The 55,521-nt window shown below is 71.5% G+C and carries 56 protein-coding genes and 5 pseudogenes (1 of these 61 only partly in view); 34 read left to right on the top strand and 27 right to left on the bottom strand.

What is annotated here, in order from left to right; translation table 11 throughout:
* Positions 1-577 carry the 3' portion of a discoidin domain-containing protein gene (locus tag AB0399_RS16755; protein ID WP_366411804.1) on the top strand. The gene continues 2,600 nt to the left of window position 1, outside the view, so the window shows 577 of its 3,177 coding nt (coding positions 2,601-3,177); the start codon falls outside the window, past its left edge; the stop codon is at positions 575-577.
* 39 nt (positions 578-616) lie between these two features.
* Here AB0399_RS16755 and AB0399_RS16750 read toward each other — a convergent pair whose 3' ends face one another.
* Positions 617-775, bottom strand: a complete 159-nt coding sequence (locus tag AB0399_RS16750) for a hypothetical protein (protein WP_366411803.1) — start codon at positions 773-775, stop codon at positions 617-619.
* Here AB0399_RS16750 and AB0399_RS16745 point away from each other — a divergent pair.
* Together AB0399_RS16745 and AB0399_RS16740 are read left to right on the top strand one after the other, a co-directional pair.
* Positions 771-1,622 (top strand): annotated as a pseudogene (locus tag AB0399_RS16745) (transposase); the annotation flags it as partial. The gene AB0399_RS16750 and the pseudogene AB0399_RS16745 overlap by 5 nt on opposite strands.
* 325 nt (positions 1,623-1,947) lie before the next feature.
* Positions 1,948-2,331: a VOC family protein gene (locus AB0399_RS16740; protein ID WP_366411802.1), complete on the top strand. Its 384-nt coding sequence runs from the start codon at positions 1,948-1,950 to the stop codon at positions 2,329-2,331.
* Positions 2,332-2,342: 11 nt separating this feature from the next.
* Here AB0399_RS16740 and AB0399_RS16735 read toward each other — a convergent pair.
* The 3 genes and pseudogenes from AB0399_RS16735 to AB0399_RS16725 form a co-directional block, all read right to left on the bottom strand.
* Positions 2,343-3,476: pseudogene (locus AB0399_RS16735) on the bottom strand (IS630 family transposase).
* Positions 3,477-3,564: 88 nt separating this feature from the next.
* Positions 3,565-4,788 carry an MFS transporter gene (locus AB0399_RS16730; protein ID WP_366411801.1) on the bottom strand — a complete coding sequence of 408 codons (1,224 nt, stop codon included), beginning with the start codon at positions 4,786-4,788 and terminating at the stop codon, positions 3,565-3,567.
* Complete coding sequence (locus AB0399_RS16725) at positions 4,773-5,363, bottom strand: helix-turn-helix domain-containing protein (protein WP_366411800.1); 591 nt, start codon at positions 5,361-5,363, stop codon at positions 4,773-4,775. The genes AB0399_RS16730 and AB0399_RS16725 overlap by 16 nt, the downstream gene beginning before the upstream one ends.
* Positions 5,364-5,757: 394 nt before the next feature.
* Here AB0399_RS16725 and AB0399_RS16720 point away from each other — a divergent pair.
* Both AB0399_RS16720 and AB0399_RS16715 read left to right on the top strand, forming a co-directional pair.
* A pseudogene (locus tag AB0399_RS16720) lies at positions 5,758-6,036 on the top strand (transposase); the annotation flags it as partial.
* Between the two features lie 19 nt (positions 6,037-6,055).
* A complete protein-coding gene (locus AB0399_RS16715; protein ID WP_366411799.1) occupies positions 6,056-6,451 on the top strand; it encodes a transposase in 396 nt (131 codons plus the stop codon).
* Here AB0399_RS16715 and AB0399_RS16710 read toward each other — a convergent pair.
* The 3 genes from AB0399_RS16710 to AB0399_RS16700 form a co-directional block, all read right to left on the bottom strand.
* Positions 6,363-6,935: a hypothetical protein gene (locus tag AB0399_RS16710; protein ID WP_366411798.1), complete on the bottom strand. Its 573-nt coding sequence runs from the start codon at positions 6,933-6,935 to the stop codon at positions 6,363-6,365. The genes AB0399_RS16715 and AB0399_RS16710 overlap by 89 nt on opposite strands.
* Positions 6,936-7,076: 141 nt before the next feature.
* Complete coding sequence (locus AB0399_RS16705; RefSeq protein ID WP_366411797.1) at positions 7,077-7,709, bottom strand: TetR/AcrR family transcriptional regulator; 633 nt, start codon at positions 7,707-7,709, stop codon at positions 7,077-7,079.
* Between the two features lie 38 nt (positions 7,710-7,747).
* On the bottom strand, positions 7,748-8,287 hold the full coding sequence (locus AB0399_RS16700; protein ID WP_366411796.1) for a hypothetical protein: 540 nt from the start codon (positions 8,285-8,287) through the stop codon (positions 7,748-7,750).
* On the opposite strand from AB0399_RS16700, the gene AB0399_RS16695 reads away from it, so the two are divergent.
* On the top strand, positions 8,271-8,747 hold the full coding sequence (locus AB0399_RS16695) for a hypothetical protein (RefSeq protein WP_366411795.1): 477 nt from the start codon (positions 8,271-8,273) through the stop codon (positions 8,745-8,747). The genes AB0399_RS16700 and AB0399_RS16695 overlap by 17 nt on opposite strands.
* Here the strand turns inward: AB0399_RS16695 and AB0399_RS16690 are convergent.
* Together AB0399_RS16690 and AB0399_RS16685 are read right to left on the bottom strand one after the other, a co-directional pair.
* Positions 8,695-9,108 (bottom strand): annotated as a pseudogene (locus AB0399_RS16690) (transposase family protein); the annotation flags it as partial. The gene AB0399_RS16695 and the pseudogene AB0399_RS16690 overlap by 53 nt on opposite strands.
* A 101-nt stretch (positions 9,109-9,209) precedes the next feature.
* Entirely contained in the window at positions 9,210-9,572 is a 363-nt protein-coding gene (locus tag AB0399_RS16685; RefSeq protein WP_366411838.1) for a hypothetical protein, read from the bottom strand.
* Between AB0399_RS16685 and AB0399_RS16680 the strand changes: the two are divergent.
* From AB0399_RS16680 to AB0399_RS16670, 3 genes and pseudogenes are all read left to right on the top strand, one after another.
* Positions 9,460-9,726, top strand: a pseudogene (locus AB0399_RS16680) (MarR family transcriptional regulator); the annotation flags it as partial. The gene AB0399_RS16685 and the pseudogene AB0399_RS16680 overlap by 113 nt on opposite strands.
* Positions 9,727-10,095: 369 nt before the next feature.
* On the top strand, positions 10,096-10,491 hold the full coding sequence (locus tag AB0399_RS16675; RefSeq protein ID WP_366411835.1) for a hypothetical protein: 396 nt from the start codon (positions 10,096-10,098) through the stop codon (positions 10,489-10,491).
* A 113-nt stretch (positions 10,492-10,604) separates the two neighbouring features.
* Positions 10,605-11,393: a class I SAM-dependent methyltransferase gene (locus tag AB0399_RS16670; protein WP_366411794.1), complete on the top strand. Its 789-nt coding sequence runs from the start codon at positions 10,605-10,607 to the stop codon at positions 11,391-11,393.
* 662 nt (positions 11,394-12,055) lie between these two features.
* Here the strand turns inward: AB0399_RS16670 and AB0399_RS16665 are convergent.
* The 7 genes from AB0399_RS16665 to AB0399_RS16635 all read right to left on the bottom strand — a co-directional run bounded on the left by AB0399_RS16665 (position 12,056) and on the right by AB0399_RS16635 (position 15,878).
* On the bottom strand, positions 12,056-12,298 hold the full coding sequence (locus tag AB0399_RS16665; RefSeq protein WP_366411793.1) for a hypothetical protein: 243 nt from the start codon (positions 12,296-12,298) through the stop codon (positions 12,056-12,058).
* A gap of 485 nt (positions 12,299-12,783) precedes the next feature.
* A complete protein-coding gene (locus tag AB0399_RS16660; RefSeq protein ID WP_366411792.1) occupies positions 12,784-13,353 on the bottom strand; it encodes a DUF4240 domain-containing protein in 570 nt (189 codons plus the stop codon).
* A 102-nt stretch (positions 13,354-13,455) separates the two neighbouring features.
* Positions 13,456-14,247, bottom strand: a complete 792-nt coding sequence (locus tag AB0399_RS16655) for a hypothetical protein (RefSeq protein ID WP_366411791.1) — start codon at positions 14,245-14,247, stop codon at positions 13,456-13,458.
* On the bottom strand, positions 14,222-14,494 hold the full coding sequence (locus tag AB0399_RS16650) for a hypothetical protein (protein ID WP_366411790.1): 273 nt from the start codon (positions 14,492-14,494) through the stop codon (positions 14,222-14,224). The genes AB0399_RS16655 and AB0399_RS16650 overlap by 26 nt, the downstream gene beginning before the upstream one ends.
* A 135-nt stretch (positions 14,495-14,629) precedes the next feature.
* Positions 14,630-15,103, bottom strand: coding sequence for a hypothetical protein (locus AB0399_RS16645; RefSeq protein WP_366411789.1), 474 nt, complete (start codon positions 15,101-15,103; stop codon positions 14,630-14,632).
* A gap of 291 nt (positions 15,104-15,394) precedes the next feature.
* Positions 15,395-15,718 carry a GNAT family N-acetyltransferase gene (locus tag AB0399_RS16640; RefSeq protein WP_366411788.1) on the bottom strand — a complete coding sequence of 108 codons (324 nt, stop codon included), beginning with the start codon at positions 15,716-15,718 and terminating at the stop codon, positions 15,395-15,397.
* Between the two features lie 16 nt (positions 15,719-15,734).
* Entirely contained in the window at positions 15,735-15,878 is a 144-nt protein-coding gene (locus tag AB0399_RS16635) for a hypothetical protein (protein WP_366411787.1), read from the bottom strand.
* A gap of 287 nt (positions 15,879-16,165) precedes the next feature.
* Between AB0399_RS16635 and AB0399_RS16630 the strand changes: the two genes are divergently transcribed.
* Positions 16,166-16,471, top strand: a complete 306-nt coding sequence (locus AB0399_RS16630; RefSeq protein WP_329361551.1) for a MazG-like family protein — start codon at positions 16,166-16,168, stop codon at positions 16,469-16,471.
* 91 nt (positions 16,472-16,562) lie between these two features.
* Here the strand turns inward: AB0399_RS16630 and AB0399_RS16625 are convergent, their stop codons facing one another.
* On the bottom strand, positions 16,563-16,916 hold the full coding sequence (locus tag AB0399_RS16625; RefSeq protein ID WP_329373606.1) for an ATP-binding protein: 354 nt from the start codon (positions 16,914-16,916) through the stop codon (positions 16,563-16,565).
* Between the two features lie 346 nt (positions 16,917-17,262).
* Here AB0399_RS16625 and AB0399_RS16620 point away from each other — a divergent pair, with 346 nt between their 5' ends.
* Entirely contained in the window at positions 17,263-17,529 is a 267-nt protein-coding gene (locus AB0399_RS16620) for a GlsB/YeaQ/YmgE family stress response membrane protein (protein WP_328473210.1), read from the top strand.
* 213 nt (positions 17,530-17,742) lie between these two features.
* Here AB0399_RS16620 and AB0399_RS16615 read toward each other — a convergent pair whose 3' ends face one another.
* Positions 17,743-18,150 carry an ATP-binding protein gene (locus tag AB0399_RS16615; RefSeq protein WP_366411786.1) on the bottom strand — a complete coding sequence of 136 codons (408 nt, stop codon included), beginning with the start codon at positions 18,148-18,150 and terminating at the stop codon, positions 17,743-17,745.
* A 201-nt stretch (positions 18,151-18,351) separates the two neighbouring features.
* Between AB0399_RS16615 and AB0399_RS16610 the strand changes: the two genes are divergently transcribed.
* Together AB0399_RS16610 and glgX are read left to right on the top strand one after the other, a co-directional pair.
* Positions 18,352-18,756, top strand: coding sequence for a YkvA family protein (locus AB0399_RS16610; RefSeq protein ID WP_366411785.1), 405 nt, complete (start codon positions 18,352-18,354; stop codon positions 18,754-18,756).
* Between the two features lie 10 nt (positions 18,757-18,766).
* Entirely contained in the window at positions 18,767-20,893 is a 2,127-nt protein-coding gene (gene glgX, locus AB0399_RS16605) for a glycogen debranching protein GlgX (RefSeq protein WP_366411784.1), read from the top strand.
* 223 nt (positions 20,894-21,116) lie between these two features.
* On the opposite strand, the gene AB0399_RS16600 is transcribed toward glgX, so the two are convergent.
* A complete protein-coding gene (locus tag AB0399_RS16600; protein WP_329361559.1) occupies positions 21,117-21,335 on the bottom strand; it encodes a hypothetical protein in 219 nt (72 codons plus the stop codon).
* Positions 21,336-21,746: 411 nt separating this feature from the next.
* Here AB0399_RS16600 and AB0399_RS16595 point away from each other — a divergent pair, with 411 nt between their 5' ends.
* The 6 genes from AB0399_RS16595 (at position 21,747) to AB0399_RS16570 (ending at position 28,198) form a co-directional block, all read left to right on the top strand.
* Complete coding sequence (locus tag AB0399_RS16595) at positions 21,747-22,508, top strand: DeoR/GlpR family DNA-binding transcription regulator (protein WP_328473201.1); 762 nt, start codon at positions 21,747-21,749, stop codon at positions 22,506-22,508.
* Positions 22,509-22,879: 371 nt separating this feature from the next.
* Positions 22,880-24,184, top strand: coding sequence for a sugar ABC transporter substrate-binding protein (locus AB0399_RS16590; RefSeq protein WP_329373608.1), 1,305 nt, complete (start codon positions 22,880-22,882; stop codon positions 24,182-24,184).
* A gap of 16 nt (positions 24,185-24,200) precedes the next feature.
* Positions 24,201-25,169, top strand: coding sequence for a sugar ABC transporter permease (locus AB0399_RS16585; RefSeq protein WP_329361561.1), 969 nt, complete (start codon positions 24,201-24,203; stop codon positions 25,167-25,169).
* Positions 25,169-26,059 carry a carbohydrate ABC transporter permease gene (locus AB0399_RS16580; protein WP_329361563.1) on the top strand — a complete coding sequence of 297 codons (891 nt, stop codon included), beginning with the start codon at positions 25,169-25,171 and terminating at the stop codon, positions 26,057-26,059. Before AB0399_RS16585 ends, AB0399_RS16580 begins: the two co-directional genes overlap by 1 nt.
* Positions 26,056-27,045 (top strand): zinc-dependent alcohol dehydrogenase family protein, encoded by a 990-nt coding sequence (locus AB0399_RS16575; RefSeq protein ID WP_366411783.1) that lies wholly within the window; start codon positions 26,056-26,058, stop codon positions 27,043-27,045. Before AB0399_RS16580 ends, AB0399_RS16575 begins: the two co-directional genes overlap by 4 nt.
* A 124-nt stretch (positions 27,046-27,169) precedes the next feature.
* Positions 27,170-28,198, top strand: coding sequence for a carbohydrate kinase (locus AB0399_RS16570; protein WP_329361565.1), 1,029 nt, complete (start codon positions 27,170-27,172; stop codon positions 28,196-28,198).
* A gap of 43 nt (positions 28,199-28,241) precedes the next feature.
* On the opposite strand, the gene AB0399_RS16565 is transcribed toward AB0399_RS16570, so the two are convergent.
* Positions 28,242-28,490: a Smr/MutS family protein gene (locus AB0399_RS16565; RefSeq protein ID WP_329361567.1), complete on the bottom strand. Its 249-nt coding sequence runs from the start codon at positions 28,488-28,490 to the stop codon at positions 28,242-28,244.
* 141 nt (positions 28,491-28,631) lie between these two features.
* Here AB0399_RS16565 and AB0399_RS16560 point away from each other — a divergent pair, with 141 nt between their 5' ends.
* Complete coding sequence (locus AB0399_RS16560; protein WP_366411782.1) at positions 28,632-28,991, top strand: DUF6204 family protein; 360 nt, start codon at positions 28,632-28,634, stop codon at positions 28,989-28,991.
* A gap of 190 nt (positions 28,992-29,181) precedes the next feature.
* Here the strand turns inward: AB0399_RS16560 and AB0399_RS16555 are convergent, their stop codons facing one another.
* Positions 29,182-29,376 carry a DUF6381 family protein gene (locus AB0399_RS16555; protein ID WP_328473187.1) on the bottom strand — a complete coding sequence of 65 codons (195 nt, stop codon included), beginning with the start codon at positions 29,374-29,376 and terminating at the stop codon, positions 29,182-29,184.
* 197 nt (positions 29,377-29,573) lie between these two features.
* Here AB0399_RS16555 and AB0399_RS16550 point away from each other — a divergent pair, with 197 nt between their 5' ends.
* From AB0399_RS16550 to AB0399_RS16535, 4 genes are all read left to right on the top strand, one after another.
* Positions 29,574-30,041: a nitroreductase family deazaflavin-dependent oxidoreductase gene (locus AB0399_RS16550; RefSeq protein WP_366411781.1), complete on the top strand. Its 468-nt coding sequence runs from the start codon at positions 29,574-29,576 to the stop codon at positions 30,039-30,041.
* A gap of 236 nt (positions 30,042-30,277) precedes the next feature.
* Entirely contained in the window at positions 30,278-34,555 is a 4,278-nt protein-coding gene (locus AB0399_RS16545; RefSeq protein WP_366411780.1) for a glycoside hydrolase family 3 C-terminal domain-containing protein, read from the top strand.
* 135 nt (positions 34,556-34,690) lie between these two features.
* Entirely contained in the window at positions 34,691-36,469 is a 1,779-nt protein-coding gene (locus AB0399_RS16540; RefSeq protein ID WP_366411779.1) for an SGNH/GDSL hydrolase family protein, read from the top strand.
* A 286-nt stretch (positions 36,470-36,755) separates the two neighbouring features.
* Positions 36,756-37,925 (top strand): S1 family peptidase, encoded by a 1,170-nt coding sequence (locus AB0399_RS16535; protein WP_366411778.1) that lies wholly within the window; start codon positions 36,756-36,758, stop codon positions 37,923-37,925.
* 132 nt (positions 37,926-38,057) lie between these two features.
* Here AB0399_RS16535 and AB0399_RS16530 read toward each other — a convergent pair whose 3' ends face one another.
* The gene (locus AB0399_RS16530) at positions 38,058-38,954 is read right to left on the bottom strand and encodes an ornithine cyclodeaminase family protein (protein ID WP_366411834.1); all 897 of its coding nucleotides are present in this window, start codon (positions 38,952-38,954) and stop codon (positions 38,058-38,060) included.
* A 226-nt stretch (positions 38,955-39,180) separates the two neighbouring features.
* Positions 39,181-40,563 carry a glutamate decarboxylase gene (locus tag AB0399_RS16525; RefSeq protein WP_366411777.1) on the bottom strand — a complete coding sequence of 461 codons (1,383 nt, stop codon included), beginning with the start codon at positions 40,561-40,563 and terminating at the stop codon, positions 39,181-39,183.
* 444 nt (positions 40,564-41,007) lie between these two features.
* On the opposite strand from AB0399_RS16525, the gene AB0399_RS16520 reads away from it, so the two are divergent.
* Both AB0399_RS16520 and AB0399_RS16515 read left to right on the top strand, forming a co-directional pair.
* On the top strand, positions 41,008-41,742 hold the full coding sequence (locus AB0399_RS16520) for an SDR family oxidoreductase (RefSeq protein WP_366411776.1): 735 nt from the start codon (positions 41,008-41,010) through the stop codon (positions 41,740-41,742).
* An 80-nt stretch (positions 41,743-41,822) separates the two neighbouring features.
* Entirely contained in the window at positions 41,823-42,293 is a 471-nt protein-coding gene (locus AB0399_RS16515) for a MarR family transcriptional regulator (RefSeq protein WP_366411775.1), read from the top strand.
* Positions 42,294-42,379: 86 nt separating this feature from the next.
* Here AB0399_RS16515 and AB0399_RS16510 read toward each other — a convergent pair whose 3' ends face one another.
* A complete protein-coding gene (locus AB0399_RS16510; protein WP_366411774.1) occupies positions 42,380-42,775 on the bottom strand; it encodes a MerR family transcriptional regulator in 396 nt (131 codons plus the stop codon).
* Positions 42,776-42,837: 62 nt separating this feature from the next.
* Between AB0399_RS16510 and AB0399_RS16505 the strand changes: the two genes are divergently transcribed.
* On the top strand, positions 42,838-43,947 hold the full coding sequence (locus AB0399_RS16505; RefSeq protein WP_366411773.1) for an alkene reductase: 1,110 nt from the start codon (positions 42,838-42,840) through the stop codon (positions 43,945-43,947).
* 176 nt (positions 43,948-44,123) lie between these two features.
* Complete coding sequence (locus tag AB0399_RS16500) at positions 44,124-45,413, top strand: low temperature requirement protein A (RefSeq protein ID WP_366411772.1); 1,290 nt, start codon at positions 44,124-44,126, stop codon at positions 45,411-45,413.
* Positions 45,414-45,488: 75 nt separating this feature from the next.
* Here the strand turns inward: AB0399_RS16500 and AB0399_RS16495 are convergent, their stop codons facing one another.
* The 3 genes from AB0399_RS16495 to AB0399_RS16485 all read right to left on the bottom strand — a co-directional run bounded on the left by AB0399_RS16495 (position 45,489) and on the right by AB0399_RS16485 (position 48,423).
* Positions 45,489-46,661: an AI-2E family transporter gene (locus tag AB0399_RS16495; protein ID WP_366411771.1), complete on the bottom strand. Its 1,173-nt coding sequence runs from the start codon at positions 46,659-46,661 to the stop codon at positions 45,489-45,491.
* A gap of 222 nt (positions 46,662-46,883) precedes the next feature.
* Positions 46,884-48,002 carry a P1 family peptidase gene (locus tag AB0399_RS16490; protein WP_366411770.1) on the bottom strand — a complete coding sequence of 373 codons (1,119 nt, stop codon included), beginning with the start codon at positions 48,000-48,002 and terminating at the stop codon, positions 46,884-46,886.
* Between the two features lie 70 nt (positions 48,003-48,072).
* Entirely contained in the window at positions 48,073-48,423 is a 351-nt protein-coding gene (locus AB0399_RS16485) for a hypothetical protein (protein ID WP_366411769.1), read from the bottom strand.
* A gap of 393 nt (positions 48,424-48,816) precedes the next feature.
* Here AB0399_RS16485 and AB0399_RS16480 point away from each other — a divergent pair, with 393 nt between their 5' ends.
* The 6 genes from AB0399_RS16480 to AB0399_RS16455 all read left to right on the top strand — a co-directional run.
* The gene (locus tag AB0399_RS16480; protein WP_329373611.1) at positions 48,817-49,554 is read left to right on the top strand and encodes an endo alpha-1,4 polygalactosaminidase; all 738 of its coding nucleotides are present in this window, start codon (positions 48,817-48,819) and stop codon (positions 49,552-49,554) included.
* Between the two features lie 374 nt (positions 49,555-49,928).
* On the top strand, positions 49,929-51,266 hold the full coding sequence (locus tag AB0399_RS16475) for an ABC transporter substrate-binding protein (RefSeq protein ID WP_366411768.1): 1,338 nt from the start codon (positions 49,929-49,931) through the stop codon (positions 51,264-51,266).
* A gap of 9 nt (positions 51,267-51,275) precedes the next feature.
* Positions 51,276-52,238 carry a sugar ABC transporter permease gene (locus AB0399_RS16470; protein ID WP_329361595.1) on the top strand — a complete coding sequence of 321 codons (963 nt, stop codon included), beginning with the start codon at positions 51,276-51,278 and terminating at the stop codon, positions 52,236-52,238.
* Positions 52,235-53,131 (top strand): carbohydrate ABC transporter permease, encoded by an 897-nt coding sequence (locus AB0399_RS16465; protein WP_329361597.1) that lies wholly within the window; start codon positions 52,235-52,237, stop codon positions 53,129-53,131. Before AB0399_RS16470 ends, AB0399_RS16465 begins: the two co-directional genes overlap by 4 nt.
* Before the next feature lie 4 nt (positions 53,132-53,135).
* On the top strand, positions 53,136-54,128 hold the full coding sequence (locus AB0399_RS16460; RefSeq protein ID WP_366411767.1) for a PfkB family carbohydrate kinase: 993 nt from the start codon (positions 53,136-53,138) through the stop codon (positions 54,126-54,128).
* Positions 54,125-55,521, top strand: a 1,397-nt coding sequence (locus AB0399_RS16455; RefSeq protein WP_366411766.1) for an alpha-glucosidase/alpha-galactosidase, incomplete at its 3' end; no start/stop codon positions are given. The genes AB0399_RS16460 and AB0399_RS16455, both read left to right, overlap by 4 nt.

Raw genomic sequence — 55,521 nt, 5'->3', positions numbered from 1 at the left:
GCGGGCCGCCTCCGGGCGGCTTCCCGCGGGGCTGACCGCCGAGGTGCGCGACGCCGCGACCGTGGTCCTGCGCGGCCCGTCCTGCCGGGTGGAGCTCGCCGCTCCCGGTGGCCGTACGGTCCGCGTCACGCTCCGCTCGGGGCGCGCCCGCACCGTCGCTCTGCCGGGGGCCGCACCGTATCCGCTGGACGACCTCGCGCTCGGCCGCGTCACCTTCCCGACGTCGCCGCTGCCGCCGGGCATGTCCTCCCCGGCCGCCGCGGTGGACGGCGACCCGCACACCTCGTGGACGCCGGGGGCGGGCGGGCGCATGGTCGTCGACCTCGGCGCGGTCGTCCCGCTCGGCACGGTCACGGCTCGCTGGACCGGTGGGCGCGTGCCCGCGGCGCGGGTCGAGACCAGCGGGGACGGGCTGACCTACCAGCAGGCCGGTACGCTGCCCGCCCGCGCGACCTCGTCCCTGCGGCTGAAGGGCTCCGCGCGCTACGTCGCGCTCGCGGTGCCGGACGGTGCTCCGCACGGTTCCCCGAACGGCGCCGCCCGCCTGGTGTCCCTTTCGGTGACCGGAGCGAAGTAGGTCGCCTGCGTTTGGCGGCGGGGACGAGGCGTGCCGTGCTCACGGCGCCTGGTCCCCGCTGCCGCCTGCCCCGGGCGCGGCGTGCTCGTCCAGCGTGGTGCGGAGGAAAGTCAGGGAGTCCGCCGGCGTGAGGGCGGTGTCGCGGAGCAGGTCGTAGGCGAGGCGCAGCGGTTCGACGTCTTCGGGTTCCTCGAACACCGGCGAGGTACTGGCCGGCGTGCTACGGCCTGGCAACGCAGGCGCCAACACCGCAACCGACCACATCACCGTCCTCGACCGAGCCTTGGCCCAGATCCCCGACGCGCACCGCCACGGCACCCCCATCCTGGTCCGCGCCGACAGCGCCGGCGGCGCCAAAAACTTCCTCGCCCACCTGCGTTCCCTTCGGCAGCGGGGCATCCACACGTCCTTCTCCGTCGGATACGCCATCACCGAGCCGGTCCGCCGGGCGATCCGGACCCTGCCCGACCAGTTCTGGCACCTGGCGCTGGAGCAGGACGGAACACTGCGGGCCGGCGCCGAGGCCGCAGAACTGACCGGCATGGTCGACCTGACCGGACTCCCGACGGCACGCGGGTCATCGTCCGGCGTGAACGCCCGTACCCCGAAGCGTAGTTGTCGGTGTTCGACCTGGACGAGGGCATGCGCCACCAGGCGTTCCTCACCGACACCCCGTCGGCGAAGGGTCCCTGCAGCATCTGGAGGTCCGCCACCGCGGCCACGCCCGCGTCGAAGACCGCATCCGCTGCGGGAAACCACTGGCTTCGGCCGGTTTCCCTCCCGCCACTTCGCGATCAACACCGCGTGGCTGGAGCTGGCCCTGACCGCTATCGATCTGTTCGCCTGGGCCCAGACTCTCCTGCTGGACGCCGAGTTGGCCACCGCAGAGCCGAAGAAGCTCCGCTACCGCCTGCGGCACGCAGCCGCCCGCCTTACTCGCGGCGGGCGACGCCTCCACCTGCGGATCTCCGCCACCTGGCCCTGGCGCAACCAGCTGATCACGGCATTCACCCGCCTCGCGGCCCTGCCCAGGCCAGCCACCTGACCTGAAGATCAGCCGCTGTCCGCCCACGACCCGAGGAACCAGGAGCACCCGACCCGAGCGTCGGGCCCCAGCCACACCACCCGCCGACAAGCAACGACAGCTCCCGCCCGAGCCGATCAGCCCAGCGCAACCAACCCCAACCGAAAAGCGGAGGCTAGTGCCGCATCAGGCAACGTTCGCCCCGTAGTTGGTGCTTTTCCCCTCACGTTCGTCGCTCAGGTGGGGAGATCTTCCGGACGCTGCTTGATGCCGGCCGTTTCCCGAGAGGAGGCAGGCTCTGCGTGGGAACATAAGGGCGATTTCATGTTCCGGCGGAGGAGTGCGTATGTCTGCAACGGTCGAACTCGCGGCCATCACGGTTGACTGCCCAGACCCTGCCCCGATTGCTGCTTTCTACCAGGCTGCCGCCGGTGGCGAGACCGTTCGATCAGAGGCCGACTCGGCCTGGGTCAGGATCGCCGGGACACTGTGGATCTTCCGTCGGGTCGAGAACTACCAGCCCCCGACCTGGCCTTCGGCGGATGTGCCGCTCCAGATCCACATGGAGTTCTACGTCGACGACCTCAGCGTGGCGGAGCATGAACTGATCGGGTTCGGAGCCACTACGGCTGAGTACCAGTCGAATCGCGCAAGTGGGCTCCTGGTGATGCTCGACCCGGCTGGGCACCCATTCTGTATCTGCAAGCGTTCGCCGGAGCCCACGAGCTGAGGTGGCTGACTTCAAGCGACGTCCGCCCGGGCGACGACGTGTCGCAGGCGCTCGTCGTTGGCGTGACGGTTTCGCCAGATGATGTAGCGGCGGATCATGCTGCCCTGCTCTTTGTGGCTGGCGTGGTCGGTGCCGTCGAGGGTGAAGTAGCGCAGGGCGGTGAACTGGGCTTCGATGCGGTTCAGCCACGAGCTGTTGGTCGGGGTGTAGGCGATCTCGACGTTGTTGGCCTCGGCCCAGTCTGCAACCCGGCGGCACCGCTTGGTGGCCAGGTGCGGGGAGTAGTTGTCGCAGACGATTGCGAGGCGGACCGTGGCCGGGTAGAGGGTGCGCAGGTAGCGGCAGAACTCCAGGAACTTCGACCGGTTCTTGGTCTTCTTGATGTGCCCGTAGAGCTTGTCCTTGGTCAGGTCGTAGGCGGCGAACAGGTGGCGGACGCCGTGCGGGCGGGTGTAGGTCGCCCGCCGCCGGGGGCGGGGTTCCCGCTCGGGGTTTTTGTGCTTGCCGCCGCGTTCAGCCCACTGGCGTCCGGGGTGGGGCTGGAGGTTGAGCGGGCCGAACTCGTCCATGCAGGAGACCACCCCAGGCTCTCCGTCCTCGGGTATGACCTCGCCGTCGGCAATCGCCTACAGGTGCTCGACTCGCGCTTTTTGGCCGCGTAGTCCGGATCGCGAGAGGTCTTCCAGGTCTTCACGCGTTGAAAGGAGACGCCTTCCTCGCGGAGCGAGGATGCGCAGGCCCTCATGGCTGATGTCGTCGACCACCCCCTCGGCGACCAGGAAGTCCGCCAGCTTGACCAAGCTCCAGGTCGAGAACGGCAGGCCATGCTCGGCCGGCTTGGACTTGGCGATCTTCTTGATCTCCCGGCGCTCGGGCAGAGTGAACGTCTTCGGCCGCCCACCTTCGTACTTCGGGTAGAGCGAGTCGAAGCCGTCGGTGTTGAAGTTGTGGATCACGTCCCGGACCCGGTCCGCGCTCGTGAACGTGACCTCGGCGATCTTCGCCACGGCCATGCCCTGCGCAGACAGCAGCACCATCTGGGCCCGGCGCCAGGTCACCACCGACCCGGTGCCACGGCGAATGATCCGCAGCAACCGTCCGCCCTCATCGTCATCAATCTCACGGACACGTACTCGTTCAGCCACCCGCACAGCCTGACGGCCGAACACCGCCCAGGACGGGACCCGAGCGGCGCGTCAGGTCACAGGAAGGCGAACGTTGCCTGATGCGGCACTAGAAGAGGGGCGTCCCTTTGACAGGGTGATCCTTCGGGGGACGTGCCGGAGTCAACCTGCGTGCCGGCCACAGATAGAACGCGCTTGTGAGTGTCCCCGCTGTGACGACGAGGAGTAGAAGCCGATAGTCGACAAGGGACACCAGCGCGGCCCCGGCCGCGATCGAGATCATCTGCGGCCCGCCGATGAGTGACTCGACGGCCGTGGAGACGCGGCCGATGAGGGGCCTGGGCGTGTGGAGTTGGATCGCGGTGGTGTACCCGACGATCACCGTGGCCAGCCCTAGGCCGCTGACGACGATGCCCACGAAGATGACGGGCAGCCATGGCAGGGCGAACAGGGCATTCCCGAGTCCGACCGCTGCCATGCCGATCGCGATGGCCGTGAACTCGCCGGCTCTCCCGATGAGCCGGCCAGCGAGCAGCCCTCCGGCGATAGCACCGACGCCTTGGGCAGATGCGAGCACGCCAACGAACGCCGGCGTTCGGTGCAGACCCCTGTCGACGACTGCGAATATTGCCGTCTCGTTGATGCCTATAACCAGATAGCTAGTCGCCATGGCGATCGACATGCGGCGTAGGGCTGCTTCTGCCCTGAGATGAACCAGGCCGGCGGTCAGCTCGCTCTGCCAGTGCAGTCTTGAGCGTGCAGGCGGCTCCTCTCGCAACCGGATACGGGCGACCGCGGTTGCGGCGACCAGGAACGTGACAGCGTCGATCGCGGCGATGGCCATGGGGCCCACGGTCGCGAAGAGCGCGGCGCCAGCGAGCGGACCGACCAGCCGCGTCCCTTCCTTAACCGTCTGGAGCATGCCGTTCGCATCGGCGATCAGCTCCTCGGAGAGCATCTCCTTGATCAGCCCGTTGAGCGACGCCGCGATCGTCACTGAGGAGAAGCCGTAGAGCGCGGCGACTACGTAGATGATCCAGACCTCTGCGGCATCTCGCACGGCGAACAGTGGGAGGAGGATCAACGCCGAGCCCAGGTTGGCGACCATCAGAAAGGGGCGATGTCGGAAACGATCGACCAGCCAACCGCTTAGCGGCGCCAGGGTGTATGGCACCGCCATGAAAAGTGTGACCAGCCCGGCCGAGCCGTTCGATCCGGTGAGGCTTTTGACCCAGATCGCGAAGACCAGTACGAGCAGGGCGTCGCCGAGCATGCTCGCGGACAAGCCGGCGAAGAGCAGCCGGAACCCCGGTATCTTCAGTGCGGCACGCATGAGTCGTCCCCGCAGGGGGCCGCAGGGACCGCCCAGGCGAAGATCCGGATCTGACGGGACCCGGCGGGCCGGTTCGCAGGGTCCCGGCGTTCGCGGCGGCGAATGATGATCTTGCTGAGCGCCTCGTTGAGCTCCTTAAGCTCGTCGATCGTGAGCCAGTCGATGTTTTGTACCCAGTTCGCGGCGTCCTGCCAGCCGGGCGGGTCGGTGCGCCACCATGTCAGCCAGTCACGCAGTCCTGCGAACTCTTGCTCGAAGAACTGGGTGCTGAGTGCGTCACTGGCGGCCGCCACCTCCCCTGCCTCGTCGCTGTCGCCCCACGACAATGGATGCGGCACCGGTCGCCATGGACGATTTCGGCCTTTGCCCCCGCCGGCCTCCTCGACGAAGCCGTACTTGGCCAACTGGCGCAGATGCCAGGAGCAGTTCGCCTGACTTTCTCCGACCATCTCGGCGAGTTCCGTGGCCGTCGCTGTGCCGCGTTCATACAGGGCCTGGCACAGACGCATGCGGACAGGGTGGGCGAGTGCTTGCAGTTCCCGCGGGTCGCGAAGCTTACGTTCTGATCCGTCCATGTGGGTGACTGTAGGCATCGAAAGACTCTTTGGAAAGAGGCTTTTGACGGTCCTGGTAGTCCAGTGATACTTCGTGATCTGACGGACAGTCAGATTGCGAGGTTCGGTGCGTTGTGGCAGAACGGATTTCGTTCGAGGTGTGCGGCGCGGGTGGTCACCCGGACGGAGATACGGGTGCGGCCGTGGGCATGAAAGAACGGGCCCCTTGGTAGTGACGCGGTTACGACACCAGCACGACCAAGGAAGCCCGTTGCCCGATCAGTTGCGCAGTATCGCTGTGCCTGCGTCCCCCACGGTCACCCCTGGGTGTGACTGCTACGTCCACAGGTTCGGTTCGATCGCTCCAGGACGGCGCGTGCGGTGCTATCCGAGTGACATAACGGATGCGGAGTGGATGGCCCTGCCCGTCGACTTCCCGTACTGGCAGGCGGTCTACGACTTCTTCCGCCGCTGGCGGACCTGCGGCTACGTGTGTGAACTGCACGAACGCCTGCGCCGCACGGCGAGGGAACGCTCAGGCCGCAACACCGAGCCCAGCGCGGGAGCCATCGACAGCCAGCCGGTGGACGCCTCCGAGACCGTCGGTGAGGACAGCCGCGGATACGACGGCGGCAAGTCACGTGACGGGCGCAAGCGTCACGTCCTGACCGCCACCGAGGGTCTGCTCTTGGAGGTCATCGTGACCACGGCTGATGTGCACGACTCCAGGGCCGCCCCCGCGCTGCTGGAGACGTTCATGGGGGCAGCCGGGCCGGCTGCTGAAACTGGTGTGGGTCGACAGGTCCTATCAGGGCCCGACGCTCGCAGCGGCGTTCGCCCGTCACGGAGTGCGTGTCGAGGTCGTGCGCCGCTCCGACGGGCAACGCGGATTTGTCGTACTGGCCCGCAGGCGGGTGGTGGAGCGCACGCTGAGCTGGCTCTCCCGCTCACGCCGCCTCAACCGCGACCACGAACGACGCCCCGACCAACACGCCCAGATGGTGTGGTGGGCCGCCGTGATCAGGCTGTCTCGTCGCCTGGCCGGAGACGCTCCGCGCTGGCCGGAGAAACGCCCCGGCCGGCGGCCCCGGGCGCGGGCGCGGGCGTGAACCGTCCGTCCTTCGCCCGCACCAGCCAGCCCCGCCTCTCCAGCACGTAGGCACGATGCCGGATCTTCTCCACCTCGTTCTTCGTGTCCGCATCCCGGCCCACCGCCCGCGTCAACTCCACCCCGTTCACCGGCCCCGAAGCAGCCACCACTGCGGCGAACACCTCCCGATACAGGCCGCTGAGCACCTCCTCGCCCGTGCCCGGCCGCCACACCGGCGGCCGCTCGCCATGCCCCGCGCCCAAGCCGCTCGATCCCACAGCGGTCACCACCCCACCACCCGAAGGCACGGAAACCGGCGTATCAACCGCGTTCTCCTCAGCCAGCACCGACGCGAGCTCCTCGCGCCCCACCCGAGCCCGCTCGACTCGCTCCCGCGCGGCATCGACCTTCGCCTGAGCCTGATCCAGATCCTCCGTCCAAGACTCCAGATCCTGCCTCCCCCGCGCCTCACGCCGTTCCATCAACCCCAGCACCGACGGCATCGCACCCCCCCCCTCGATCAACAACAAGCCGCCCGCTGCCTCCCCCCACCCCTCCGCGATCATGCCCCGCACACGAAGAAGCCCCTACTCATCGAACACGGACTCCCTTTGCCACAACGCACTCAGTTCCGTGGCATCTCTTCAGCAGCGCCTGATAGCAGCGACGACGAGGTCAGCGAGTGCATCCGCGTAGAGGTGGGCATCGACCTCGGGATGCTCATGGAGGTAGGTGACCATCGTGTCGATGGCGCCCTGGTAGGTGACCGACATGACCCGAGTGTCGAAGTCGCGGAGGCTGCCCTCTTCCTGACCGCGACGGAACAGGGCTTCCTGGCCTTGGTAGGTCTCCTCGTAGTCGGTGAGGCCGAGCCGTAGGGTCCCGTCGGCCTCACGCAGGTTGGTGCTGATCTGTCGCATCGTGGTCAGCTCGGCTTGGTGCGTTGCGCCCAAGCGGGCCACCCGGCGAATCGCGGCACGGATGACCTCGGGAACCGGGTCGGTCAGGACCAGAGAGTCGGCAATGGTCTGCCTGAGGGTCGCCAGAGTGGTCCTGGCAACCGTTTCCATGAGGCGATCCTTGTCTGTGAAGTAGTGCGAGATCAAGCCTTTGGAAACGTCCGCCCGCTCAGCGATCCGGGCCAGGGAGGCACCCTCGTAGCCGAGTTCGGCAACCACCGCGATGGTGGCCTTGATGATCTGTGTCCGACGTACCTCCTCGCTGAGGCGCTGACGAGTGCGCGGATGGGGGTGAGGCTCTCGGTGGGGAGTTTTCACACCATCATTCCTAGCGGGGAGTTTGCGAGAGGCACCAATCAGCGGCGTGCCGAACGACGGAGCAGGGTGAGCAGTATCGACATCCACAGGGCGATCGCCACCATCTCGACCCGCATCCACCCTGGGAAGGCACCCGGCAGGGCGGCTTCCACCAGGTTCGCGACGAGCATCGCCGCGGCGATGATGCCGAGTGCCCGGACTGCCGTGGTGCTGCCCAATCGGGCGGACCGGAGTCGCACCAGAAGGAGGACTGCGAAGAACGTGACGATCAGGGCGTGCCCCCACGCCTCATTGGTCGCCTTCTCCGGGGCCGTGGACGCCATGACCGCCAGCGCCACGACCGTTCCGACCATGGCGGCGGCGTAGACCCCGACCAGCACGCTGACTGCACCGAGTTGATGAGGTGCGCGAGTCGCATCGCTATTGACCATGTGGCCAATATTATTGACCGCCCGGTCAATGTCAACACTGGACTGGTCTTGATGTGTGATCGCCTCCGCCGGCGAACCTGCCCACTCCCGCTGGGTCACGGCTTGCTCCACGCGGCTGACGATGTCCGTCTTGGACGCCTCGTCCAAGGAACCGACCGACCGTCAGGTGGAGCGGGAGACCAATACCTGGTGGCTGGGGGCGAACGCGGAGGACAGGAAGTCCTTGTCCGTCGCCGAGGTGGCGGCTGCTTTCGAGTCGACTGCGGCGGCGCTGCGAGGACGGGTTCGCCGCATGGGGGTTTCAGGGCCGGCGACGTTCTACGTGTGGCACGACAAGATGGCCGGACAGCTGCGGTGTTCGACCGGATCGGTGCTTCCGGATGAGTTGCCGTTCGGCGGCGCCTATGTTCCCTCCGAGGATCTCGGACCGGTCATCGAGGAATTCCTGTCCGACGGCAGCCCGGGGGTTGTCTCGCTGTCAGACCTGGACACGGCGCGGGGATCTTCGGCGCGGACCGGGACGGGCCCCGAGGCCGGGCCCTTGCGTGTCTGGGTCAGCAGCATCGGAGCAACCTCAGGACGAGTGCGGCGCGGGCGATCCGGGTGATGGCCGCAGGGTCGAGGCTGACCCGGAGCAGGGCCTTGAAGGTGACCTTCAGCAGTGCGTTGGCACGTTCGGCGAGGGCGTGGACGCCGCGCATCACGGCGTCGAACGCCTTGTCGGGCTCGGCAAGTTCGCGGCGCTTGGGCTACTTGACCGGGTGGCGGAAGCCATCTGCGGCGTTCTCGTAGCCGAGGTCGGTCAGGGTGGGGATGCCGAGGGCGTCGGCGACCCGGTTCAGGGCGTCGACCAGGCCGTGCGCGCGGGCGCAGGTGGTGTCGTGCTCGCGGCCCGGGCGGACCGGTGAGACCCACAGCGGCCAGCCGTCCGGGGCGGAGATGACCTGCGGGTTCCCTCCGTGGTGCCTGTCACGCATATCTGATGCCAGGTCACCAACCAGCCATCCGACAGGCCCTCTCGCACCGTGATTGTCACGTTGCCGAGAAGACCCCGAATTGCGTGTGCTTTTCAGCCGTCTTCGGCGGCGACCGCGGGCTCCTCGGCCTGGCGCTCGGCCGCACGGGGGTTTCGGCGACGCGTCATGGTGGTGGAGGCGTCAGCATCATGGATGGCGAGAGCGACCGCGACGGCGAGTGTGGCTGCTGCGGCCGCGGCGAGGAACGCGTCGTGGTAGGCGGTCAGGTGGACGTCGACATGGCCGGCCTCCTCCTGGGTCGGGCCCACGGCGGCGAGTACGGCGCTGAGCAGCGCGACGCCGATGGCGCCTCCCAGTTGCTTGCCGGCGTTGAAAATCGAGGACGCCTGCCCCGTCCGCGCCTTGGTGATGGTGTCCATCGACGCCGCCTGGCTGGGGATGAACACGAAAGCCACGCCACCCCTGCGGGCACTGCTCGTCCTCCCCCTGGACGAACCGATCCCCATGCGGCAGCTCGCAAAGCGACTCGGATGCGACAACTCCTACGTGACTTCGCTGGTCGACGCCCTCGAACAACGCGGTCTCGCCGTGCGCCAGCAGCACCCGACCGATCGCCGGATCAAGGTCATCGTGCTGACCGGCAAAGGACGAGAACTGACCAAGCGGGCGCAGCTTCCCTTCGGTGTCAGCCAGCCGCGAGTCTTGCCCGCCCGAACGATCGTCACGCAACGCAACCGTCAGGTTGCCGAGAACACCTCAGTGGGCAGTCCACCCGGGCGCCGACTCCGCTCTGGGCGCGCTGAGTCGGCGCGAGATGCCCCTGCGGATACCACGCGAGGGAACCGCACGAGCCAGGGACGGCGTCACACCAACAGGACCGACCCGAACCGTTCTCCCCGCCTCGCGGTCCAGCCGCCCCCACCCTCGCACCACGCCGTCAGTGCTGCTGATGCCACCATTCCCCCGAAGGACTCCGCTGTGCCCAGCTTCGAGCCGTACGCGGAGGCGCTGCTCGGCTTCCTGCTGTCGCGGATCGACGAGGACGGGTTCGCGTCGCTCCTCGACCACGAGCCGAAGCGCATGCCCGCCTGGTACGTGGAGCGGGGCGGAGGGCGGTTCGAGTCGAGGATGGTGATGTTCACGGGCTGCGTCACGTGCTCACGGATCGAGCCGGGCTCGGAGTTCTCCAGTTACGTCGAGATCGATGTGGAGCAGTGGCCCTGCCTGCGTGTCCGGCGCCTGGCGCTGGCGTTCCGCGATGACCCGGACTATCGCGAGGAGTGGCGGCCGGAACTGGCCATGCACGTGTCCGGGCGACGGTTCTGCCAGGAGGACGGCGACCAGTGGCCGCCCCTCTGGCCGCCCAGCGTGTGAGGGCCCAGCGCGCCGAGAACTTCCCGGTGGCGTAGGGCGAGTTGGTCCTACCCGAGGGAGGAGACGGTGTGCGGCAAGGAACCGAAGCGACGCCGGCACACGTCTCTCGCACCATGACTTCGGACCACCAACAGGTGAACGCACCCTCCGCCGGGCTTGCCTCGCCCTCCGCCGCGCCTGTGGATAGGCCGGAAGTGAACCCCTACGACGTCTTCGCCGAGGGGTACACGGCCGCGAACGAAGCCGGCCTCATCAATGCCTACTACCAGCGGCCCGCGATGCTGGCCCTCACCGGAGATGTGTCCGGGCGCCGGATTCTCGACGCGGGCTGCGGTTCCGGCCCTCTGATCGCCGAACTGCGCGACCGCGGCGCCGTCGTGAGCGGTTTCGACGCGAGCACCCGGATGCTGGAGCTGGCCCGGCAGCGTCTCGGCGACGACGCGGACCTTCAGTTGGCCGACCTGGGCAGCCCCCTTCCCTACGCCGACGACACGTTCGACGACGTCACAGCGGCCCTGGTGCTGCACTATCTGAAGGACTGGGGTCCGGCGCTGGCCGAGCTGCGGCGCGTACTCAAGCCCGGCGGCCGGCTGATCACGGCCGTGGAGCACCCTTTCGCCGTCAACCTGATGCACCGCGAGGCCGGCCGCCAGGACGAGTACGGGTACTTCGACACCACCAACTGGGTCGAGGAGTGGACCTTCGGCGACCAGAGCGCCCCGGTGAGCCGCTGGCACCGGCCGCTGCACGCGATGACCGACGCGTTCACGGCGGCCGGCTTCCGGATCACGGTCATCAGCGAGCCGGCGCCCGATCCGGCCGCCCGCGACCTGTTCCCCGACGAAGTCGCCGCCCGCTCCCGCTTCCTGTGCTTCCTGTTCTTCGTCCTGCACGCCGACTGAGACGCTGTCCCGGTATCCGGCGGCGGAACGGTCGGTACGCGACCCGCGCCTCCTCGCGCTGCCGCAACCGCGGGGCAGCACGCCCGCGTCGTCCTCGGCGGCTCGACGTGTGCCGCGACCCTGCACCTCGCCCGGCGCGCTCCCGCGCCGGTGCGGGCCTGCGCCGCGGCACTGCTGGTGGCCCTCACGACGGCGCCGCGGGGCTGGTGGTTCTTCGCGCTCCGGGGAAAGGCCGTGGGTTCGAGATTTCCCCAGGCGGTTCGTGACCGAACTCGCGGGTGCTGTGTCCGGAGCGGTACCGGGGTGGACTTGGGTTCATCCGGGCCGTCGAACCCAGGGCTGGTGGCTCAATTCGGGTAACCGGCGTCGCCCTGCGCGAAAGGTGTAGCCCTGGCCGCGCCGCACGGTCACTCCCTGGTTGAGAGCCGTGCGCTCGCGCCATGAACACCCTCCGCACCGCCACACCGGCCTGACCCCGGGCTGGGCTGATGGGCGGCCCCTCAGCCGAGCGCTGGAGAATCCCAAGGGCCCGGAGCCACTACCGATGGCTCCGGGCCCTGCCTCGTGCGTGCCTTGTGGTCAGATGCCGAGCGCGGTCAGCTGCTGCGCGCGTTCCGCTCAGCGCCGCCCGCCGGGGCCTTCGGCGTTGCTGGGTCCGGTGGTCAGCCGGCTGTCAGGAAAGAGACCGTACGAACCCTTTCATGCGGTTGGGTGGGGAACAGCTCGCCGCCGGGCGGAACTCGCCGCCAGGTTCCCTTGCAGTCCAGGTCGGGGTAGAGGATCGCGACCGCATTCGTGTTGTTGTAGCCGTTGACGACGCCCCAGGGGGACCCAGGGTCAAGGGTGTAGCAGGTCGCGTCCTCGGGGTTGGTCAGCTCCTTGACCACCGTTTGGGAATCATTCACAAAGATGCGATAGGTCAGTGTTCCTGATGCCGCACTGGCCGAGGACGGCACGGCAACCAGGAGAGTGAGCGCGCCGAGGCCGGCGGCCACGGCAGGCGAAGACGCCTCACGAGTCCTTTCGAGGGGCGGTGTTCTCAGCCCGAGCACTGCCCACAACCAGGCCCGATCAGGCACACGCTCACTCCGCCGGGTGAGGCGGTAACGATTCCTCGCGGCCGACCGGCGGATTACACAGCTGAGCTGTTGAGCGCCAGGGACACCCGAACGAAGTGGGGGGACCGGCTGCTGTGACCGCAGGGCCTTCCATCAAAAGGCCGTGGGTTCAAGTTTTCTGGAGGGGCCACGTAGCCGAACTCACGGATCGTGCCTCTTGAACGGCACCGAGCAGGCCTGGGTTTCTCCGAGCCTGCCGAACTGAGGGGCACTGGCGGAACCCGCTGATCAGCGGGTAGCTGGCCGATCGTCAGGGTGTTCGTTTCCCATCCTCATACGGAATTGCCCGGGAGGTAGAGCGCAGCGAGGCGCGGCAGTCGGCGGTGCATCTGTTCGTCGTCGTCGAAGTCGAAGTCCTCGCCCATGTCCTGCTCGGCCTGCTCATGAGGTTGGGCCTTCCGGTACTGGTCCCATGCCTCGTAGAAGTCGTGCCTGTCGCCGGTCAGTTGCCCGAACGCATCGGCGGCAGCGTAGTTCACTTCTTCGTCGAAGAGGACGTGGTCCTTGCCCGCCTCTGCTGCTGCGGCGATGAGTGGGTGCTCAGCCAGGCTGTCGGGATTGGCGGCTACGCGCTCATACCAGGCCTGGCCTTCGGCAATGACGCCGGCGCGGAAGTCGGTGAAGCTGTCGTCGGAGCAGCCGCCGCCGATCAGATATGCCGCTGCCCAGACGTCCCAGCGATACAGGGCGCCACGGAACGCGTCGAAGTGCTCCTGGTACTCAAGGATCTCGCGCTTCGAACGTGCTGTCAGTGTTTCGACCAGTGCCCGGTCGAAGGAGCCTTCCGCCGTGGTGCGCGAGCGAGCGGCCTGTATGAGCTTCCAGAAGTCTTCCGTTTCCATGACCGGTCACTCTGCCATCCAGGTCCGACAGACGCCCGTGGGCCCCGCTGCCGGGGAAAGTGCCCTGTCCATTGCAGAAGCAGGACTGGGACTGGGTCTCGCTCAGCTCAAGAGGCCCCTGCGGTTCAGCGAGTTCATGAGTTCGGTGCGCGCCTCAAGGAAGGCGTCACGAGCCCCAGACAGGTCGGCCAACGTCTGCTGGTACCGCTCGGGGTCAGAGCGCTTCCACTCCGGGGGGACCTCTACGTAGGCCGGGGGGCTGGAGCCGTTGTCCGGGTCGTGCATGCCGTCGAGTTCGTCGATCAGTCGGCGGAGGCTGTCCATGAACGTAGCGTGCGCGTTCGCCAGCTCAGGATCGAGGAATTTGATGTCGTTGTCGGTGATGAGGGCATCCCAGGCCGTGTCGATCGCTCGCGTGACGTCCGCCCTGACCCTGCGCATCGTTGGCCGGCCTTGGAGCATGCGGAGCCAGGGCGCGTCAAAGGGCACCGCAGCGAGGATCCGCTGCGTCTTGGACCGGTCCGCGGTGTTCCCGTGGAGTGCGACGGACTCCTCGGTCGCCCGATGCACGCCGCTGTCGTCAGCAGTTGGGGCTCCGATGGCCATCCACCCTGCGGACAACCGGCGGTGAGCCTCCTGGCGGCTCCAGAAAACAGTCTGGTCTCCCCGTCGCACGGGGACAGCGAGACCTGTGACTGACTGCGAGTCCGTCCCGATAGGCGCCGGAATCACGAACGGGCGCGCGCTGGCGGGCTGAGCTGGGACGTCAATGCTCAACACTCCCTTGCCATCACCGCACTCGACCCATCTCAGCTCCAGGCCCTCGATGTGCGGGTAGACCCGCTCGTCGATCAGCTTGCGGTACGTCTCAGTGTCGACCAGCGTCCGTGGCACTGCGTTGACTTTTTGAGACGGTCTCCACCCCGTTGGCCTTGGTCACCTTGAAGCCGATGATGAGCAGCCCACCGGTCGCGGTGTTGGCAAAGCCGGCGACGTCCTTGACGAGCTCTTCCTTGTGGTGGGGCCCCTTGTCGACCATGTAGGGCGCAGACTTCACGTCCATCCATCCGCACTCGTCGAGGCCTATCAGTGCCGCAAGGTCTCCCGCGCTGAGCGCCGCACGTACGTCTTCGATGTTCACGGGGCCCAGCATGGACCAGGGCGGCGCTGTGAGCGGCGTGAACACTGCGCTCAGCGCCCCTCCAGCGCGTATTCGGGGGGCGCCCATCCGAGGTTCAAGACCGGGGCGGGTTTATGGCGCATCTGGTCATGCCTTTTACCCAGGCTCTGGTCTCGGTGCAGGTCCCGCTGTGCGGAGGCTGTGTTCGACGATGCCGGGTTGGTCGGTGGTGCCGGTGTAGCGCAAGGCAGCTCCGACGGTCAGGCCGAACAGGTCGCAGATGCGGCGGGGGTCGCCGCCGGTGGCCTCGGCTTCGTGGAGGAGGAGGTCTTCCCGCAGTCGACTGGTGGGCATGCCGAATACGTCGTTGATCCAGACGTGGCTGACCGGCTCGACGCCGCAGCCGGTGGTCTGGGAGACGAACAGGTGGGGGTTGGCGGTGCGTGGCCAGCGGTGGTTTCGGTAGTCCAGGTAGGCCGCCACGCGGGTACGCACGGGGTCGGCGAGCAGGACTGTCCGGTTCGGCAGGAACAGGCGTCCGTCGCGCAGGTCGGTGGTCTTCAGGCGTCGCAGCTGCACGGAGGTGAGCGCGTGGAAGACGACCAGGGCAGCCAGGGCGGCCCGGGGCACCTCTTGGTCGTGGAGGATGTCGCGGAGGGTGTCGACTTCGACGGGCAGCGCCGCAGGTCAGAAGATGACGGACCGAGGAGAAAGAACTCACGGGAGTCCCGACACACCCTCGACGGCTGCCCCCGGCTACCACGGCTACCCCGGCGACTCCGCGCTCTGCCCGGCCGACGACATCCCCCGTGGTGGCCCGCCTGGACACCGGCCTGGGCGTCCCGGGACGTGATGCGGGCCGTACCCGGCACCGGCAGTACCGCACCCGGACGGGCGCGGGAGGCGCCCGTCCGGGAGGCGTCAGAGCCGGCGGAAATAGACGGTGAGCGGAACCGGTGTGCACCCGAGCGCCTCGTAGAGCGCGCGGGCCGGTGCGTGGAACCCGTCTCCCCCGGTGCCGATCTCGACGACCTCGGCGCCGAGGGCCCGCATCTGCGCAAAGGCGTGTTCGCACAGGGCGGTGCCCACGCGGTGCCGCCGGTGCCGGGCCGAGACGGCGAGGATCGTGACGTCGCCCTTCTTGCGGGTCGGGTCGACGCTCCACGCCACGTAGCCCGCGAGGGCGTCCTCGTCTTCGGCGAGGGCGACGTACCGGTGCCGTTCGGGCGCGTGGAGTTCGGCCACCTGTTCGCGGTAGTCCTCACGCCAGTTCCCGTGTTGGACGGCGAAGACGGCCTCGCCCCACCAGCGGGCGGAAGGAGTCCTCGTAGAACGGCCGGAACGTCGCGATGGTCAGTTCGGTGAGTGGTGCCAGGTCGTGCGGGGTGAACGCACGGATGCGCATGGGAGTGTGCCTTTCGGACTGAGGGCGTGCTGAGACGCGGTGAGGCCTGGTGACCGAGCGAGCAACGGCATCGGCCCGCTCCCGGCCACGACATCGGCGTCGGGCCGGTCCCTCAGCGGCGCGTACGCCACGTGGCAAAACACTCCATGGCCCGCATCATAGCGGCGGGGCGTACGCCGATACGGCGAACTCCCGCCGGCCGGGCGGCGATCGGCGTGGGTCGAGACGGCGGGACCTGGGCGCCCGCTAGGCTGCGGCCGCACGCGCCGCACCGCTTCGGAGGAGCCGTGGACATCGCATCCGCCCAGCAGCTCGCCTGGGAGAACAAGCTCGCCAAGGGCTTCAACATCGACGATGTGGCCCTGGAGTTCGGGCTGCTCACCGCCGAGGTGGGCGAGGCGTTCACCGCGTGGCGCAAGGGGCATGCCGACTTCGGGGAGGAGTTGGCCGACGTCTTCCTCTATCTGACCGCCCTGGCGCAGATGAACGGGCTGGACCTCGACGCCGAGGTCGCCCGGAAGATCGAGAAGAACAAGCGGCGCACGTATGAGCGCAACGCGCACGGAGCGCTGGTCAGGACGAGCGACGGCTGAACGCCGTCCGCACCGCACGCCGAGGGGGGTTCGCCCGAGCCCGGTCGGGCCGGGCCGGTCCGGTCCGGTCCGGGCCGGCGGCGTAACGGGCCTATACGTCGAACGGGCCGATCGGGCCGAGCGCCAGGCGGACCGTGATCCGCTTGCCGACCGGTTCGCGGCGGACCTCGAAGCCGTCGCAGAGCGCGAAGACGATCTCCAGGCCGTGCTGGCCGATCCGGCCGGGCTCGGCGGCGCGGGCGAGCGGCAGCGTGGCGTCGGTGTCCCAGGTGGTGATCTCCAGCACCGGGCCGCGGATCTCCAGGTTGAGCACGCAGGGCCCGGGGGCGTACTTCACCGCGTTGGTGACCAGCTCGCTCACCACGAGCTGGGCGTCGGCGTGCGCCTGGGCCGGTACGGGCAGGCCGTGCCGGTCGCGGGCGCGGTCGAGGAAGGCCGCGGCCATGGCGCGGGCGACCGCGATCGAGCCGGTGTCGCCGTCGTACGCCGCGCCGACCCACAGGTCGGGCGTCGCCGCCGGGGCCCGGCCGTGCTCGGCCGTCGTGCTGTCGTTCATCCCCGCGCCCCTTGTCCGTTCCCCGTACGTTCGTCGTACGCGACGCGAGCCGTATACCCCGTCCCGCACAGGTCAATACATCCCGCGGCACTCTCCTTCCGCATACTCCCGGGGCACGCGCCGGCGCACTCGCCGTCGCGGCGGGGCGGGCCGTGTGCGGGGCCGATGCGGGGGCAAGCGACTCCTGAGAGTGCACATGACAGAACGTGGCGGAACGTGACATGCGGAGGTTGTCGTGGAGATCTCGGGGATCATCAGTGCCATCGTGATCGGCATCATCATCGGCGTGCTGGGGCGGCTGGTCGTGCCGGGCCGCCAGCACATCGGGGTGGTGTGGACGATCCTGATCGGCATCGTGGCCGCGTTCGTCGGCGCCGCGATCGCCAGTTGGGTGGGCGTGGCCCATACCCACGGCGTGGACTGGATCGAGTGGCTGATCCAGATCGGGCTGGCGGCCGTGGGCATCTCCGCCCTGGACCGGCGCGGCTACAGCCACCGGTAACGGCCGGTGCCGGCGCAGCACGCGCCGCCCCGCCCTCGCGCGGAGCGGCGTGTCGCCGTGTGCGGAGGCGGTACGGCCGTCCGGTACGGGTACGGGTACGGGTTCGGGCGACGGGCAGCGGTACGGGTCCGGGCGACGCCGGCGGGCGGCGGTACGGCCGGCAGCGGTACGGCCGGCGGCGCCGCAACGGCGCCGCCGAACCGGGTCACCCCGCTACCGCGCCAGGAACGCCGCCACCGTCTTCCCCCCGCCGTCGCGCGGGTGGATCGCCAGGCCGTCGGCGAGCTTGTGCACCATGGACCAGCCGAAGCCGCCGGTGCGCCCGGTCCAGTCCGGACGGCGCAGCCGGGGCAGCGACGGGCTGGCGTCGTCGACGGCGACGTGCAGGCGCTCCGGGGTGCTGCTGAACCGGACTTCGAGTGCCCCTCCCGCGTGTCGGATCGCGTTCGTCACGAGTTCGGAGACCATGAGCAGCAGGTTCTCGGCGACGGCGGCCCCCACCCTGGGGGACAGTCCGTCGAGGAACGCTCTCGCCGCACTTCTGGCCTCGGCGGCGGCTTCCGGCCGGCACACCAGGTCCACCCGGTCGGTACCCGTTCCGCGGGCTTGCACGTCCTCCACGGCCTTCACCCCATGACCACTCGTCCACTGCCCCGCATGAGCGGCTGCAACGCTCTCCTACCCGGGACGCCCGGGTATCTGCGCGGATCGGCGTAGATGGATGCACGGAAGTCGGACAGGAACGCTCTGAAGGACCCGTACGACCGGTACGGCACACCACGACGGAGGGGAATCCAAGGATGACGGACACGGAGGACGGCCATGGCCAGGACGGTGCGCACGCCGGCGGGTACGACGACGCCCGACCGCACGGCGAAGTCCGCGCGCACGACGACGCCCACCCGCCTGAGCGCAGGCCGCTCGGCCTGGGGGCTGTACCGCGAGACCCGTCGCCCGGGGGCCCCGGGACTGGCCCGGCGGCTTGTCGCGACGCCGCGGATGGTCGCCGCGGTGCTCGGCCGCCGCTACCCGGGGCTGTCCCGGCGCCGGCTGGCGGCGTTCTCGCTGCTCGCCGCGCTGTACGTGCTCTCACCGATCGACGCGATTCCGGACGTGATTCCGGTGCTGGGCTGGACGGATGACTCGGCGGTGGTTCTTTGGTTCGTCGCGGGCCTCGTCCGCGAGTCGGGCCGCTATGTCGAGTGGGAGAGGCAGTACCGACAGTAAGGTTTCGGAAATGCACAAATGGAGTGGCCACCCCTTTCCGCTCGGCGCCACCTTCGACGGCACCGGCACCAATTTCGCGCTTTTCTCCGAGGTCGCCGAGAAGGTCGAGCTGTGTCTGCTCGACGACTCGCGCAAGGAGACGCGGGTGACCCTGACCGAGGTCGACGGTGTCATCCGGCACGCCTACCTGCCCGGCGTCGGCCCCGGGCAGCGCTACGGCTTCCGGGTGCACGGCCCGTACGACCCGGCGCGCGGGCACCGCTGCAACCCCGCCAAGCTGCTGCTCGACCCGTACGCCAAAGCGGTCGAGGGCCAGGCCGACGGCCACCCCTCGCTGCTCGGCTACCGCGACGGCGACCCGGACACGCCCGACACCGCCGACAGCCTGCCGCACGCGATGCTCTCGGTGGTCGCCGACCCGTACTTCGACTGGGGCGACGACCGGCTGCCGAAGCGGCCGTACCACGAGACGGTGATGTACGAGGCGCACGTGCGCGGGCTGACCATGACCCACCCGGGCCTGCCCGCGGAGATCCGCGGCACCTACGCGGGCCTGGGCCACCCGGCGGTGATCGAGCACCTGACGAAGCTGGGCGTCACCGCGGTGGAGCTGATGCCGGTGCACCAGTACGTGCAGGACGGCCATCTGCTCGGCCGCGGCCTGACCAACTACTGGGGCTACAACACCATCGGCTTCTTCGCCCCGCACAACGGCTACTCCTCCGCGGGCGGTTGCGGCGGGCAGGTCACCGAGTTCAAGTCGATGGTCAAGGCGCTGCACGCGGCCGGGATCGAGGTGATCCTCGACGTGGTCTACAACCACACCGCCGAGGGCAACCACCTGGGCCCGACGCTCTCCTTCCGCGGGATCGACAACGCGTCGTACTACCGGCTGGTGGACGACGAGCCGGCGTCGTACTTCGACACCACCGGCACCGGCAACAGCCTGCTGATGCGTAGCCCGCACGTGCTCCAGCTGATCATGGACAGCCTGCGCTACTGGGTGACCGAGATGCACGTCGACGGGTTCCGGTTCGACCTGGCGGCCACGCTGGCCCGGCAGTTCCACGAGGTGGACCGGCTCTCCGCGTTCTTCGACCTGGTGCAGCAGGACCCGGTGGTGTCGCGGGTCAAGCTGATCGCCGAGCCGTGGGACGTCGGCGACGGCGGCTACCAGGTCGGCAACTTCCCGCCGCTGTGGAGCGAGTGGAACGGCCGCTACCGGGACACGGTGCGGGACTTCTGGCGGGCCCGCGACGGCGTGCTGCCGGAGTTCGCCTCCCGGCTGACCGGCTCCTCCGACCTGTACGCGGGCGAGCACCGCAGGCCGCGCGCCGGGGTGGACTTCGTGACGGCGCACGACGGCTTCACGCTGCGCGACCTGGTGTCGTACAACGACAAGCACAACGACGCCAACGGCGAGGGCAACCAGGACGGCGAGAGCCACAACCGGTCCTGGAACTGCGGCGCCGAGGGCGACACCGACGACCGCGGCGTGCTGACGCTGCGGGCCCGGCAGCAGCGCAACCTGCTGACCACGCTGCTGGTCTCGCAGGGCGTGCCGATGCTGCTGCACGGCGACGAGATGGGCCGCACCCAGCGCGGCAACAACAACGCCTACTGCCAGGACAACGAACTGTCTTGGACCGACTGGGAGTTGGATGCCGAGCAGCGCGACCTGCTGGACTTCACCCGGCGGTTGATCGCGCTGCGCCGCGGTCACCCGATCTTCCGCCGGCGCCGGTTCTTCCGTGGCGGCGTCGGCGGCGACGGCGGCCCCGGGGACCTGACCTGGCTGCGCCCGGACGGCCGTGAGATGGCGGAGCGCGACTGGGCGCGGCGGGACGCGCACGCGATCGCGGTGCACCTCAACGGCGACGCGATCTCCGAACCGGACGCGCACGGGCAGGCGATCACCGACGACTCGTTCCTGCTGCTGTTCAACGCGCACTGGGAGCACGTGGCGTTCCGGCTGCCGCCGGGCGAGTTCGGGCACGGCTGGAGCGTGGTGGTGGACACCGCGGAGCGCTCCGCGGGCGACGCCGACCCCGCGGTGCGGTTCGCGGCCGGGGACACCCTCAAGGTCGAGGCGCGGGCGGCGGTCGTGCTGATGCGGGTGCCGGACGGGACCGGCTGACCGGCCCGGCTCGGCCCGGTCGGGTCTGGTCCGGTCTGGTCCGGTCTGGTCCGGGCGCGTCTCATCCGGTCCGGTCCGGGCGCGGATGACGCGCCACGGGCAGCATGACGGAGTACGGGCGCGATGACGCGCTGCGGGCGCGGAACCGGCTTACGGTTCCGCGCCCGTACCGCTGGGTGACCGCCGCCCGTGGCGGCCCCGCGCCCGCGGGCGGCCCCGGGGCTCAGAACGCCCCGACCGCCAGCAGCACTCCGCAGACGGCCAGGGCGGCGCCGGCCAGCACGTTGAGCGCGGTGGTGCCGCGCCGCGGGCCGACGCCGCCCGCGGCGGCCTCCCGGGCGGCGACCCGGCTGTGCGGGTACTGCCCGCGGGCGAACCGCCGGCTGAAGACCACGAAGAAGACGCCCCACAGGGCGAGCAGCACACCGAACCCGGTCCGCATACGGTCCTCCAACCGCCGTCCACCGCTTCTGCCGGTCGCCTTGCCCCGACCGCCACCGGCAAACGGCCGCGGTCTCCCCCGCCGCCGTCGTCACTGCCGCCGCCACCGCGGTCTCCCCCGCCACCGTCGCGAACGGGCCGGAGGAGCCGCCGGGCACACCCGGGAAGATGTATCCGCCCGGTACCGGGCAGCGCCCGAACCGGGCGCCGGAGCCGCGACTTTGGGTGCTTTTCGCCGCGACTTCGGGCACTGCCCCTCCGCGACCTGCGCCGACTGTTCATTCGAACAGGTCGAACCGGACCGTTTGTTGTCCGTTGTGGGCCATGGACGGGCAAAGGCCCAGCGGTATAAATCTTCTACGGGCGATACCGGGCAGGCCGTGCCCGGACCGGAGCGAGAAGCGAGGTGGGCATGAGAGCCGAGGAGCGTCAGCACCGCATCCTGACCCTGGCCCGCCACCACGGCCAGGTCGAGGTCACCGCGGTCGCCTCCGACCTCGCGGTCGCCCCGGAGACGATCCGGCGCGACCTGGGAGTGCTGGAGCGCCGCGGCCTGGTGCGCCGCACCTACGGTGGCGCGTATCCGGTCGAGGGCGCGGGATTCGAGACCGCGCTCGCCGAGCGGGTCAACCTGCACGTCGCCGACAAGCGCAGGATCGCCGCCGAGGGGGTCAAGCTGCTCGGCGAGGCGGAGACGGTGTTCGTGGACGAGGGCTACACACCGCAGTTGCTCGCCTCGCTGCTGCCGCGCGACCGTCCGTTGACGGTGGTCACCGCATCGCTGTCCACCGCGGCGGCGGTCGCGGAGTCCGCGGACACCACGGTACTGCTGCTCGGCGGCCGGGTCCGGGCCAGGACCCTGGCGACCGTCGGCTCGTGGGCCTGCGCCATGCTCTCCGGTTTCGTCATCGACCTGGCGTTCGTCGGCTCCAACGGCATCTCCCGTGAACTGGGCCTGACCACACCCGATCCGGTCGTCGCCGACGTCAAGGCCAAGGCGCTGGAGGTCTCGCGCCGGCGGGTGTTCGTGGGCCACCACAGCAAGTTCGGCGCGAGCAGCTTCTGCCGCTTCGCCGAAGTCGCCGACTTCGAGGCGATCGTGACCGACACCGGCCTGTCCAGCACCGAGGCGCACCGCTACACCCTGCTCGGCCCGCGCGTCTTCCGGGCCTGACCCGCGGCGCCGTCCGCCCGCTGCCCCTGACCCGACCAGCCGCCACCGACCCCGCCGTTCCGCCGGCCGCCCCCGTTCCACCGCCCGTCCCCGTTCCGCTCGCCGTTCCCCCGTCCCCCACCACCCGTCCTCCCCCGCGCCGCCTTCCCCCACCGCTCCCCCCACCCCGCCCCCACCGATTCGACTTCGGCCCAACCCCCCGGTTCCACCAGCCCGTTCCGGCATGCCGCCATCGGCCCGCCGGATGCTCCCGCACACCCCGACTCCAGTCATGAAAGGGACGAATCATGACATCCTCCACCGGCTCGACCGGCGCCGCCCGCAGACTGCGCCGCCGTACCCTGCCCCCGCTGGCTCTGGCGGTGTCGGGCATGCTGCTCGCGGCCGCCTGTTCGGGGGCGGGCGGGGCCGGCGGCGGCTCCGGCTCGCACTCCATCAACGTCCTGATGGTCAACAACCCGCAGATGGTCGACCTGCAGAAGCTGACCGCCGCGAACTTCACCAAGTCCACCGGGATCAAGGTGAACTTCACGGTGCTGCCCGAGGACGACGTCCGCGACAAGATCACCCAGGACTTCTCCAGCCAGGCCGGGCAGTACGACGTCGGCACCATCAGCAACTACGAAGCGCCGATCTTCGCCAAGAACAACTGGCTCTCCCCGCTGACGTCCGAGGCGAAGGCCGACACCGCCTTCGACCAGAGCGACATCCTGCCCGCGATGCAGCAGTCCCTCACCTACCAGGGCCAGTTGTACGCCGAGCCGTTCTACGGCGAGTCGTCGTTCCTGATGTACCGCAAGGACGTCTTCGCCGCGAAGCACCTGACCATGCCGGCCAACCCGACCTGGACCCAGGTCGCCGACCTCGCGGCGAAGGCCGACGGCGCGCAGAAGGGCATGAAGGGCATCTGCCTGCGCGGCCAGCCCGGTTGGGGCGAGATGATCGCGCCGCTGACCACCGTGGTGAACACCATGGGCGGCACCTGGTTCGACAAGGACTGGAAGGCGCAGGTGGACAGCCCGGCCTTCACCAAGGCGACGCAGTTCTACGTGGACCTGGTGCGCAAGCACGGCGAGGCCGGCGCCGCGCAGTCCGGGTTCACCGAGTGCCTCAACGACCTGGAGCAGAGCAAGGTCGCCATGTGGTACGACGCCACCTCCGCGGCGGGCTCGCTGGAGGGCTCCGGCTCGCCCGTCGCCGGGAAGATCGGCTACGTGCCCGCGCCGGTGGAGCAGACCAAGAACTCCGGCTGGCTGTACACCTGGGCGTGGGGCGTGCAGAAGGCGAGCAAGCACCAGTCCGACGCGTGGAAGTTCATCTCCTGGGCGTCCGGCAAGGGCTACGAGGACCTGGTCGGCAAGCAGTTGGGCTGGTCCCGGGTGCCGGCCGGCAAGCGCGCCTCGACGTACACCAACCCAGACTACGTCAAGGCGTCCAGCGCCTTCGCCACGCCGACGCTGAACGCGCTGAAGGCCGTCGACCCGGCCAACCCGGGGGTGCAGCCGCGGCCCGCGCCCGGCATCCAGTTCGTCGGGATTCCGGAGTTCACCGACCTGGGCACCCAGGTCTCCCAGCAGCTCTCCTCGGCCATCGCCGGCCGCACCAGCGTGGACAGCGCGCTGAAGGCCAGTCAGAAGCTCGCCGAGAAGGTCGCCGGCAAGTACGCCGGCAAGTGAGCGGGAATCCGACACGATGAGTACTCCGTCGATCATCCGCCACCGCCACGCGCCGCCGGTCGTCTCCCGGTCCGCCGCGGGCCGGGCACCGCGCCGGCCGCGCGGTGCCTGGGCCCGGCGGGCGCCGCTGCTGCCCGCGCTGGTCTTCATGATCGTGGTCACCCAACTGCCCTTCGTCGGCACCCTGGTGATCTCGTTCATGCGCTGGAACGCCCTGGACCCGAGCGACAAGGGCTTCACCGGCCTCGACAACTACAAGGAGGAGTTCACCGACCCGCAACTGCGCTCGGCGCTGACCACCACGGTCGTGCTGACCGTCACGGTGGTGCTGGTCAGCCTGGTGCTGGGGCTGGGCCTCGCGCTGCTGATGGACCGGAAGTTCCCCGGCCGGGGCGCGGTGCGCACCCTGCTGATCACGCCGTTCCTGGTGGTGCCGGTCGCCTCCGCGCTGCTGTGGAAGCACGCGCTGTACAACGCCACCTACGGCTTCATCAACGGTTCGCTCACCTGGCTGTGGAGCCTGTTCGGCAGCGACTCCGCGCCGCAGCCCGACTGGCTGTCGACGTCGCCGAAGCTCGCCGTCGAGGCGTCGCTGATCTGGCAGTGGACCCCGTTCATGATGCTGATCCTGCTGGCCGGCCTGCAGTCCCGCCCCACCGACGTGGTCGAGGCGGCCCGGGTGGACGGCGCCGGCAGCTGGGACATCTTCCGCTACCTGACCTTCCCGCACCTGCGCCGCTACCTGGAGCTGGCCGCGCTGCTCGGCACCGTCTACGTGGTGCAGAACTTCGACGCCGTCTTCACCCTCACCTCCGGCGGCCTGGGCACCGCCAACCTCCCCTACGCCGTCTACAGCACCTTCTACGAGGCCCATGACTACGGGCAGGCGTCCGCCGAGGGCGTGATCGTGGTGATCCTGTCGATCATCGTGGCGACCTTCGCGCTGCGCTCGGTCTCGTCGCTGCTCAGGGAGGAGACCCACTGATGGCCGCCACCACCCTCGACGCCCGGGCCGCCGCGCCCGTCGCCGGCATCGCGCCGCGCGAGCGGAAGGAGCGGCGCTCCCGCCGGCTGCTGGCGCTGGGCGCCTGGATCTGCGGGATCGTCTTCTTCCTGCCGTTCGCGTGGATGGTGCTGACCTCCTTCCACAGCGAGCAGGACGCCGGCACCAACCCGCCGAAGATCGACGCCCCGCTCACCCTGCACGGCTACCGCGAGTTCTTCGGCTCCGGCACCGGGGTCAGCCCGTGGCCGCCGCTGATCAACTCCCTCACCGCCAGCGTCGTCTCGACCCTGCTGGTGCTGGTGCTGGCCACCCCGGCGGCGTACGCGCTGTCCATCAAGCCGGTGCGCAAGTGGACCGACGCGATGTTCTTCTTCCTGTCCACCAAGATGCTCCCCGTGGTCGCCGGCCTGCTGCCGGTCTACCTGATCGCGAAGAACATCGGCATGCTCGACAACATCTGGCTGCTGGTCATCCTCTACACCTCGATGAACCTGCCGATCGCGGTGTGGATGATGCGGTCCTTCCTCGCCGACGTGCCCGGCGCGATCATCGAGGCCGCGTCCATCGACGGCGCCGGGCTGCCCACCATCCTGACCAGGATCGTCGCGCCGATCGTGGCGCCCGGCATCGCGGCGACCGCGCTGATCTCGTTCATCTTCAGCTGGAACGAGCTGCTCTTCGCGCGGGTCCTCACCGGCGTCACCGCGGGCACCGCGCCCGTCTTCCTGACCAGCTTCGTCACCAGCCAGGGCCTGTTCCTGGCGAAGGTGTGCGCCGCCGCCGTCTGCATCTCCCTGCCGGTACTCGCCGCCGGGTTCGCCGCCCAGGACAAGCTCGTCCAGGGCCTCTCTCTTGGAGCCGTCAAGTGAAAGCAGCCGTCATCAGCTCTGCCGGCCAGGTCGGCATCGAGACCGTGGAGGACCCGGCGCCCGGGCCGTCCGAGGTCGTCGTCCAGGTCGCGGCCTGCGGCCTGTGCGGAACCGATCTGCACATCCTCCAGGGGGAGTTCGCGCCGACGCTGCCGATCGTGCCGGGCCACGAGTTCGCCGGCGAGGTCGTCGCGGTCGGCGCCGGGGTGCGCGACCTGCGCACCGGCGACCGGGTCGCGGTGGACCCGTCGCTGTACTGCCACGAGTGCCACTACTGCCGGATCGGCCGCAACAACCTGTGCGAGCGGTGGAACGCCATCGGCGTCACCAAGCCCGGCGGCGCCGCGGAGTTCGCGGTCGCCCCGGCCGCGAACTGCGTCAAGCTCCCCGAGCACATAGCCACCCGCGACGCCGCGCTGATCGAACCGCTGTCCTGCGCGGTGCGCGGCTACGACATCCTGCGTTCCCAGCTCGCCACCCACGTCCTGATCTACGGCTCGGGCACGATGGGCCTGATGATGATGGAGCTGGCCAAGCGCACCGGCGCGGCGAGCGTGGACATGGTCGACGTCAACGAGGAGCGGCTGGGCACCGCCCGGCGGCTCGGCTGCTCCGCGACCGCCACCAGCGCCGACGAGCTCGACCAGCCGCGCGGCTGGGACGTGGTCATCGACGCCACCGGCAACGCGGGCGCCATCCAGGACGCCCTCGGCCGGGTCGGCAAGGGCGGCACCTTCCTCCAGTTCGGTGTCGCCGACTACGCCGCCCGCGCCACCATCGAGCCGTACAAGATCTACAACCAGGAGATCACCATCACCGGCTCCATGGCGGTGCTGCACAGCTACGAGCGGGCCGCGGAACTGTTCGCCGGCGGGGTGCTCGACCCCGAGGTGTTCATCAGCGACCGCCTGCCGCTGGTGGACTACGCGGCGGCCCTGCAACGCTTCCAGGCGGGCGTGGGCCGCAAGATCCAGGTCCTGCCGTAGGGCGTGTCCGCGTAAGGCGTGTCCGCAGCGCCGTCGCCGTCCGTGTCCCCGCATCCCCGTGTCGCCGTATGCCCGCACCCCCGTACGCCCGCGTCGCCAGGCCGCCGCCGGAAGAGGAACGCCCATGACCGTGCCCCTGCCCGGGCCGCCGCCCGTACCGCCGCCACCGCCGCTGCCGCCTCCCCCGGTGCCGGCGCTGGTGATCGGTGAGGCGCTGACCGACGTCCTGACCGGTGCGGGCGGGGAGCGGCGGGAACATCCCGGCGGCAGTCCGGCGAACGTCGCGCTCGGGCTGGGCCGGCTCGGCCACCCGGTGCGGCTCGCCACCCGGATCGGGCGCGACCGCACCGGGACGGTGCTGCGGGAGTGGCTGGAGCGCGGGGGCATCGAGCTGCTGCCCGGGTCCGTCGGCGACGCCCCGACGTCGACGGCCACCGCCCGGCTGCGCGCGGACGGCAGCGTCGGCTACGCGTTCGACCTGGTCTGGGACCTCGCGCCGGCGACGGTCGCGGCCCTGCGCGCCGGTCCGCCCTCCCACCTGCACATCGGCTCGATCGCGGCCGCGCTGCCGCCGGGCGCCGACCTGGTGCTGGCCGCGGCCGAGCAGTCCCGGGCGCGGGCCACCGTCTCCTACGACCCCAACATCCGCCCGGCCCTGCTGGGCGACCGAGCCCGCGAGCGCGCCCGGGTGGAGCACCTGGTCGAGGTGAGCGACGTGGTGAAGGCCAGCGACGAGGACCTCGGCTGGCTCTACCCGGACCAGGACCCCGACACCGCGGCCGCCGGCTGGGCCCGGCGCGGCCCCGCCCTGGTGGTGCTCACCCGCGGCGCCCGAGGTGCCCGCGCCTGGTGGCGGCACGGGCACCTCGACGTCCCGGCGCCGCCGATCCGCGTGATGGACACCGTCGGCGCGGGTGACTCGTTCATGTCCGCGCTGGTCAGCGGCCTGCTGCGGCGGGACCTGCTCGGCGCCGGCGGCCCGTCCGCGACCGCCGCGACCCGCGCCCGGCTGCACGACGCCACCGGCACCGGCACCCTGACGCCCGAGGTGGCCGGGGCGCTGCGGTACGCGGTACGGGCCGCCGGCATCACCTGCTCCCGGCCCGGGGCCGCCCCGCCGACCTACGAGGAACTGGACCGCCCGCCCGCCTGACCGGCCCCGCTTCCGCCCGGAAGATCCGGCAACGGCGTCCCGCTCACCCGAAGTGGACCACGATCCGGCCCTGGTTGGACGGGTCGGTCTCGAAACTCCGGTAAAGCCGCTTCAGATGGGGCTGCCGCAGTGTCGCCAGCACCCGGGACCTGAGCTTTCCCGAGCCCTTGCCCGCGATGATCTCCACCCGGTCCGCCTTCGTGGCCGCGGCCCGGAAGATGATCTCCCGTACCGCCCGGTCGATGTCGCGGTCGCTCCGGAAGAGCGGATGCAGGTCGAGTGTGAGCGTCATCGGTGCCTGTGCCTTCCCTGCGGGCGGCACCGCTCGGTACGGCGCGGCCATGAGCACCGTACCCCCGGCCGGGAAACGTGCGGTACTCCCGGCCGGGAAACCCCGTGGCGGACCGGGGACGGCTGCGGCTACGGTCACGCGGTGACCACTCGTACGTTCCGTATCACCGTCCGCGGTGTCTTCGACGGGCTCAGCGCCGAGCAGCGCGCGGAGTTGCTGGCGCACGCACCCGAGCACGACGTCCTGCGCGCGGCCTTCACCCCCGAAGGGCACCTCAGCTACGACCTCGCGGCGCGCTCCGCGTTCACCTTCCGGTTCGCGGATTCCGGGGAGGCCGAGGAGGACATCGTGGCGGCGACCGCCCGCGCGGAGGCCGCCGCGCGCGCCTGGCTCGACGAGCGCGGCTACGGCTACGCGAAGCTGCGCGCCCAGGCCGAGGACCTCTCCCAGGCGCCCCTGGGCAAGCGGCAGCGGCGCGAGGCGGCCAGGAAGCCGGCGTAGGGCCTCCCGGCGGGTCAGGCGAAGGTCCGGCCGCGGACGGGCCTCGGGTCAGGCGCGACCACGGGCCCGGCGGGCCCGGCTCGGGCGAACGCGGGTCCGGCGGGCCCGGCGGGCCCGGCTCGGGCGAGCGCGGGTCCGGCGAGCGCGGGTAGGCGGCGGTGGCGCTGTGGTCACCGTCGGCCACGGCCCGTCACGGCGCCGGGTAGATGTCCCCCGCGGCCATCATGCTCTCCTGCTCGCAGTCGAACTCCATCTGCTTGACCCGCTGTTGGAGCCGCCTGCGCTCCTTCGGGTCGCCGCTGCGCTCCGCGTCCGTCTCCAGCGCGAACGCCTCCTCGCGCATTTCCCTGACGTGCCGCTCGTTGGCCGGGCCGTTCTCGTTCATGTCGCGCCTCGCTCCGTGCGCCGAGAGCCGATACCTCCAGCCAAACAGTCCTCCCGCCCGGCCGCCACCGGGAGCGGCCCCGGCCCGGCCCCCGGCCATGGCCCCGGCCCCCGCGCCGCTCGCGACATGCGCCGGGCGGATGCCGCCCACTACGTTCGTCCCGTACGAGCGCGTCCGCTCCGACCGACAGGGAGACCATGTCCGGCACCGACGACTTCAACGCCCACACCATCGCCGAGTTCCGCGCCAACGACGGCCAGGTCGGCGGGAACTTCGCCGGCGTGCCCCTGCTGCTTCTGCACACCGTCGGCGCGCGCAGCGGCCGGCCCAGGGTCAACCCGATGACGTACCTGGCCGACGGCGAGCGCTACCTGGTCTTCGCCTCCAAGGCCGGCGCGGACCGCCATCCCGACTGGTACTGGAACCTCCGCGCCCGGCCGCACGCCCGGATCGAGGTCGGCGACCAGGTGCTCGACGTGGAGGTGAAGGAACTGGCCGGGGCCGAGCGCGACGAGCAGTACCGCCGCCAGGCCGATCGCAACCCGGTCTTCACCGAGTACCAGAACCGCACCACCCGCACGATCCCCGTGATCGCCCTGACCCCGGTCGGCCCCGCGCCCGCGAGCGACGCGGAGGACACCGAGGGCGCGGGCGGGCAGGGCTGACCGTCCGCACCGCCGGGTCGCCGGCCGCGGGCCCCGATCACGTCACCGCCCGCGGCCGCCGGGGTTGAGCCGGACCGTCCGGATTTCAAAGACGTTTCAACCAGCCGGGGTTCACCGGCCCTCGCACGTGTCTTGACTGCCGCTGTATACGGCCCTAGGTTGTGGCGCGTTCGCATTGAAACGTTACAGTCCGGCAGTGGCTGGCGTCGTGCGAGGAGCACCCGGGAGGACCAGGCATGCCCCGTTCCCACGACCACCGGCCGGGCCGGACGCCGATCCGCCGACGGCTGCCCCTCGGGGTCGCGGGCGTGGCGGCCGCGCTGCTGCTCACCGTGACCGCGGGGCAGGTCCCCGCCGCGGGCGTGGCGGCCGGCGCCGGCGCCGGCTGTCCCTGGGTGGGTTCGAGCGCCTCGCCCGCGCAGCGCGCCGCGCAGGTGCTCGCCCGGATGACGGTCGACGAGAAGCTGTCGATGACCCACGGCAGCGGGCTGCCCGGCTACGCGGGGGTGGTGGCCCCCGTTCCGAGGCTGTGCGTGCCGGCCCTGAACCTCAACGACGGCGGCGCCGGCGTGGTGATGGGCGGCACCACCGCGCTGCCGGCACCGGTGGCCGCCGCGGCCAGCTGGGACCCGGCGGCGGAGCTGTCGTACGGGCAGGTGGTCGGGGCCGAGGCGAAGACCAAGGGCATCAGCGTCGACCTCGGTCCCGACACCAACCTGGAGCGCGATCCGCGCGGCGGGCGGGTCTTCGAGATGGCGGGCGAGGACCCCTACCTGTCCGGGGCGATGACCACGCAGTACGTGAAGGGCGTGCAGTCCAAGGGCGTGATGGCCGACATCAAGCACCTCGTCGCCAACGACACCGAGCAGAACCGCAACAACGGCAACGCGATCGTCGACGAGCGCACGCTCCACGAGATCTACTACCCGGCGTTCGAGCAGGCCGTGCAGGAGGGCGGCGCGGCCTCGATCATGGCCGCGACCAGCCTGGTCAACGGCGTGCACGCCAACGAGAACGCCACATTGCTGAAGGACACCGCCAAGCAGGACTGGGGCTTCGACGGTTTCGTGGTCACCGACTGGGACGGCGCGCGCAGCACCGTGCAGGCCGCCAACGCCGAGCTGGACCTCAACATGCCCGCCCCCGGCAACTTCGGGCAGCCGCTGTCGGACGCCGTCCGCTCCGGCCAGGTCAGCATGGCCGTGCTCAACGACAAGGTGGCCCGGCTGCTCACCGAGGAGTTCGCCTACGGCCTGTTCGACTCCACCGCGGGCTCCCCCGGTGCCACCGCCACGACACCCGCACACGTCGCCACCGCGCGGGACATCGCGGCGGAGGGCACCGTACTGATGAAGAACAAGGGCGGGCTGCTGCCGCTGAAGACCTCCGCCACCCCGTCGATCGCGGTGATCGGAGCGGCCGCCAAGGACTCCGCGATCACCGGGGGCGGCGGCAGCTCGCACGTGCCGGTCGACCCGTCGTCGGTGGTCACCGTCGCGGACGGCATCGCGGCACGGGCGGGCTCCTCGGTCCGGGTGGACACGGTCGGCTCCTGGACGGGCGCGGCCTCCTCCTCCGCCAGCGGCTCCGACCAGCCGGCCAACATGTTCGACGGCGACCTCGGCACCCGCTGGTCCAGCGGCACACCGATGGCCGGCGGCCAGTGGGTCAGCGCCGACATGGGCGGCTCGCACCCGATCGACCGGATCACCATGGACGCCGGCAACGGCACGGACTACGCCCGCGGTTACCAGGTCTACCTCTCCGCCGACGGCAAGGACTGGGGCACCCCGGTCGCCGAGGGGACCGGCACCGGCCAGCTGGTCACCGCGACGTTCGCCGCCCGGCAGGCGCGGTACGTCAGGATCGTGCAGACCGGGTCGGCGAGCAGCTGGTGGTCGATCGCCGAGCTGACCGCGTACACCTCCGACGGCAGCGGCGGGCAGACCGCCGTGGGGCGCTCGGGCGTCCGCGTGCCGGGGGTGACCGACAAGCTGCCGACCGTCCCCTCGGCGCGCTTCAGCACCGCCGGCGGCCAGCAGGGCCTGACCGCCAGCTACTACAACAACCTCGACCTGTCCGGCGCCCCCGCGCTCACCCGGGTCGAGCCGGACATCGACGACCACTACACGGCCGCGCCGGGGCCGGGCGTCAACCCGGCCGGTTTCTCGGTGCGTTGGACCGGCTTCCTGACCGCGCCGGTCACCGGCACGTACACCTTCTCGATGGCCGACACCGGCGGGGTCAGGATGACCGTCGGCGGCCAGCCGGTCTTCCAGGACTGGGCGCAGTACGGTCCCGGGGTCTCCGCGATCCACCTCAAGGGCGGGGTGCGGACGCCGATCACGGTGGAGAACTACCAGCCGGTGAACGGCCCGAGCGGGCCGGTGGCCGGCACCCCGACCACACCGCCCGGCAACGGCTCCGTCACGCTCGGCTGGCAGGTGCCCGACACCGCCGCGATCGCGGCCGCGGCGGCCGCCGCCAAGCAGGACAGCGTCGCGGTGGTGGTCGTGAGCGACGACGAGAGCGAGGACGGCGACCGGCAGAACCTGACGCTGCCCGGCGCGCAGGACGACCTGGTCGCGGCGGTCGCCGCCGCCAACCCGCACACCGTCGTGGTGCTGAACACCGGTGCCCCGGTGCTGATGCCGTGGCTCGGCTCGGTCGACGGCGTGCTGGAGTCCTGGTACGGCGGGCAGCAGAACGGCGCGGCGCTGGCGTCCGTGCTGTTCGGCGACGTCGACCCGTCAGGCAAGCTGCCGCAGACCTGGCCGGCGAGCATGTCCCAACTGCCGACCGCCGACCCGTCCCGCTACCCGGGCACCGTCGACGTGGCGACCAACACCACCGACTACCACTACAGCGAGGGCCTGGACGTCGGCTACCGCTGGTACGACGCCCACCACCTGACGCCGCTCTTCCCGTTCGGCTACGGCCTGACGTACTCGTCGTTCTCCTTCGGCGGGCTCAGCGTCTCGCCGGGCGCGGCCGACGCGGCGGGGCCGGTGCGGGTCTCGGCGACGGTCCGGAACACCGGCAGCCGTACGGCCTCGGAGGTGGCGCAGCTCTACGTCGGCGACCCGGCCGGCGCCGGTGAACCGCCCAAGCAGCTCAAGGGCTTCCAGCGGGTGACGCTGCGGCCCGGCCGGTCCCAGCGGGTCACCTTCACGATCGACCCGTCCGACCTGCGCACCTGGGACGACGCCACGCACGCGTGGAAGACGAACGACGGCACCTACCGGATGTACGTGGGCGACTCCTCCCGCGACCTGCCGCTGAGCGGCAGTTACACGCTGCGCCGCTCCACCGGCGCTCGCGCGGTGACCGCGCAGGCTCCCGCGACCCTCGACCCGGCGCACGGCGGCGTGGTGACCACCACGCTCACCGCCGGCGGCACCCAGACCCTCGGCCACGTCAGGCTCGGCCTCGACGTGCCGGCCGGCTGGACCGCGAAGGCGCGCACCACCGCGGAGTTCCGCAGCGTGAAGCCCGGCACCCGGCTCACCACCTCGTGGCTGGTGACCCCCGCGGCGGGCGCGCAGGACCGGCTGTGGCGGCTGACCGCCGAGGCGTCCGCGGACGGCGGCTACCGCGCGCGCGGCGGGCTGCAGGTCACGGTCGGCCCGCTGGTGGCGGCGACGCTCTCCTCGACGACGAAACTCGCCCGGATCGGCGGCAGTTACCCGGCCACGCTGACGCTGCGCAACACCGCCGACCAGCGCGTGTCGGTGAGCGTGGGGACCGATGCGCCGGCCGGGGTGAGCGTCGATCCGGCGACGACGTCGGTGGTGCTCGCGCCCCGGGCGTCGGTGACCAAGCAGCTGACCGTCAGCGTGGGGAACGACGCGGCGTCCGCCTCGATCGACCTCACCGGCACGGTCACCGCGGCCGGGCAGGACCACCCGCTCCAGGGCGGCTCCCTCGACCTGCCGCTGCTGTTCGGCTCGCTCGCCGCCGCCTACGACAACACCGCGGTCAGCGACGACGCCGCGCCGCAGTCCGCGAACTTCGACGGCTCCGGCTACAGCTACTCCGCCCAGTCGCTCGCCGGTGCCGGCCTGACCCCCGGGCAACCGGTCCCGCACGGCACGGCGGCCCTCACCTGGCCGTCCGCCGCGGCCGGCCACCCCGACAACGTGGTCGCCGCCGGGCAGAACATCGCGGTGAGCGGGAGCGGTACGCAGCTGTGGTTCCTCGGCGCGGCGAACAACGGCAGCGGCTCGGGCACCGGCACGCTCACCTACACCGACGGCAGCACCGCGCCGTTCACCCTGGGCCTGACCAACTGGACGCCGAGCACCCCGCTGCCCGGTGACGACCTGGTCGCCACCGCGCCGACCTGGAACCGCCCGGCCGGCAGCGGCTACCCGGCCGCCACGGCGGTGAGCGTCTACGCGACGAAGGTCCCGCTGGCCGCCGGCAAGACCCTCGCCTACGTCACCTTGCCCGCCACCGTCACCGGCGACCAGGCCGGCACCCGGCTGCACGTCTTCGACATCGCCGTCGAGTAGCCCGCGCCACCGCCGCACCCGCAGCCCCACCTCGCCCGTACCCGTACGCGTACCCGTACCGATATCCGCACCCGCACCTCCTCGCACCTCGCCCCCCACCGGATCACCCGTCAGGAGCGTGAGTTGAAAAGGATCATGTCAGCGGTCGTCCTCCCGGTCGCCGCGCTCGTCGCCGTCATGGCACCACCGGCAGCGGCGGCCGGTCCGGCCGGCGTCCCGCACTACGCGAGTCTCGCCGCCGCGTTCGACAACACCGGTATCAGCGCGGCCGCCGCGCCTGCCTCGGCGGATCTCGACGGCCTGGGCAACAGCTTCGTCGCCGAGGACCTGGCCGCGGCCGGCTGGGGTCCCGGCGCCGCCGTCACCGTCGGCGGGACCCGGCTCACCATGCCGGACACCGCCCCCGGCCGGCCCGACAACGTCATCGCCGACGGTCAGCGCATCGCCCTGCACGGCGCCGGATCGGCGCTGACCTTCCTGGTCACCGGCACGGCCGCGGACGCGGCCGGTGCCGGCACGATCAGCTACGCCGACGGCAGCAGGCAGAGCTACCGGTTGAGCGCGCCGGACTGGTACAGCGGGCCGAGCGACGCCATGGCGGTGCGCACCTCGCGCCGCGACACCCCGGCGGGCCCGACCGCGTTGGACGTGAAGCTCTACGCGGTGTCGGTGCCGCTCGACGCCCGCAAGCGGCCGGCCGCGGTGACGCTGCCTACGGTCACGGGGGCGGACGGCGCCGCGGCGCCCGAACTGCACGTGTTCGCGCTCGGGTTGCGGCCGGTGCCGGCCGGGTGGACCGCCACCTGGTCCGCGGCCGTCGACGACGGCCTGGCGCCGTACGTGTGGACCGACCGCACCCTGCGGATGGTGGAGCACACCAGCGTGGGCGGCAACCGGGTGCGGATCAGGCTCGACAACGCCTTCGGGCCCAAACCGCTGACGGTGGGCCACGCCACGATCGCGGTGCGCGCGTCCGGCGCGGTGCCGGCCGCCACCCCCGTCACGCTCACCTTCGGCGGCAGGCAGACGGTCACGATGCCGGCCGGCGGGCAGGCGTACAGCGACCCGCTGCCCTTCGCCGTGCCCGCCGACAGCGACCTGCTGGTCAGCCTCTACCTGCCGGGCACCGTCCAGTTCGCCCCGACGCACAGCCTGGGCCTGCAGGACATGTACTCGACCGACGACGGCGGCACCGACGACGCGGCCGACGGCGCTGACTTCCCCGTGCACAACCTCTTCGACTTCTGGACGGTGCTGTCCGGCATCGAGGTCACCGGCCCCTCGCACCGCACCGTCGTCGCCCTCGGCGACTCGATCACCGACGGCTACACGTCCACGGTCAACGGCAACCAGCGCTGGCCGAACTACCTCGCGCGGCGCCTGCTCGCCAAGGACGGCCCGAAGGCACCGGCCGTCGCCGACGAGGGGATCAGCGGCAACAAGGTGCTCACCGACCTGTTCAACGGCCTGCCGAACACCGGCACCGGGGGCGTCAAGGCGACCGCCCGGCTCGACCGCGACGTCCTCAGCCAGGCCGGTGTGCGCACCGTCGTCGTCCTGGAGGGCATCAACGACGTCGACTCCGACGCCTCGGCCGCCGACGTGATCGCCGGCCTGAAGCAGGTCGCCGCGACGCTGCACGCGTACGGGCTGCGGGTCGTGGTCGGCACCCTCACGCCGACCGGGGGCTGCGGCTGCACCACCCCGAGCCGGGCGGCGGCGCGCGACGGCATCAACGACTTCATCCGCCACAACGACGGCGCCTTCGACGCGTGGGTCGACTTCGACGCCGCCGTCCGCAACCCGGCCGACCCGGAGACGATGCTCCCGCAGTACGACTCCGGCGACCATCTGCACCCCAACGGAGCGGGCTACCAGGCCATGGCGGACGCCATCGAGCTCAACAGCCTCTGAGCGACGACCCGTTCGCACCACGCGCCCCACACACGCGCCTCACGTCGCGTCGCAACGGGCACGGGGCGCCCCCACCACACCGGCGGGGGCGCCCCGTTCGGGCAGGTCAGAGGCACCGCCGACGACCGGGCGCGGGAGCCGCGGCCCGAACCGGGCGCCCGCTCCCGCCCGGTATCGACTTGACCTGTACATGGCATTCTTTTGGTCCTACGATGACCCCGCATCATGCGAGAGCGCTCTCTCGCTCGCTTCGGTCTCACTCCCCCCGGACGGAAGAAGAAGTGTCATGAGACGCAGAATCGGCACGATAGTGGGCCTGTCCGCCCTGCTCGTCGCGACCGCCCTCACCGGCGCCGGTGCCATGACGGCCGACGCCGCCCCGGCCGCCGGCGCCCGCGCGGACGCCTCCGACGCCGTACTGACGGCGATGGTCCACGACCTGGGCCTCACCCCGGCCCAGGCCCACCAGCGGCTGCGGCAGCAGGCCGCCGCGACCACCCTCAGCCCCAAGGCGCGGAAGGCCGCGGGGAGTTCGTACGGCGGTTCGTGGTTCGACCAGGCCGACGGGAAGCTCGTGGTCGCCGTCACCGACGCGCACGCGGCGTCGGCCGTCGCGAAGACCGGCGCCACCACCAAGGTCGTCGCCCGCACCGCCAAGCAGCTCGACGCGGCGAAGTCCGCGATCGACACGCTGGCCAGGCAGCACAAGGCCCCGACGGGGGTGAGCAGTTGGGGCGTGGACCTGCGGTCCAACCAGGTCGTGATCGACGTGCGCGCCGACCAGGCGCAGGACGCGGCGGTGCGCGCGTTCGTCGCCAAGGCCGAGCGGGGCGACAGCGCGCGGGCCGTCACGGTACGGACCACGGCCGCCGCGGCTCCGACAACGCTGTCAGCGGGCACGGTCGGCGGCGACCCCTTCACCAGCCACGGCATCCGCTGCTCGATCGGCTTCTCGGTGATCGGCGGGTTCGTCACCGCGGGCCACTGCTCCCAGCAGGGCGCGGCGGTCTACGGCTGGGACGGCTCCTACGTCGGCAACTTCCAGGCCGGCACCTTCCCGGGCAACGACTACTCCTGGGTCAACGTCGGCAGCGGCTGGTGGACGGTGAACGTCGTGCTCGGCTGGGGCACGGTCTCCGATGTGCTGGTGCACGGCTCCAACGTGGCCCCGGTCGGCTCCTCGGTGTGCCGTTCGGGCTCCACCACGCACTGGCACTGCGGGACGATCCTCGGCACGAACGAGACGGTCAACTACAGCGAGGGCAGCGTCTACGGGCTCACCGAGACCAACGTCTGCGCCGAACCGGGCGACTCCGGCGGCTCGTTCATCAGCGGCGACCAGGCCCAGGGGGTGACCTCCGGCGGCTACGGCGACTGCACCTCCGGGGGTGAGACCTGGTTCCAGCCGGTCAACCCGATCCTGTCCGCGTACGGTCTGACCCTCCAGACCAGCTGACTGCGGCACCGCCCGCACCACCTCAGGCCCGTCCCGGGCCCCCATACCCCCGGGGCGGGCCGTCGGCGCCCATCGCCGGGGGTCGCGCGGCTTCCATTGCCCGGGTGCGGCTCCATTGCCCTTGTGCGGCGCCTACCGCGCGGGGGCCTCGCACAGCGCCGCGGCGAGCGCGACCTCCGTGCCGGCCAGACCGACCGAGCAGAAGACCGTGATCTGGTCCGGGCCGGTACGGCCGGTCGCCGCGCGGGCCAGCACCGCGCCGAGCTCCACCATCCGGTCGGTGGGAAACAGGTGCGCCTCGGCGTAACCGCCCGCCTGGGCAAGGGAGTCCGTGAGGACCACCTCGGCGCGGTCCACCAGCGACGCGGGCAGTTCGTGCCGGGAGACGGTCTTGGGGCCGACCGTGGTCACATGCGTGCCCGGCGCGATCCAGTCGGCCTCCAGCACGGGCACCGCGCTGGAGGTCGCCACGATCACCACCTCGCGCTCCCGTACCGCGTCCTCGACCCGGGCCACCGCGCGGACGGCGACGCCGAGTTCAACGGTGGCGCGGCGGGCGAACTCCTCGGCGCGTCGCAGGTCACGGGCCGCCACGGTGACGGCTTCGAGCGGACGGACCGCGCGGACCGCCCACAGTTGCGCCCACGCCTGCGTGCCCGTGCCGACCAGTCCGACCCGAACAGGTCCGGGCCCGGCCGCCACGTCCACCGCGAGGGCGCCGATCGCCCCGGTCCGCCGCGCGCCGAGTTCCGCGCCGTGCACGAGGGCGCGCAGCGTGCCGTCCGCGGCATCCCACACGGCGACCAACTGCTCGGCCCCGGCGAACGTGTCGTACGCGCGGAAGCCGAACAGCCCCTGGGCGGGCAGGCACCCGGCGGTGAAGACCAGGTCCCCCGCGCCGAGGTCGGCGCGCACCCGCGGCGGCGCGCGGAGGGCGCCGTCATGGTGGGCCACCAGCGCCGACCGCATGACCCGGACGGTCGTCGCCGCGTCGAGCCGGTCGCGGACATCGTCGTCGTCGAACACCATGGGAGACACCGATCACGCCTTTCCCGGAGGGCGGAGCGCCCGGCGAGCCGAGCCGAGCGCCGAGCCGGAGAGCCGGAGAGCCGACCCGGCGCACCACACTGTCGAATCCACGGCGGTCGGCGCATCCGCCGGACGACCGACGCCGCTCAGCCCTTGGTCGCAAGGCTGCCGGGCCGGCCGGTGGGGAGCGGACCGGCCCGGGTGCCCCGCGGGAACCCGTGGCCGGTCAGATGTGGGCGAAGCCGGAACCGGCCTCGTGGGCGGGCGGGGTGGTGGTGAGGCGGTCGACGGCCTTGGCGAGGGTGGCCAGGAGGGATTCGGCCAGGTCGCGGCTGAAGCCCTCGCGGACCACGATACGCAGGACGGCGATCTCCTCGGCGTTGGGCGGCATGGTGTACGCGGGCACCTGCCAGCCGTCGCGGCGCAGTTCGTCGGAGACGTGGAAGACGGTGAACTTGCTCGGGTCGCCGAGTTTGAAGGAGACGACGGGGATGTCGGTGCCGTCGCTGATCACGTCGAAGGCGTCGAGCTTCGCGATGCCGTCGGCGAGGAAGTGCGCGGTGTCCCGCAGCCCTTCCATGACCTTGGTGTAGCCCTCCCGGCCGAGGCGTACAAAGTTGTAGTACTGGCCGACGACCTGGTTGCCGGGGCGGGAGAAGTTGAGGGTGAAGGTCGGCATGTCGCCGCCCAGGTAGTTCACGTGGAAGACGAGGTCCTCGGGCAGGTCCTCGGCGGAGCGCCACACGACGAACCCTATGCCCGGGTAGGTGAGGCCGTACTTGTGGCCGGAGACGTTGATCGACTTCACCTGCGGGAGCCGGAAGTCCCATTCCAGGTCGGGGTGGAGGAAGGGGGCGACGAAGCCGCCCGACGCGGCGTCGACGTGGATCGCGATGTCCGTGTCGTGCTCGGCGTTGTAGGCCACGACCCGGTCGTGGATGTCCTTGATCGGCTCGAACTCGCCGGTGTGGGTGGTGCCCAGGATCGGCACGACGCCGATGGTGTTCTCGTCCACGTACGTCATGGTCTCGTCGGCGTCGACGGTGAACCGGTCGGCGGCCATGGGCACGTAGCGGGGCTCGACGTCCCAGTAGCGGCAGAACTTCTCCCACACCACCTGGACGTTGGAGCCCATCACCAGGTTCGGGCGGTCCGCGGGGAGCCCGGCCGCCTGGCGGCGCTGGCGCCACTTCCACTTCATGGCGAGACCGCCGAGCATGACCGCCTCGGAGGAGCCTATGGTCGACACGCCGATCGCGTCGCCCGAGGAGGGCGCGTGGAAGAGGTTCGCGACGATGTTGACGCAGCGGCGCTCGATCTCCGCGGTCTGCGGGTACTCGTCCTTGTCGATCATGTTCTTGTCGAACGTCTCGGCCATGAGCTTCTCGGCCTCGGGGTCCATCCACGTCGTCACGAACGTGGCCATGTTCAGCCGTGAACTTCCGTCCAGCAGGAGCTCGTCGTGGATCATGCGGTACGCCGCCTGGGGCGCCGTCTCCTGATCGGGGAGCCTGTTCTTCGGCACCTGTATGCACCCCAGGCGCGTGGTGTAGGCCGGGTCGATCAGCGCTTCGCTGCTGTCGTGACGGTGTACCACGATCACTCCCATGTCGACTGTCTGACGTCAGCGGCCCAGCATGCCAGCCCCGCCCAGGTGTTCGACGCCGGGACGCGCCGGCGCCGACCGGCCCACCGGCCAGGTGCACAGCACGGCGTCGGTCAGCTCGAACAACGCGTCCGCGCGGGCGGTCGGACGGTCGGGGGGTCCGGCGGTCGGTGACCGAAGCACCGACGGCGAGCGCCGTCAACGTGGGCAGTAACAGCCGCTTGGCCATCTTCTTCACGGTGTATCTCCTCTGTGCCCTCTGCGGACGAAGAGCGGCGTCGCGCGCTCGTCACCTGCTGTTGCCAGGCCGTCCGCGATCAACCATTCGTATCCGCACGGGCTTTGGCCATCCTGACAAGGCGAAGCCGACGGCCCGCGTCGACGGGGCGCGCGGGTGGGGGATGGGGGTGGTTGACCGGATTGCTTATAAGGCACACAATTATTGCTATGACTACAACTAATGTGGAGCCGCACTCCGGCGAGCCGGACGAGTCGGGCGGGCGGGTGCTGTTGATCGGCGCGTCCCGGGGGCTGGGGCTCGAGCTGGCCCGGGAGTGGGCTCGCGGCGGGCGGCAGGTCGTGGCGACCGTGCGGGGGCCGGGCCGGACCGAGTTGCACGACCTCGCCGAGGGTTCCGGGGGGCGGATCGAGATCGAGACGGTCGACGTCACCGAGCCGGCGCGGATCGCGGCGCTGCACGAGCGGCTGGCGGACCGGCGGTTCGACCTGCTCTTCGTGAACGCGGGGGTCACCAACCAGCCGGAGGGGACGGTGGCGCAGACCGAGACCGACGAGTTCAACCGGGTCATGGTCACCAACGCGCTGGGCCCGATGCGCGTCATCGAGGCGCTCCAGGACCACGTCGAGCCCGACGGCACGATCGGGGTGATGTCGTCGGGTCAGGGCAGCGTGGCCAACAACGAGCGCGGCGGCCACGAGGTGTACCGCGGCAGCAAGGCCGCGCTCAACACGTTCATGCGCAGCTACGCGGCACGGCACGCCGGCGAGCGGCGGACCCTGGTGCTGATGGCCCCCGGCTGGGTGCGGATCGGGGTCGGCGGCCCGGACGGCCGGCTCAGCGTCGACGAGAGCATCCCGAACGTCGTCAGGACGCTCGACTCCCTCCAGGGCACGCCCGGCCTGCACTACGTCGACTACCTCGGCCGTACGGTGGCGTGGTGAACCCGGCACCACAGCAGGCCGGGCACAGCGCGCGGCGGCTCGGGCCGCCACGGCACTGAAGGACGCGGGAGACACGACCGATGGCAGGCTCCTCGATACGATCCACCGACCCCGGCCGGCAGGTCTGGGCCCTGATGCAGCGCTTCGTCGAGGCCCACAACCGCCACGGCGAGCTCGCAGAAGCGCTCGGCTTCCGGCTCGGCGGCGGTCGCGGCAAGATCCTCTTCCAGCTCCGCGAGGGACCGCGCACCCTCAGCCAGCTCGCCGCGGCCAACGGCGTCGACGCCCCCTACGCGACGCTCATCGTCGACAAGTTGGAGGCCCACGGCCTCGTCGAGCGCCGCCCGCACCCCGGCGACCGGCGCCGCAAACTCGTCACGCTCACGGCCGCCGGGCACGACGCGCTGGCCACCGCCGACGCCATCCTGCTGCGCCCACCCGCAGCCGTGGGCACCCTCCCCGCCGACGACCTACGGCAGCTCACCGAACTCCTCGCCCGCCTCCTCGCAGCCGACGCGACCCAGAGCGGGCAAGCCACCCCCGAGAAGTGACCCGGCCGAACCCGGGCCACGGGACGACCCGCCACCTCGCTGCGGCACGAGCCGGCCCGGCGTACCGTTCGCGCCCCGCCGAAACGTCAACTCCCCTGCGGGGCTTCCGGGTTCGCGGGGGGCGTGGGGGAGGCCGCCGCGGCGATCACGTCGTCGAGTACGGCGCGGGAGCGGCGCAGGTCGTCGATCATCCGGTCGATGCGGTCGCGCTCCACCGTGAGGTCGGCGACCAGTTGGGTTCCGGCGGACTCGCAGGGGCCGCCGTCCGCGTCCCGCATGCACGGGAGCAGCTGCACGATCTTGGCGCTGCACAGTCCGGCCGAGTAGAGCTGCTGGATGCGGACGACCCGGTCCACCGCGCTCTCGGCGTACTCGCGGTGCCCGCCGGGAGTGCGGTCCGCGCTGAGCAACCCCTGCTGCTCGTAGTACCGCAGGGACCGCTCACTGACCCCCGTGCACCTGGCCAGCTCACCGATCCGCATGACGTACCTCACACTCTTCCCGGTTGAATCTGACATTGATGCTAACTCCTAGCGTGGCCGCCATGACCGACACCCGAACGACGCCGAACCTCCTCGCGCCCGCCACCGTCGGGGGCCTCCGGCTCGCCAACCGCCTGGTGATGGCGCCGATGACCCGCAACCGGGCCACCGCCGAGGGCGTCCCGACCGCCCTCATGGCGACCTACTACGCCCAGCGCGCGACCGCGGGCCTGATCGTCGCCGAGGCCACCACCCCGAACGCCGTCGGCCGGACGTACCCGAACACCACCGGCGTCCACGACGGTGCGCAGGTGGCGGGGTGGCGCCGGGTCACCGAGGCGGTGCGCGCGGCCGGCGGCGGACCGATGTTCCTGCAGATCCAGCACGGCGGCCGGGTCGGCCACCCCGACACCAGCGGCCACACCCCGCTCGCGCCGTCGCCGATCGCGCTGCCCGAACTCCTGCACACCCCCGCCGGGAAGCGACCCGCGCCGGTCCCCCGCGAGATGACGCCGCACGACATCGGCGCCACCGTGGCCGACTTCGCCGCCGCCGCCCGCAACGCCGTGGCCGCGGGCTTCGACGGCGTCGAGGTGCACAGCGCCAACGGCTACCTGCTGCACCAGTTCCTGTCCCCCAACACCAACCACCGCACCGACGCGTGGGGCGGCGGCGTGGCGAACCGTATCCGCTTCACCGTGGCGGTGACCGAGGCCGTCGCCGCCGCGATCGGCCCGCGGCGCACCGGGCTGCGGATCTCCCCCGGGCGCGCCGTCAACGGCATCGACGAGGGCGACGACACCGGCGCGCTGTACCCGGCGCTCGTCTCCGCCCTGGCCGGCCACGGCCTGGCCTATCTCCATGTCGGCTTCGCCGAACCCGGCTCCGCGGTCTACCGGGACATCCGCGAGCAGTGGCCGGGCGCGCTGATCGCCAACCCGCTCCTGCCCGCCGACCGGCTCCCCGCGGACGGCGGCCGGCACGCGGCCGAACTCCTGCTCGCCGCCGGCGCCGACCTCATCGCCCTCGGCCGCCCCTTCCTCGCCAACCCCGACCTGGTCGCGCGCCTCCGCACCGGCGCCCCCGTCAATCCGGTACGGGACCAGTACCTGATGTACGTGGGCGGGGCGACCGGCTACACCGACTACCCGTTCCACCCGCCCGTGGCGTGACACCGGTCCGTGACGCAACACCGGTCCGGCACGCGGACGTTCAGGCACGCGGACGTTCGGGCACGCGGACTTTCGGGCACGCGGACGTGCGGACGTGCGGGCGACCGCTCCCCCGGCGCCGCGAGGGACCGCGGGCTGACGCGGGAACGGCGGTCGCGTCCGGCATCATGCTGGGCATGACCGACTCCGAACCCGGCAGCACCCCAGGAACCGGCAGGGTGGCGCATCAGCGGGTGCCGATGACCGGCCGCGACCCCGAGCAGCACGGCCGGGTCTCCACCCCGCTGGAACTCCTGCTCGACCTGACGTTCGTGGTCGCTGTCGGCACCGCGGCCGAGCAGTTCGCCGAGATGCTCGCCGGGGGGCACGCCGCGCAGGCGGTCGCCGCGTTCGTGCTGGCGATGGTCGCGATCTGCATCGCGTGGATCAGCTTCAGCTGGTTCGCGTCCGCGTTCGGCACCGACGACTGGCTCTACCGGGCGCTGACCATGGTGCAGATGATCGGCGTCGTGGTGTTCGCGCTCGGCCTGCCGGCGATGTTCCACTCCGTCGAGGACGGCGGCCGTCTCGAACTGCGCGCGATGGTCGTCGGATACGTGGTGATGCGCGTCGCGATGGTGCTCCAGTGGTGGCGCGCGGCCCGCGACTCGCCGCCCTTCCACGACATCGGCATGGCCATGATCCGCTGGACGGTGACCGTCCAGGCCGCCTGGACGGTGATCGCGTTCACGCATCTGCCGCGCGCCGCCGTCTTCGCGGTCTTCGCCGTGCTGGCGGCGCTGGAGCTGATGCTGCCGGTGCTCGGCCAGGGCGGCGCCGGCAGCACGCCCTGGCACCCGCACCATGTCGCGGAGCGGTACAGCCTGTTCGCGATCATCACGCTGGGCGAGGGCGTGGTCGGCACCGTCGCGTCGTCCGGCGGGCTGCTCGGCGGCGCGGACGGCACGCACTGGACCGGCACCGCGGTGGCCGTCGTGGTCGCCGGCGTCGGGCTGACCTTCGGGATGTGGTGGGTGTACTTCGCCACCCCGTTCGGCGACATCCTGGTGCACCGCCGCAGCCGCGGCTACCTCTTCGGGTACGGGCACATCCCCGTCTTCCTCGGGATCGCCGGGGCGGGCGCCGGGCTGCACGTCGCCGGGCTGTACCTGGAGCGCCACTCGGAGCTGAGCTCGACCGCGGTGGTGCTGGCGCTGGCGCTGCCGGTCGGCGTGTACGTGCTGACGATCTACCTGCTGCACGCGCTGCTGCTGTCCGCCCGGGACCGCTTCCACCTGCTGCTGATCTCCCTCACGCTGGTCGTCCTCGTCGTGGCGGTGGCCCTGGCCGCGGCCGGTGCCGCGCTGTCGGTGTGCCTGCTGGTGGTGATACTCGCGCCGTTCGTGACGGTCGTCGGGTACGAGACGGTCGGCCACCGCCACCAGCGGCGGATGCTCGACGACCTCGCCCGGCGGGACGAGGTCTGAGGCGGTGCCGGGCGGAGGGCACCTTGAGGGCGCAGCCCGGTGCGCTCACGCCCCGTACGCACACGCCCCGTACGCTCACGCCCGGTCGGTGCGCGGGAAGACGTACTCGTCGAGGACGATGCCCAGCGCCACCGCCGCGGGGATCGCCACCAGCCCGCCGACGATGCCGAGCAGGCTCCCCCCGATCAGGACCGCGACGACGGTGACGACCGGGTGGACGTCCACCGCGAACTTCATCGCCCGCGGCATGATCAGGTAGTCCTCGGCGACGCGGAAGGCGATCGAGAACGCGGCGGTGGCCAGGGCCACGGGCAGGGACACCGACAGGGCGACCAGGCTGACCGCGACCCCGCCGATGGTCGAGCCGATCACCGGCACCATGTCCATGAGGGCGACGAAGAAGCCGAGGGCGGCGGGGTAGGGCACGCCGGTGGTCTCGCACCAGATGAAGGTGGCGGCGCCGGCGATCGCCGAGGTGGCGACGTTGCCCAGCATGAAGCGGCCGACCCGGCTGAGGATCTCCTCGCTCACCGACTCGGCCCTGGTCCGGCGGGTGCCGGGCACGAAGCGGTAGCAGAACCGTTTGATCGTCGGCAGGGCCACCATCACGTAGAGGGTGACAGTGATGACGATCGCGGTGGAGGCCACCGCGCTGACCACGAGCTGCCCGGCGCCGAGCACTCCCCCGGCGATCTCGGACGCGCCCCCGCCGGAGCCGAGTCGCTGCCGGACCTTCTCGATGACGTGGTAGTGCTCCTCCAGGCGGCCCAAGGTGGTGTGGTGGTCGTGCAGTTGGCTGCGCCAGCGCGGCACGTCGTCGGTGAGCGCGGTGATCGCGGCGCTGACCGGCGGGATCACCAGTGCCACGAAGCCCGCCAGGACACCGGCGAGCCCGGCCGCCACCGCCGCCACCGACAGCCCCCGGCGCATCCCGCGCCGGCACAGCCAGGCCACGACCGGTTCCAGGCTGACCGCGATGAAGACCGCGAGCAGCAGCAGCGTCAGCAGCTCGCTCATCCGCAGCACGGTCCGCACCAGCATCCAGGCGAGCACCGCGCCGAGACCGGTGCCGAAGCCGACGCCGAACCAGGAGCGGCGGACCGCCGGGAGGACCGCGCCCACGCGCGGCCGGCGGGAGGAGGCGGAGGAAGCCGACGCCGTGGAGGAAGTGTCCGAGGTGGAGGAGGCGCCGATCGCGGGAGCGGCCGGCGCCGGCGGCAGCGCGGTGTCGGCGGGCAGGTCGGTCATGGCAGGGGGCTCCCTCGCGACGGTGGACCGCACGGACCGGTGCGCGCGGGTGGTGCGGTGGCGCCGCCCGCGCGTCCACCCGTACCAACGGCGCCGGCGCCGCCGCGTCACCCGCTGCCGCCCGGTGCCCCCTGGTCGGCGGAACCGATGGGCGCCGATCGGGCGGAAGGGCCGCGAACGGTGCCGGCGGACGGGGCCACCGGCCGGTGCCGGCGACCGGTGTCAGCCGCCGTCCGCCCGAGGGATCTCGTACAGCTCGCGGTAGGCGGGGAAGTCCCCGCCCGGCCCGCGCACGCCCTCCGCGGACAGCACCGCGTGCAGCACGGCGCGGGTGAGGACGTCGGCGCCCGCCGCGAGGACCGCGTCGAGGGCGCCCGCCGCCAGATGGACGCCGAAGGCCGGGTCCGTGGTCGCGAGGGCGTCCGGCGTCAGCAGCGGCCGCCGTCCGGTGGCCAGCGCGAAGACCGTGTCGCCGTCGGAGAGCAGGTGCACCGGGCGGACCGCGCGGGCCAGCCCGTCGTGGGCGGCGCCGGCGAGCTTCTGCGCCTGCGCGCGGGTCAGTACGGCGTCGGTGGCGACCACGGCGAGCGTGGTGTTCAGCGGCGGCCGCCGTGCCGCGGCGGCCAACCGCTGCCGGGCCCGGTCGTGGACGTCCGCGGGCAGCGGCGAGCCGTCGAGTCCGAACTCGTCGGCCCACCGCGGGAGGGCGCCCCACAGGGCACCGGTGTCGGGATCGGCCACCGACCCGGAGGAGTTCACCGCGGCGAGCGCGGCCACCGTGGTCCCGGCGGGCAGGACGGTGCTCGCGGTGCCGACGCCGCCCTTGAGGCCGCCGGCGACCGCGCCGGTGCCGGCGCCGACGCAGCCCTGCGCGACCGGCGCGCCCTCAGGTGTCGCGGCGGCCGCCTCCACCGCCGCCCGGCCCATCGCCCGGTCCGGGCGGGCCGACCAGTCGCCGCCGCGGCCGAGGTCGAACAGCGCGGCGGCCGGCACCACCGGCACCACCTGGCCGGGGCCGCCGACACGGAAGCCGCGCCCCTGCTCCTCCAGCCACGCCATCACCCCGCCGACCGCGTCGAGGCCGTAGGCGCTGCCGCCGGTCAGCACGATCGCCTCGACGCGCTGGACGAGGTTGCGCGGGTCGAGCGCGTCGGTCTCGCGGGTGCCCGGGCCGCCGCCGCGCACGTCCACGGCGGTGACGGCGCCGCCCTCGGGGGCCAGCACCACGGTGGTGCCGGTGAGCCACCCGTCGCCGGCGCGCTGCGCGTGGCCGACCCGCAGGCCGGCGACGTCGGTGAGCGCGTTGACCGCGCCGTGCCGCTCGGCTCCGCCCGTGGTCATCGCCTCACCCGCTCACATCGATCGCGCCGTCGCCCCGGGGGCGTGTCCACCGCTCACACCTCTCCTCCGCTCACACCTTGCCATCCGTCTCCGGCTCCGGCGCGATACGGGCGCGGATCGCGGCCTCGACGGCGGCCGGGTCGTCCGGGGTGATGAACGGGCGGATGTGCTTGCCGACGTCGAGCAGCAGCCCCTCGCTCTTGCCCAGCCGGCCCGGGTCCAGGCTCGCCCATATCGTCGGGCTCGACGTGCCCCAGATCCGCGCCTGACCGCTGAGCAGGCCGAGGGTCACCCGCCGCACGTCGCGGATGTCGGCGTAGCGCACGGCCTTGGTGCCCCAGGGGAAGTAGTAGCCGCGGATGCGCACAGCGTCCGGCGTGCAGCGAATCCAGCGGTCCCGGTAGATCTCCTGCGTGTCCATACGCTTATCCTTCCCGCAGCCGTCGTGGACGCACCGCTTCCCCCCCGGGATCGGGCGGGTCCGTGCGCGGAACTCGGGGCGCGCTGCGCGTTCTTGACTCGTACGTGCCCCAACTGCGCAGAAACGCGCGGTTGACACGGGGGAATCTGCGCGATTTACTCCCGGGCAAGCGCCGGAATACGAGTACCGGCGCCAGAGGTACGCCTAGCCGGTAAGCGGCCCGCAGTTGCGCCGCAAGCCCGGACAAAGTCGCCAGGACCACCGAGCAGGGTCCGAGGCGGGGACGTACCCTCCATCATCAGGAGCTCGATGATGCGCATCGACCGCGGTTCCGCTCTCCGACTCACCGCGCTTCCGGCGCTGTTGGCCGCCGCACTCGTCCCGTCGCTCGCGATGGACCAGGCCGGCGCGGCGTCCGAAGCGGTGTCACCGCCGCCGGCCCACGCCGGTTTCGACTACCAGATCGGCGGCGCGTACACCCCGCCCGCCGGGGTGAGCGTGGTCAGCCGCGACCACACCGACCCGCCCGCCGCCGGGCTGTACAACATCTGCTACGTCAACGCGTTCCAGGCACAGCCTGGCGCCGAGGGCGACTGGGACTCCGACCTCCTGCTCCACGACGCCAAGGGAAAGGTCGTCTACGACGAGGACTGGGGCGAGGCGCTGCTCGACACCAGCACCGCGGACAAGCGGCAGCGGATCGCGGAGAAGGTCGACGGCTGGATCGACGACTGCGCGGCCAAGGGCTACCAGGCGATCGAGCCCGACAACTACGACAGCTACAGCCGCTCCGGCAAGCTGCTGACCTCCGCCGAGGCGGAGGCGTACATCACCCTGCTGTCCGCGCACGCGCACGCCGACGGCCTGGCCATCGCGCAGAAGAACACCTCCGAGCTGGCGGGCGACCGGGCGAAGACCGGACTGGACTTCGCGGTCGCGGAGGAGTGCGGGACGTACGACGAGTGCGGCGACTACACCGCCGCGTTCGGCGACCACGTCATCGTCATCGAGTACACCGCGAAGGGGCTGCAGAAGGCGTGCTCCGGCTGGGGCGACGAGTTGAGCGTCGTCCGCCGTGACCTGGACGTCTCTCCGGCCGGCAGCAAGGGCTACGTCCGCCAGACCTGCTGACGTCCGCGGCGGGCGGCACGCGTGCCGATGCCCCGGCGCCCGCACGCGTGCCGCCCGCCCGCCTCCCCGCCTCCTGCTCCTGCTCCTGCTCCTGCTCCTGCTCGACCTCGGCGCTCTCGCCGCCGCCCGCCGCTCTCGCGGCCCTCGCCCTGGCGTCCTCGTACGCCCTCGCGCCCGCTCATCCGCTCATCACGCCGCTCCCCCGGCCGTCCCCTCCCCAGCTCCTTCCGACACACCTTCCTCCACGCGTCCCTCCAGGCGGCGTTCCGCACGTCCGCCGGCCGTTCCCCTGTCCCCTCCGCTCCCCGTCCGCTCCGTTCCGCGATCCGGTGGTGTCCCATGCCTCTGCCTTGTCCGTCTCCCAGGAGGTCCCGATGACCGGGCCACAACCGCCGTCCGGGCGCGACCGGCCCTCGCGCCGCACCCTGCTGCGCGGCAGCGCCGCGGTGGCCGCCGCGGCCGGCGCGGGGCCGCTGTTGTCCGCGTGCGGTGCGGGCGACGGTGACGGCGTCGGCAAGGACGGCCGGGTGACCGTCGAGCTGTGGCACGGTCAGACCGACGTCGGCAGAGCCGCGATCGAGGGGCTCGTCGCCGAGTTCAACCGGACCCACCCGACGATCAGGGTCGATCCGGGCGGCGGCGTGCTGTCCGACTCGATGCTCCAGAAGGTCACCGCGGCCCTGGCGTCCGGCTCGTATCCGGACATCGCCTACATCTTCGGCTCCGACCTGGCCAGCGTCGCGCGCAGCCCGAAGGTCGTGGACCTCACCGCGACCGTGCGGAACGGGCCGACACCGTGGAACCGGTTCTGGCCGGCGTCCCGCGACGCCGTCACCGTCAACGGCCGGGTGCGCGCCGCGCCCGCCGTGCTGGACTCGCTCGCCGTGATCTGCAACAAGAAGCTGTTCGCGGCGAAGGGCCTGGCACTGCCGCGACCGGGCTGGACCTGGCAGGAGTTCACCGAGACCGCGAAGGCTCTCAGCGACACCGGCGCGGGGGTGTTCGGCACCGGCTGGCCGGGCGTGGGCGACGAGGACACGGTCTGGCGGCTGTGGCCGATGGTCTGGGACCTGGGCGGCGAGGTGGTCGCCTCGGACGGGCACAGCATCGGCTTCGCCGACAGCGGGGTCAAGGCCCTGGAGACCGTCGCCGCGCTCGCCAAGGACCGCAGCGTCTACGTCGACCCGAAGCCCGGCAGCGAGCAGATGTACCAGGTCTACAACTCCGGCCGGATGGGCATGGTCGTCGCCGGCCCCTGGGCGCTGCCCGACATCATCCAGGCGAAGATCGACTACCAGGTGGTGCCGCTGCCCAGCTACAGCCGCAAGCCCATCACCATCGCCGGACCCGACACCTGGACGCTGTTCGACAACGGCTCCGCCCGGGTGGCCGCCGCCCGTACCTTCGTGTCCTGGCTGATCCAGCCCGCACAGGACGTGCGCTGGGGCATCAAGACCGGCAGCCTGCCGCTGAGCCGGGCCACCGAGGCGACACCGCAGTGGATCGCGCAGTCCCACAAGATCGCGGCGCTCACGGTGTTCACCAAGGCCCTGGAGACCGCCCGGGTCCGCCCCAACCACGCCGCCTACCCGCAGATCTCCGCAGCGCTCGGCCAGGCGATCGTCAGCGTGCTGCTCGGCCGCGCCACCCCGGCGAAGGCGATGCACGACTGTGCCCGCCAGTCCAACGCCGCTCTGCTCATCCCGCGCTGAGGAGGACCCATGCCTCGCCTTCCCACCCCGCTCACCCTGCCCGCCGGCGCCCCGACCGACGCCGAGCTGCGGCGGGCCCGACGCCGCCGGCGGCGCTCGGAGTCGACCGCCGCGTGGGCGTTCGTCATGCCCTCGGTGCTGGTCATCCTCGGCCTGAGCGTCCTGCCGGTGATCTGGTCGCTGCTGCTGTCCTTCCAGGCCGACGACCTGGTCACGCCCAGCCGCTGGGTCGGGCTGCAGAACTACCACGCGCTGACCCAGGACCCGAACTTCCGCCAGGCGGTGCGCAACACGCTCATCTACACGGCGCTGTACGTGCCGCTGAGCATGGCCCTCGGGCTGGTGCTGGCACTCGCGCTGAACCGCAGGATCAGGCTGGTCGGCCTGTACCGGACGCTGATCTTCGTGCCGTTCGTCATCTCGGCGACCGCGCAGGGCGTGCTGTTCTCCTTCATCCTCGACCCGGAGTTCGGCGCGGCCAACTCGGTGCTGCACGCGCTGCACATCCCCGCGCAGGGCTTCCTCACCGACCCCGGGCAGGCGCTGTACGTCCTGGTGGCGATCTCGCTGTGGAGCGGCACCGGCTTCTGCCTGGTGGTCTACCTCGCCGCGTTGCAGGACGTGCCGCCGGAGCTGCTGGAGGCGGGCCGGCTGGACGGCGCCGGCCGGCGCCACCTGCTGCGGCACGTGGTGCTGCCGACGCTCACCCCGGTGAACGTCTTCCTGCTGGTGTGGCAGGTGATCGAGTCCTTGCAGGTCTTCGACCTGGTGTACGTCACCACCAAGGGCGGCCCGCTCGGCTCCACGACGGTGATCGTCTACTTCATCTGGGAGATGGCCTTCCAGAACTTCACCGCCGGATACGGGGCGGCGGCCGCGTACGTCCTGGCGGTGGCCCTGCTCGTGCTCGCGGCGGGAACCCGGTTGCTGCGCCGCCGCGGCACGGACCGCCTGGAAGGAGCCACCCGATGACCGCGACCTCGGCGCCCGCGCGTGCCGTCCCCGACTCGGACACGCCGTCCGCCGCCCCGCCCGGCGGCCGGGCCCGCCGGCTGCTGCCGTTCAGCGCCTGGCACCTGGCACTGGCCCCGCTGGCGCTGCTGTTCGCGATACCGCTGGTGTGGCTGCTGCTGAGTTCGGTGATGAGCGACGCGGAGATCAACCGCTTCCCGCCGGCGCTGTGGCCCTCGCACATCGACCTGAGCGGCTACCGCTACGTGCTGGGCAACGCGATGTTCCCGCGCTGGTTCGCCAACTCGCTGATCGTGTCGGTGTCCGCGGTCGCCTCGAACCTGGTCTTCGGCGCGCTGGGCGGGTACGCCTTCGCGCGGATGCGGTTCGCCGGGTCGCGGATTCTGCTGGTGACGATGCTGGCCACGATGGCCATCCCGTTCCAGCTGACGATGATCCCGACGTTCCTGGTGATGAAGCGGCTCGGGCTGATCGACTCGCTCGGCGCGCTGATCGTGCCGTCGCTGGTCACGCCGTTCGCGGTGTTCCTGCTGCGGCAGTTCTTCCTGTCGCTGCCCAGGGAGCTGGAGGAGGCGGCCTGGATCGACGGCTGCTCGCGGCTGCGGGTGCTGTGGTCGGTGGTGCTGCCGCTGTCCCGGCCGGCGCTGAGCACGGTCGCGGTACTGACCTTCCTCAGCACCTGGAACGACCTGACCTGGCCGCTGATCGCGATCAACCACGACGTGCACTACACGCTCCAGTTGGGGCTGACCACCTTCCAGGGGCAGCACCACACCAAGTGGTCGGCGGTGATGGCGGGGAACGTCGTCACGGTGCTGCCGGTGCTGCTCGCCTTCCTGGGCGCGCAGAAGTCGTTCATCCAGTCCATCACTTCCAGCGGCCTGAAGGGCTGATCCGATGCCACCCACGTTCGACCTGCTGGTGGTCGGGGACGTCAACCCCGATGTCGTGGTCGGCCCGCTGACCGGGCCGCTCGCCTTCGGGCAGCGCGAGCAACTGGTCTCCACCGGGCTGCTCACGCTGGGCGGCTCGGCGGCCATCATGGCCTGCGGCGCGGCCCGGCTCGGCTTGAAGGTCGCCTTCGCCGGGCGGATCGGCGCCGACGACACCGGCGCGTACGTCCGCGCCGCGCTCGCCGCCCGGGGGGTGGACACCCACGCGCTGCGGGAGGACCCCGGCCTGCCGTCGCCGCTGACCGCGGTCCTCAACCGGGCCGCGGGGCCGGGCGAGCGGGGCGGCGACCGGGCCATCCTCACCGCGCCCGGCACGCTGGCCGCCACCACCGGCGACGACGTGCCGGCCGCGCTGCTCGCCGACTGCCGCCATGTGCACGCCGCTTCGTACTTCCTGATGCCGAAGCTCGCCGCGGCGCTGCCGGACCTGTTCCGTACCGCCCGCGGGCACGGCGCGACCACCTCGCTCGACACCAACGACGACCCGGAGGGGCGGTGGGACCCGGCGGGCCTCGCGGCCGCCTTGCCGGTCACCGACTACCTGCTGCCCAACGCCCAGGAGGCGCGGGCGCTTTCGGGCGCGGCCGACCTGGAGCGGGCGGCCGCGGCGCTGGCCGGCCAGGGCCCGACCGTCGTGGTGAAGGACGGCGCCGACGGAGCGCTCGCGCACGACGGCACGGCCCTGCTGCGTACGCCCGCGGTGCCGGTGACGCCGCTGGACACCGTCGGCGCGGGCGACAGCTTCGACGCGGGGTTCGTCGCCGGGATGCTGGCCGGCCTGCCCCTCGAAGGCGCGCTCGCCCTCGCCGCGGCCTGCGGCGCGCTGTCCACCCGCGCGTACGGCGGCACCGGCGCACAGCCCACCTGGGACGAGGCGCTGGCCGCGTCCCGCACCACCGCCCCGGACCCGGGGCAGAACCACGGAGAGAGCACGTGACCACCACCACTGCCAAGATCGCGTTCATCGGCGCCGGGAGCGTCGTGTTCACCCAGGGGCTGCTCGCCGACCTGTTCGCCTTCGAGGAGCTGAAGGGCGTGCACATCGCGCTGCACGACATCGACGCGGAGCGGCTGGCGACCGCGGAGGGCGCGGCCCGGCACATCGCCGCGCACCTGGGCGCCGGGCCGCGGATCACCGCGCACGCCGACCGCCGGGAGGCGCTCGCCGGCGCCGACTTCGTGGTGAACATCGTGCAGGTCGGGATGGGCGAGTCGACCCGCACCGACTTCGAGGTGCCGGCCCGCTACGGGGTGCGGCAGACCATCGGCGACACCCTGGGCGTCGGCGGCATCTTCCGCGCGCTGCGCACCTTCCCGCTGCTCAAGGCGCTCGGGCAGGACATCGCGGAGGTGTGCCCGGACGCGTGGCTGCTGAACTACACCAACCCGATGGCGATGAACGTCCAGTACCTCGCCGAGGCGACCGGGCTGACCCGGGTGGTCGGCCTGTGCCACTCGGTGTACTGGACGATGCACGACCTGTGCGAGCTGCTGGAGGTGCCGTTCGAGGAGGTCCGCTACCAGGCCGCCGGCGTCAACCACCAGGCGTGGGTGCTGCGTTTCGAGCACCAGGGCGAGAGCGTGTACCCGCGGCTCGACGCGCTGATCGAGCGGGACCCGCAACTGCGCCGCCGGGTACGCGTGGACATGTACCGGCGGCTGGGCTACTACCCGACCGAGACCAGCGAGCACTCCTCGGAGTACGTGCCGTGGTATCTCGGCCACGCGAGCGAGGTGGAGCGGCTGCGGCTGCCGATCGGCACCTACCTGGACATCGTGGCCGACAACGTGGCGGAGTACGAGAAGACCCGCGACTCGCTCGCGGCCGGCACCCCGCTGCCGGTGGCCGGCACGATGGAGTACGCGCCGCAGATCGTGCACAGCATCGTGACGGGCACGCCCCGCACGGTCTACGGCAACGTGACCAACCGCGGCCTGATCGACAACCTGCCCGCCCACGGCACCGTCGAAGTGCCGTGCCTGGTCGACGCGTTGGGTGTGCAGCCGACCCGGGTCGGGGCGCTGCCGCCGCAGTGCGCGGCGCTGAACCGCTCCTACCTGAGCATGAACGACCTGGTGGTGCGGGCGGCGGTCGAGGACGATCCGCGGCACATCCGCCACGCGGCGATGGCCGACCCGGCGACGGCGGCGGCGCTGCCGGTGGAGAAGATCTGGCAGCTGTGCGACGACATGGTGCGCGCGCACGGGGAGTTGCTCCAGCCGGGCCTGCGGGCGGTGCTGCGCGGGCTGATCGACACCGTGCGGGTCGGCGGCTACCCCTTCGGGTACTCCGACCGGCACACCTTCGACACGATGAGCACGCTCCGCAC

Origin of the sequence: Streptomyces sp. NPDC088194 (genome assembly GCF_040702025.1) — a bacterium.
Classification (GTDB): domain Bacteria; phylum Actinomycetota; class Actinomycetes; order Streptomycetales; family Streptomycetaceae; genus Actinacidiphila.
This window is presented reverse-complemented; position numbering and strand designations above follow the sequence as displayed.

Excerpts from the sequence above, each read along its gene's own strand:
- AB0399_RS16555 (WP_328473187.1), bottom strand. The coding sequence starts at position 29,376 with ATGAACGAGAACGGCCCGGCCAACGAGCGGCACGTCAGGGAAATGCGC.
- AB0399_RS16625 (WP_329373606.1), bottom strand. The coding sequence starts at position 16,916 with ATGGCCGCGGCCTTCCTCGACCGCGCCCGCGACCGGCACGGCCTGCCC.
- AB0399_RS16520 (WP_366411776.1), top strand. The coding sequence starts at position 41,008 with ATGACTACAACTAATGTGGAGCCGCACTCCGGCGAGCCGGACGAGTCG.
- AB0399_RS16635 (WP_366411787.1), bottom strand. The coding sequence starts at position 15,878 with ATGCGCATCCGTGCGTTCACCCCGCACGACCTGGCACCACTCACCGAA.
- AB0399_RS16460 (WP_366411767.1), top strand. The coding sequence starts at position 53,136 with ATGCCACCCACGTTCGACCTGCTGGTGGTCGGGGACGTCAACCCCGAT.
- AB0399_RS16710 (WP_366411798.1), bottom strand. The coding sequence starts at position 6,935 with ATGCCGTCGGTGCTGGGGTTGATGGAACGGCGTGAGGCGCGGGGGAGG.
- AB0399_RS16660 (WP_366411792.1), bottom strand. The coding sequence starts at position 13,353 with ATGGAAACGGAAGACTTCTGGAAGCTCATACAGGCCGCTCGCTCGCGC.
- AB0399_RS16510 (WP_366411774.1), bottom strand. The coding sequence starts at position 42,775 with ATGCGGATCGGTGAGCTGGCCAGGTGCACGGGGGTCAGTGAGCGGTCC.
- glgX (WP_366411784.1), top strand. The coding sequence starts at position 18,767 with ATGCACAAATGGAGTGGCCACCCCTTTCCGCTCGGCGCCACCTTCGAC.
- AB0399_RS16470 (WP_329361595.1), top strand. The coding sequence starts at position 51,276 with ATGCCTCGCCTTCCCACCCCGCTCACCCTGCCCGCCGGCGCCCCGACC.
- AB0399_RS16585 (WP_329361561.1), top strand. The coding sequence starts at position 24,201 with ATGAGTACTCCGTCGATCATCCGCCACCGCCACGCGCCGCCGGTCGTC.
- AB0399_RS16465 (WP_329361597.1), top strand. The coding sequence starts at position 52,235 with ATGACCGCGACCTCGGCGCCCGCGCGTGCCGTCCCCGACTCGGACACG.
- AB0399_RS16725 (WP_366411800.1), bottom strand. The coding sequence starts at position 5,363 with ATGGACGGATCAGAACGTAAGCTTCGCGACCCGCGGGAACTGCAAGCA.
- AB0399_RS16730 (WP_366411801.1), bottom strand. The coding sequence starts at position 4,788 with ATGCGTGCCGCACTGAAGATACCGGGGTTCCGGCTGCTCTTCGCCGGC.
- AB0399_RS16490 (WP_366411770.1), bottom strand. The coding sequence starts at position 48,002 with ATGACCACGGGCGGAGCCGAGCGGCACGGCGCGGTCAACGCGCTCACC.
- AB0399_RS16500 (WP_366411772.1), top strand. The coding sequence starts at position 44,124 with ATGACCGACTCCGAACCCGGCAGCACCCCAGGAACCGGCAGGGTGGCG.
- AB0399_RS16595 (WP_328473201.1), top strand. The coding sequence starts at position 21,747 with ATGAGAGCCGAGGAGCGTCAGCACCGCATCCTGACCCTGGCCCGCCAC.
- AB0399_RS16600 (WP_329361559.1), bottom strand. The coding sequence starts at position 21,335 with ATGCGGACCGGGTTCGGTGTGCTGCTCGCCCTGTGGGGCGTCTTCTTC.
- AB0399_RS16535 (WP_366411778.1), top strand. The coding sequence starts at position 36,756 with ATGAGACGCAGAATCGGCACGATAGTGGGCCTGTCCGCCCTGCTCGTC.
- AB0399_RS16610 (WP_366411785.1), top strand. The coding sequence starts at position 18,352 with ATGGCCAGGACGGTGCGCACGCCGGCGGGTACGACGACGCCCGACCGC.
- AB0399_RS16570 (WP_329361565.1), top strand. The coding sequence starts at position 27,170 with ATGACCGTGCCCCTGCCCGGGCCGCCGCCCGTACCGCCGCCACCGCCG.
- AB0399_RS16540 (WP_366411779.1), top strand. The coding sequence starts at position 34,691 with ATGTCAGCGGTCGTCCTCCCGGTCGCCGCGCTCGTCGCCGTCATGGCA.
- AB0399_RS16545 (WP_366411780.1), top strand. The coding sequence starts at position 30,278 with ATGCCCCGTTCCCACGACCACCGGCCGGGCCGGACGCCGATCCGCCGA.
- AB0399_RS16550 (WP_366411781.1), top strand. The coding sequence starts at position 29,574 with ATGTCCGGCACCGACGACTTCAACGCCCACACCATCGCCGAGTTCCGC.
- AB0399_RS16525 (WP_366411777.1), bottom strand. The coding sequence starts at position 40,563 with ATGGGAGTGATCGTGGTACACCGTCACGACAGCAGCGAAGCGCTGATC.
- AB0399_RS16475 (WP_366411768.1), top strand. The coding sequence starts at position 49,929 with ATGACCGGGCCACAACCGCCGTCCGGGCGCGACCGGCCCTCGCGCCGC.
- AB0399_RS16480 (WP_329373611.1), top strand. The coding sequence starts at position 48,817 with ATGGACCAGGCCGGCGCGGCGTCCGAAGCGGTGTCACCGCCGCCGGCC.
- AB0399_RS16715 (WP_366411799.1), top strand. The coding sequence starts at position 6,056 with ATGTGCACGACTCCAGGGCCGCCCCCGCGCTGCTGGAGACGTTCATGG.
- AB0399_RS16670 (WP_366411794.1), top strand. The coding sequence starts at position 10,605 with ATGACTTCGGACCACCAACAGGTGAACGCACCCTCCGCCGGGCTTGCC.
- AB0399_RS16530 (WP_366411834.1), bottom strand. The coding sequence starts at position 38,954 with ATGGTGTTCGACGACGACGATGTCCGCGACCGGCTCGACGCGGCGACG.
- AB0399_RS16515 (WP_366411775.1), top strand. The coding sequence starts at position 41,823 with ATGGCAGGCTCCTCGATACGATCCACCGACCCCGGCCGGCAGGTCTGG.
- AB0399_RS16740 (WP_366411802.1), top strand. The coding sequence starts at position 1,948 with ATGTCTGCAACGGTCGAACTCGCGGCCATCACGGTTGACTGCCCAGAC.
- AB0399_RS16495 (WP_366411771.1), bottom strand. The coding sequence starts at position 46,661 with ATGACCGACCTGCCCGCCGACACCGCGCTGCCGCCGGCGCCGGCCGCT.
- AB0399_RS16505 (WP_366411773.1), top strand. The coding sequence starts at position 42,838 with ATGACCGACACCCGAACGACGCCGAACCTCCTCGCGCCCGCCACCGTC.
- AB0399_RS16590 (WP_329373608.1), top strand. The coding sequence starts at position 22,880 with ATGCTGCTCGCGGCCGCCTGTTCGGGGGCGGGCGGGGCCGGCGGCGGC.
- AB0399_RS16565 (WP_329361567.1), bottom strand. The coding sequence starts at position 28,490 with ATGACGCTCACACTCGACCTGCATCCGCTCTTCCGGAGCGACCGCGAC.
- AB0399_RS16485 (WP_366411769.1), bottom strand. The coding sequence starts at position 48,423 with ATGGACACGCAGGAGATCTACCGGGACCGCTGGATTCGCTGCACGCCG.
- AB0399_RS16580 (WP_329361563.1), top strand. The coding sequence starts at position 25,169 with ATGGCCGCCACCACCCTCGACGCCCGGGCCGCCGCGCCCGTCGCCGGC.